The following is a 54,861-nucleotide window of genomic DNA, read 5'->3' as shown; positions in this document are numbered from 1 at the left end:
CTTCGCGTAGCGCTCGTGCGTGTCGCGGTCGGTGAGGTCGAGGCGCAGCGGCGTGACCGAGATGCGCCGGTTGCGCAGGGCTTCGAGGTCGGAGCCCTCGACCGGCGTGAACTTGCCGCGCGCGAAGCCGATCCAATAGTAGGGGTTGCCGCGGCCGTCCTCGCGCTCGTGCACCTGCATCAGCGCCGTGTCGCGCGCGCCCTGCCGCGTCACCTCGATGCCCGCCACCTCGCCGGGCGCGCAGTCCGGGAAGTTGACGTTGACCAGCGTGCCGCGCGGGATGCCGGCGTCGAGCACCTGCCGCACGACGTCGGCCGCGTGGTGCTCGCCGCAGTCCCAGTGCGGGTTCTGCCGGCCCGACACCGGCCCGTAGGCCTGGCTCAGCGCCAGGGACGCCACGCCGAGCAGCGTGCCCTCCATGGCGGCCGCGATCGTGCCCGAATAGGTCACATCCTCGGCGACGTTCTGGCCGCGGTTGATGCCGGACAGGATCAGGTCCGGCTTGCGGTCCTTCAGGATGGAGTTGACCGCCATGATCACGCAGTCGGTCGGCGTCCCCCGCACGGCGTAGCGGTCCTCCGACACCTCGCGCAGCCGCAGCGGGTCGTTCAGCGACAGGGAATGCGCGACGCCGGACTGGTCGGTCTCGGGCGCGACGACGACCACGTCGTCGCTGAGTCCGCGCGCCACGCGCTCCAGCACGGCGAGCCCCGGCGCGTGGATGCCGTCGTCGTTGGTGATGAGGATGCGCATCAAGTCCTGCCCTTCGCCGGCCCGATCCGGTCGAGGCCGCCCATGTAGGGTCGCAACACCTCCGGCACCGCTATGGTGCCGTCCGGGTCCTGATAGTTTTCCATGACGGCCACCAGCGCGCGGCCGACCGCGACGCCCGAGCCGTTGAGCGTGTGGACGAACCGCGTGTTCTTGGCGCCCGCGGGCCGGTAGCGCGCCTCCATGCGCCGCGCCTGGAAATCGCCGCAGGTCGAGCAGGACGAGATCTCGCGGAAGGCGCCCTGCCCCGGCAGCCAGACTTCGAGGTCGAAGGTCTTGCGCGACGCGAAGCCCATGTCGCCCGTGCAGAGCAGCATTCGGCGGTAGTGCAGGCCGAGCCCCTCCAGCACGTCCTCGGCCGCGCGCGTCATGCGCTCGTGCTCCTCGTCCGAGGCTTCGGGCGCCGTGACCGACACCATCTCGACCTTGGCGAACTGGTGCTGGCGGATCATGCCGCGCGTGTCGCGGCCGGCCGAGCCGGCTTCCGCGCGAAAGCAGTTGGTCAGCGCCGTGAAGCGCATCGGCAGTTCGCGCTCGTCGATGACGCGCTCGCGGGCGAGGTTGGTGAGCGGCACCTCGGCGGTGGGGATCAGCCAATGGTCGTCGCCGGCGCGGAACTGGTCGTCGCGGAACTTCGGCAGCTGCGCGGTGCCGTACATGGCGGCGTCGCGCACCAGCACGGGCGGGTCGACCTCCTCGTAGCCGTGCCGGTCGACGTGCATGTCGATCATGTACTGGCCGAGCGCGCGGTGGAGGCGGGCCAGCGTCCCCTTCAGCACCACGAACCGCGCGCCCGACATCCTGGCCGCGGCGTCGAAGTCCATGAGGCCGAGCGCCTCGCCGAGCGCGAAATGCTCGCGCGGCACGAAGCCGTCCGGGAAGCCGGGCTTCTGGCCGGCGCGGTGCTGCTCGACGTTGCCGTGCTCGTCGGCGCCGAGCGGCACGTCCTCGCGCGGTATGTTGGGAATCTCCATCAGGGCGTCCTCGAGCGCGCGGGCGCTGTCGCGCTCCTCGGCTTCGAGCGCCGGCGCCTCGGCCTTGAGGCCGGCCACCTCGGCCTTCAGGCGTTCGGCGGTGTCAAGGTCCTTGCGGCCCATCGCCTGGCCGATCTCCTTGGCGGCGGCGTTGCGGCGCTCCTGCACGGCCTGCGACCGCCCGATCGCTGAGCGCCGGCGGTCGTCGAGCGACAGCAGCGCGGCGCTCAGCGGCTCCAGCCCGCGCGCGCGGCGGCCCGCGTCGAAGGCCTCGGGGTTGTCGCGGATCCATTTGATGTCGAACATGGGGCGCCCGGTCGGGCGGGGCCGGAACCCCGCGTCATGCGTGTCCCGCCTCATAGGCGAGGACGGCCGGAGGCGAAAGCCGGCCCGCGCCGCCGCGCCGCTTTTCCGAACCAGGCCCGCAGGGCCTCGGCCGAGGACTCGCCGAGGGCCGCGGGCCTGTCGCAGCCGACCGGGATCAGACCACCGGGCCCGCCGCCGGCGGCACGCGGCGCTTCTCCATCGCCCGCACGGCCACGACGGCGCCCTCGTAGAGCAGCAGCATCGGCAGGGCGAGCGAGCACATGGAGATGACGTCCGGCGGCGTCAGGATCGCCGCCGCCACCACGACGACCACGATGGCGTAGCGCCGCTTCTCGCGCAGAAATGTCGAGTCGATGATGCCCACCTGCCCGAGCAGGGTCAGGATCACCGGCAATTGGAAGGCGATCCCGAAGGCGAAGATCAGCGTCGTGATGAGCGACAGGTACTCGCTGACCTTGGGCAGCAGCTCGATCGCGGCCTGCCCCGGCTCCGGCGCCTGGAGCTGGTGCACCGAGAACTGGATCAGCAGCGGCATCACCACGAAATAGACGAGCAGCCCGCCGAGCACGAAGAAGACCGGCGTCGCCACGAGGTAGGGCACGAAGGCCTTCTTCTCGGATTTGTAGAGGCCCGGCGCCACGAACATGTAGATCTGCGTGGCGATGACCGGGAAGGCCAGGAAGGCGGCCCCGAACATCGACAGCTTCAGGTTCGTGTAGAACTGCTCGAGAAAGTGCGTCGCGATCAGCGTCGCCTTCTCGTAGCCCACCACGCGCACGTAGGGCTCGACCAGGATGTTGTAGATGCCGCGCGCGAAGTAGAAGCAGATCAGGAAGGCGACCAGGAAGGCCGCCATGGCCTTGATGAGGCGCGAGCGCAGCTCGATCAGGTGCTCGATCAGCGGCGCCTTCGAGGCCTCGATGTCGTCCACGGGCTGGTTGACGTGCTGGTTCATGGACGGGGGTCGCGACGCGGGGGCAGGAACGGCCGGCCGCGGCCGGTGAAGGCGGGCTTGGCCGCGAGGCGGTCGCCCGGCGGCCGCCGCTTCGGCACCAGGATGCGCCGCCGCCCCGCGTCTGTCGACCCGGCGTCGACGCTGTGGACGGCGCCCGCCGATTCGGCGGGCGTGTGGTGCGCCGCTTCGGCGGGTTCGAGGAACACCGGGTCGGGGTCGAGCGCCGACACCGCACCCCTGATGGCGGGCGTCTCGGCCGCCGCGGGGAGCGCGGAGCCGATCGGGTCCTGGCCGAAGGGGTTGGCGGCCGTCCCGGCCGCGGGTGCCTGCGCCACGGAGGTCGATTCGACGGACTTGATGATCGACGTCTTGATGTCGTGGACGGGGTTGAAGTTCACGTCGAGCGAAGCCGTGTTCTTCAGCTTGCTGACCTCCTTCTGGAGGTCGGCGAGGTCAGCCTCCTTCATGGCGTCCATGAACTGGCCCTGGAACTCGGCGGCCATGCGGCGGAGCTTGCCCACCATCTGCCCCACCTGGCGCAGGACGCGCGGCAGGTCCTTCGGGCCGATCACGACCAGCGCCACCACGCCGATGATCAGCAGCTTGCTCGCGTCGAAGTCGAACATGGATCCGGAAAGCTGAAGGGACGGCCAACGCGGCACGGGCAGCCACCCGGGCCGTCGGCGGCCCGGGATGCGCGGAAAAGCTCGGGATGCGGCGGGGCGACGTCAGCCGACGCGGCGCGTGTCCGTCGTCGTGGTCTCGACCGTGGTGCCGTCAGGGCGGTGGTCGATGGTGCGGATAGGCTGCACGGTCTCGCCGAGCGGGCGCACGGGCTCGGCCACGGCGGTCGGCTTGGCCGGAACCTCGTCCTCGTCCGCCATGCCCTTCTTGAAGCTCTTGATGCCCTTGGCGAAGTCGCCCATCAGGTCGGACACCTTCCCCTTGCCACCGAACAGGAGCAGCAGCACGCCGCCCACGATGATCCAGTGCCAGATGCTCATTCCACCCATGACGATCTCCACGGTCTGGCGGCGCTCGATGCCACCCCCGGCGTCCGTTGGCTGGAACCTATGCGCCGGACCCTGCGAACACAAGTTGCGCGGATCCGACCGGGGTCCGGGCCTCGCGAGCAACTCGGCGCGATGCCGGACCGGGACCGGCCGAAACTCAGAGCCGGTACTTGATCTGGTCGGTCCAGAAGCGCTCCAGCCGGACCAGCGCCTGGTTGACGCGCTCGAACTCCGCCGAGGAGATGCCGCCGATCTGCTCCACCGTGAGGACGTGCTTCTCGTAGAGTGCCGCCACGATCACGTGGACCTCCTTGCCCTTCTCGGTCAGGCTGATGCGGACCGAGCGGCGGTCGATCCGCGAACGGGCGTGGTGCAGGTAACCCGTCTCGACGAGCTTCTTGACGTTGTAGGACACGTTGGAGCCGAGATAGTAGCCGCGCGTGCGCAGCTCGCCCGCCGTCAGCTCCTTGTCGCCGATGTTGTAGAGCAGCAGCGCCTGCACGGCGTTGACGTCGCCGCGGCCGCGGCGGTCGAACTCGTCCTTGATGACGTCGAGCAGGCGGCGATGGAGCCGCTCCACCAGCGTCAGGCTCTCCAGGTAGACGGGGCGGACCTCGTCCAGGCGCTCGTCCCGGCCCTGCGCGACTTCGATCTTCATGGCCTTGTTCATCGTCTCGCCCCGTCGGTTCGGTGCCATCAGGCCGGTGGTCCGGCCGCTTCCCTGTATGGCGAAGTTAGGACCGGCCCCATGAAGGCGAGTTTAAGCGACAGACTGAACGCGCGATTTACTTCGAATTCCGGCACCAATACCAAGGTTAGCGCGCGTTCACCCCGACAGCTCCGACTCGATTAAATTTGTATGATGGAGCATCGTCGGCACGAGGGGGCAAGCTCGACTGAGCGGCCCCGCTTTTAGACTTGGGAAAGCAGGAAAGGACCCGTTCACCCTTCTGCGTCGCCGGCCTGAGCGGCGAACCACACGAGGGCGAGGTAGGCCGCCATGAGGGCGACGTCGACGAGGCCGATCAGCAGCGGATGGTCGAAGAAGCCCGGCATCACGACGAGGACGAGGAGTTGGCCGCCGACGGCCACGAGCCAGATCACCCCGCCCCAGGGCGCCGCCAGCCACAGGCCGATGGCGGCCACGAAGTCGATCACGGCGAAGAACACGGCCGCCACCATGGCGGCGGGGGCCAGGGCCGAGAAGGGGCTGAGCCCGCCGGGGCCGGTCGCCAGCACCGCGGACCATTGCAACAGCCCCTGCAGGATCCAGACCGCGGCCGTGACCCGCATGAAGGCCACCAGCACCAAGCCCGACCGGCTGGACTCTTCCCCGGCCCGCGCGGTCTTGAGCACGATAGCGGCCTGCGGCGCGGCTGCGGCCACGCGGCGCTTGGCCGTCGATCTCTGCATGAGGGATCTCCGTTCGATGGCCGCGGCTTTCCCGCCGGTCCGGACGCGTGATAGCCTCCGCGGACCCACACAGGAACCGTCTTCCGCGCCATGTCCGAACGACCCACCGAGCACACGCCGGCCGGACCGGCGGGCGACCGTCCCCTCCCCGGCCTGGGCCTCGTCCACCGGCCCCGGCGCAACCGCAAGACCGATTGGGCGCGCCGGCTCGTGCGCGAAACCACGCTGACGGTGGACGACCTCATCTGGCCGGTCTTCGTGATCGACGGGGAGCGGCGGCGCGAGCCCGTCGCCTCCATGCCGGGCGTCGAGCGCATGTCGGTCGACGAGGTCGTGCGGGCGGCCGTGCGGGCCGCCTCGCTCGGCATCCCCGTGCTGTCGCTGTTCCCCTACACGGAGGCGAGCCTGCGCGACCCGCACGGCTCCGAGGCGCTGCGCGACACCAACCTGATCTGCCGCGCCTGCCGGGCCATCAAGGCCGAGGTGCCGGACCTAGGGCTGCTCACCGACGTGGCGCTCGACCCCTATACGAGCCACGGCCACGACGGGCTCATGGACGGCCACCGCATCGTCAACGACCCGTCCGTGCGCGTCCTCGTCGAGCAGGCGCTGGTGCAGGCGCGCGCCGGCGCCGACATCATCGCGCCCTCGGACATGATGGACGGGCGCGTCGGCGCGATCCGGGCCGGGCTCGACGCCGAGGGGTTCGAGGACGTGCAGATCATGAGCTACGCGGCGAAATACGCCTCGGCCTTCTACGGCCCGTTCCGCGACGCGATCGGCACGTCGGCGGCGCTGGTCGGCGACAAGAAGACCTACCAGATGGACCCCTGCAACGGCGCCGAAGCGCTGCGCGAGGTCGAGCTCGACATCCGCGAGGGCGCCGACATGGTGATGGTCAAGCCCGGGCTGCCGTATCTCGACGTCGTGCAGCGCGTGAAGGCGCATTTCGGCGTCCCGACCTTCGCCTATCAGGTGTCGGGCGAATACGCGATGATCCGCGCCGCCGCCGACAACGGCTGGCTCGACCGCGACCGCGCCATGGTGGAAAGCCTCGTGGCCTTCAAGCGCGCGGGCGCTGACGGGATCATGACCTATTTCGCCCCCGAGGTGGCCGAGATGCTGAACCGCAGGCGGTGAGCGGGCCGCCCTCCCCCGCGGCCGGGCCCGCGATGCTCACCCGCGGTCCCCCGGCCGGGCGCTGACGCCGCGGAATGCGCCCCGCCCTGCTCGCCCTCTGCCTCGTGCCGCTCCTCGCCGGCTGCGCCCGCACCGCGGACCGGGACGAGGCCGCGGCCTGCGCCAGCGCGGCGGCGGGCCTGGCGACGCCGGTCCGGGTGCGCGTCCTGGCCGTCTCTCCGCTCGGGCGGGACGCCGACGGGCGCTCCGGCGTTCGCCTGGCGCTGCGGCCCGAGGACCCCGACATCGCCCTGACGTCGCTGACCTGCCGCTTCGAGCCGAACGGCGGCCGCCCGGCCCTGGCGACGCTGGACACGCAGCGCGGGCCCGTCGACGACACCCACCTCATCCTGCTCCGGCGGTTCTGGCTCGGCTCGGAGGAGGCCGCGGAAGCCGAGCGCGACGCGGACGACGGCGAGGCGATCGACGCCGGCCTGCCCGCCCTCCCGATCCGCGTCGCCTATCTGTTCCAGCAGGCGCTGAACGCCCTGCCCGACGCCGCCGTCTACGGCCTGCTCGGCGCCGCCTATTCGCTGGTCTACGGCCTGTCCGGCCGCATCAACTTCGCCTTCGGCGAGATCGCGGCGGTGGGCGGGGTCGCGGCGGTCGTGGCGGGAACGCTGTCGCGCGACGCTCCGGCCGGTGTCGCGCTCGCGCTCGCCGGCGTGCTGGGCCTCTACGCCGCAGCCCTGTGCGGCGCCGCGGTGGAGCACGGCGTGCTGTGGCGGCTCCGGCGGGTCACCGGCCAGCAGGGGCTCGTGGCGACGCTCGGCGTCGCGCTGGCCCTGCGCGAGTACCTGCGCCTCGCCACCGGCTCGCAGCCGCTCTGGGTCGCGCCCCTGCTGGCCGAGCCCCTCCGCCTCGCCCACGCCGGCGGCTTCGTCGTCACGGTGACGCCCGTCGCCCTCGTGCTCGCCGGCACCGCGGCGGCGGCCTCGGCCGGGCTGCTCGCGGCGTTCCGCTACACGGGCTTCGGGCGCGACTGGCGCGCCTCGGCGGACGACCCGCTCGCGGCGGCGCTGGTGGGCGTCGACCCGCGGCGGCTATCCCTGCGGACGACCGCGCTGGCCTCCGCGCTGGTCGGGCTCGCCGGGGCCGGCGTGACGCTGAACTACGGCGGCGTCGGCTTCGACTACACGACGGGCCTCGGCCTCAGGGCGCTGATCGCCGCCATCCTGGGCGGCATCGGATCGGGGCCCGGCGCCTTCCTGGGCGGGATCGGCATCGCGCTCGTCGAGGCCGCCTGGTCGGCCTACTTCCCCGTCGGCGACCGCGACCTCGCCGTCGACGTCCTGCTCGTCCTCGCCCTCGTGGTGCGTCCCGGCGGGCTGCTCGGCTCGCGCGAGCCCGCGCCGCGCCGGGCGCTGTGAGGGACCTTGCGGGCCGGGGCCGGCGAGGCCAAATTCCGGTCATGGCGGGGAACCTCACCGAGATGGCCTATGTCACCACGCCCGCGGGTCGCGCGGGCCTGCCCATGGGGGCGCTCGACGGCGTCCGGCGGCGGCGCGTCGCGGCCGTGGCGCTCGACCTCGTGCTGGTGTCGATCCTGGCCTTCGGGCTCTGGATGGCGCTGCTGGTGCTCACCTTCGGCCTGTCGCTGGTGCTCCTGCCGCCGCTGTTCCCCTTCGTGGCCTTCTTCTACAACGGCCTGACCGTGTCGGGCCCCTCGATGGCGACGCCCGGCATGCGGCTCTGCGGGCTGGAGCTCAGGACGGACGCGACCGGCGCGCGCGTGCCCTTCCTGATGGCGGCGCTGCACGCCGTCCTGTTCTATTTCTCCTGGACGGTGCCGCCCATCCTGCTCGTGTCGCTGATCGCGGGGGACAAGCGCTGCCTCCATGATATGCTGTCCGGCGTCATCGTCGTGCGGCGCCTGTGACGAATCGACGGGAGGGGAGCGAGCTCCGGGCCATGATCCACCCCTGCGCTGCCCGGCCCGGTGCCGTCAGGCGCGTCGTGAGGGGAGCCGCGGCTTGACGCGGGAGCCCCGCGACGCGCCGCAGTTCTACCTGACGGCGCCCTCGCCCTGCCCCTACCTGCCGAACCGCCTGGAGCGGAAGGTGTTCACGCACCTGATCGGCCGGCGCGCCGGCGCCATCAACGATGCGCTCACGCAGTCGGGCTTCCGCCGCTCGCAGACGATCGCCTACCGGCCGGCCTGCGAGATGTGCCGGGCCTGCGTGTCGGTGCGGGTGCTGGTCGACGAGTTCGAGCCGTCCAAGGGATTCCGGCGCGTGTCGGCGCGCAACGACGACCTCGTGTCCTTCCCGGTCGAGCCGAAGCCGACCACCGAGCAATATTCGCTGTTCCGCTCCTACCTCGGCGCCCGGCACGGCGAAGGCGGCATGGCGGACATGAGCATCCTCGACTTCGCCATGATGGTCGAGGACAGCCACGTGCAGACCAGGCTCGTGGAATACCGCCGGCACGGCCCCGACACGGCCATCACCAAGCGCGGCCAGGGCCCGCTGATCGCCATGTGCCTGACCGACGTGCTCGCCGATGGGCTGTCGATGGTCTATTCCTTCTACGATCCCGAGCAGTCCGACCGGTCGCTCGGGACGCACATGATCCTCGACCACATCAGGCGCGCGAAGGCCATGGGCCTGCCGCACGTCTACCTCGGCTACTGGGTCGAGGGCTCCCGCAAGATGGCCTACAAGGCCCGGTTCGCCCCGCAGCAGCGGCTGGGCATGAACGGCTGGGAGCGGTTCGAGGGCTGAAGCCGCGGCGTCAGCCGCCGGTCCAGCGCTGGCACACCTTCGGCACGATCACCGTGGTCGAGCCCTGGGCGAGCTCGAGGATGCACTCGAACTGGTGCGTGGCGTCGCGGATCACCAGCGTGCCGGGGGCCTCGCCGAACAGCACCTCGTAGACGTCGCGGTTGTGCGTGCCCTCGCCGCAGGGGGCCTTGCGGCCGATCTCGCGGCCCTGCCGGTTGCGCAGAGGCTCACCGGCGTCGTTGGTCCAGATCGCGCAGCCCTTGAAGTCCGGCGATTCGGCGACCTTGAAGGCGGCCGCCGGCGTCGCCGCGACGAGGGAGCCGATGCCGAGGACGGCGGCGAGGGCCGCGCCGGAAGCGCGGCGGCGGAACGCGAACGACATGGAAAGCTCCGGGGCGGCGGGCGGGCGCCCGCCGCGGGCTGAACAGTTCCCGCGTTCCCTAGCACCGGCGGGCCGGCCCGCACCATGCCGCGGCGGACACAGTGCCGGCCGATCAGCTCCAGAGCCCGGCCACGCCGGCGTAGAGGCCGAGCGCGACCGTGATGGCCAGCACGACCGCCACCACGACGTGGTAGGTGCCCGCGAGCCGGAACGGCTCCGGCAGTCGCCGCGCGAGGAGGTACAGGAAGCCGATGACGATCGGCAGCAGCAGGGCGTTCAGCACCTGCACGCCGACGGCCAGCGAGACGACGTTGACGCCCGCGACGATGAAGGCCGCGCCGGCCACCAGCACGCCGAAGTAGGTGGCGTAGAACCAGGGGGCCCGGCTCACCGGCTCGTCGAGCGTGTGGCCCGAGCCGAGCAGCTCGCCGAGCTCCCGCGCCGCGGTCAGCGTCACGACGATGGCGGCCACGATGGCGGCGCCGGCGAAGCCGACGCCGAAGACGATGCGCCCGATCACCTGACCGAGCACGGGCGTCAGCGCGTCGGAGATCTGCTGCACCGTGTCGAGCTGGCCCGCCTTGCCGCCGTGCTGGAGCGCCGCCGCGCAGGCGATGACGACGGACGCCATCACGACCTGCGTCACCACGGCCCCGATGGCGGTGTCGACCCGCTCGGTCGCGATGTCGGTCGGCTTCATGCCCTTCTCGACCACCGACGACTGCTGGAAGAACACCATCCAGGGCATGATCACCGCGCCGATGTTGGCCGACACCAGCGTGAGATACTTGGTGTCCGTGGCCGGGATCGACACGAACTGTCGTGCGACCTCGCCGGCCTTGGGATGCGCCCAGACCGCCACGGCGACGAACACGACCTCGAAGGCGCCGGCGCCGAGCGCGATGCGCTCGACGGACTTGAACGAGCCCGTGACCGCCATCAGCGTCAGCGCCGCGACCACGAGGGCCATGGTGACCCAGCTCGGGATGTTCAGCATGGCGCCGATGCCGGCGAGGCCGCCCATCTCGGTCAGGAGCGCGCCCACGCAGGCGACCACCAGCGTGATCACCGCCACGAAGGCCCAGAACCGCCCGTAGGTTTCCCGGATCAGCGCGCCGTGGCTCTTGCCCGTCACCGCGCCGAGCCGGACCGTCAGCTCCTGCGCGATGAACAGGACGGGGATGAGGACGAGCTGCAGCCACAGCAGGCGGTAGCCCCACTGCGCGCCGCTCTGCGAGGCCGTGATGAGGCTGCCGGCGTCGGTGTCGGCCAGCATGGCGATGATGCCGGGCCCGAGCAGGGCGGCGAGGTGCCGCCAGGAGAAGGTGCCGACGCCCGTGTTCGGGTCGCGGCGGCGCATGTCGTCCATGGTGGGTCCGGTCGCGTCGCTCTGGAAAGCCGGGCGGCCCCCGCCGCCCGGTCAGCTCCTACGCGCCCGTCCGCACGCGGGTTGCGGCCGCCGGCCGCGACCCACCGCCCTACTGAAGTGGGGCGCCGTTGACCGTGATGGGCCCGTGGCCGAAGTCGATCACCCAGCCGAGGGTGCCGTCGGGGTTCGGTTTGGCGAGGTTCTTCGCCAGCACGAGCGGCCCCAGCGCCTGCCCGGCGCCGGGGTCCGTCGCCGCCTGGGCCTGCAGGGCCGCGATCTCGGCGTCGAGCCCCTTGGCGCTGAGCGTGACCCGGCCGCCGGGCTGCGGCCCGAGCGCCGCGCGGCCCTCCATCGTCAGGTCGAGCATCTTGGTCGTGATCCGGCTCGGCTGCAGCGTCAGCGTGCCGCCGTCGGGAAGGAACACGCGGCCCACCTGCTCCTTCTGCTCGGGCGTGATGATCACGTCGTGCCGGAGGTCGACCACGTCGACCGCCGCCTTGGCGGCCTCCGCGGCGTGGAAGCCGTCGATCCCGACGTGCAGGTCGAGCGCCGTCGGCACCAGGCCCGCGGACCACGGCGGGAGCTGGCCGGGCGGCGCGACGATGTCGGCCGCCGAGACCGAGAGGCCGGCCTTGCCGGTGCCACCGAGGCCCGACGCTTCGAGCGACAGGCCAGCCGTGCGGGCCGACACGATACCGACCGGGGTCGACAGCGACGGCGCGTCGAGCGCGCCGGTCTGCTTCAGGGCGCCGAGATAGGGCAGGCCGGCGCGGAGCAGCCCCTTGAGCTCGTCCTGCGCGGCCGTCACGCTGTCGCGGCTCGGATGGGCGGCCAGGAAGGCCCACAGGTCGAGCACGCGCGGCGCATCGAGCCGGTCGACGGCCGTGTCGGTCCGGGTTGTCGCGGAAGCGTAGCTCAGCGTGGTGCCCGCGCCGGACGGCGGCGGCACCGCCGGATTGCCGGGGGACGGGTCGGAGGGTTTCGGCTTGAACGTCACCTCGCCGCCCGCGCCCGTGCCGACGCTGTGGCTCGCGGTCGACACGGTCCCGTTCTCGGCCGGGACGCCGGTGCCGGACAGCGCCACCGCGCCGGTGTGGCGGCTCTGCACGAAGGTGGGCGTTCCGCGCTCGTCGCCCGCGCCGGTCTGGTCCTCGCGGAACGACGAGAAGCTGCCGAGCTTGGGGTCGAAGGTGCCGTCGAAGGCGCTGGTCCGGGCGGTCAGGCTGATCGTCTGGTCGCCGGCATGCATCACCAGCGGGGCGGTGTCGTCGCTCTGAACCCGCCACGTGCCGTCCGGCCGCGGCGTCAGCACCATGTTCACCGTGTAGGGCTCGATCGCGAAGCCGAAGGCGTCGAGCCCCGCGAGGCTGCGCTTGAGGTCCACCGTCACGGCATAGCCGTCGCCCTTCGGCGCCACGGTCTCGCGCGGCGCCTCGCCGGGCGCGGCGCGTCCGACGTAGCGCTCCAGCAGCGCCGACAGCCGCGCGGCTTCATCTGGCGTCGCGGGGGCGGCGGCCGCGGACAGGATCGGGAGCACGGCAGCGGCGAAACCCAACAGGAGCGATCTCGGCATCAGGACCTCGTCGACGGCGGCGTCGGGCGGGATCGCCCGGACGCCGCGGAGCACCGGGGTGCATCGCAGCGCACCATAATGCAGCGGCATCGGGGCCGGAAGGCGGTGGGATCGGGCAACCGATCGCGCGCGGCGACGTTGTGCCTGCGACGATCCGACGGCCACCGCGCGCATTTCGCGCCCCGCTCCTCCGAGGCTCATCCCATGACGACGGCTTCCTTCTCCCGCGCGGCGCTGCGTCGCTCGGCCCGCCTGGGCCTGGCTGGCGCAGCCCTGCTGGCCGCGGCCACGGGCGCCTCGGCCGAGGACGGGATCGGGGGTTTCCTGTCGTCGATCTTCGGCGGCTCCTCCCCGGCTCCCCAGGCGGCGCCGGCTCCGCAGCAGTACGCCCCGAGTTACGCTCCCCGCTACGAGCCGGCCTACCGCCGCGCGCGCCTCCGCCCGCTGGTCACCCGCCCGCTCGTCGTGCGCCTGCACCAGGCGAAGCCGAAGCTCGTCGTCGCGCAGGCGCCGACGAAGCCCGGAAAGGTGTCGATCTACGAGGACCGGACGCTGCGCCGCGGCGATGCCGTGATGACGGCCGACGGCGTCCGCATCTTCGCGGGGTCGAGCTCCTGGCCCTACGCGGCCAGCGACTTCGTCGCGCTGAACCAAGCGAAGAACGTCGACCGCGACACGTCGAAGGTCCTCGCGCAGCTCGACAAGCTGCCGCGCGGCTGACCCGCCGCCCGTCCTCGCCCGACCCTGGAACCCAGGGCGTTCTTCGGCATTGTCCGTGCGAACAAGGCGTGAACATCAGGAGCGGACCATGGCCGACGAGACCGAGCACAACCCGAAGCTCGACGAAAACCCCGGCTCCAACACGGTCAAGGACCCCGACGATTGGACCACGGGCGGCGAGCCCATGACGGGCGCCCAGGCGTCCTACCTCAAGACGCTCTCGGAAGAGGTCAAGGACGCGGAGGGCTACGAGGACGGCCTGACGAAGGCCGAGGCTTCGAAGCGCATCGACGCCCTGAAGAAGCAGGCCGGCCACTGACCTCGCCGGCCGCCCGAGCCGGCGGGCACGCCCGCCGGAGCGGCAAGCTCCGCCATGCCTGCGCCGCCGCCGCCCTCGTGGCGGCGGCGCTCGCCGTCCAGGACGGCATCGCGGCCTCGAACCTCCGCTGGTACGCGGGGCTGCTGAAGCCGACCTTCTCGCCCGCGCCGTGGCTCGCCGCGATCGGCTCCGTCGCCCTCGGCGCCGCGCTGGCCGGAGGCTTCTACAGGGTGCTCCGGCGGCCGGACTACCTGCCGGACCGTCCGGCGGCGATCCGCGTCTTCCTGATCGGCCTCGCGCTCGACGTGCTCTGGTCCTGGCTGTTCTTCGCCGGCCGCCACCCCACGGTGGCGTTGGCCGTCGCGGGGGCGCTGGCCGTCGTTGCCGCCTCGTCGGCCTGGCATTTCGCCATCGTCGACCGGCGCGCCGGGCTGCTGCTCGGCCCCTGGGTCCTCGCGGCGGCCTTCGCCTTCCTGCTCGACCTGTCGATCGCGCTCCGCAACGGCTGAAGCGGCGCGCCCAGCGCGGCCGATGTCAGCCTTCCACCACGCCGATGAAGGGGAGTTCGCGATAGCGGTGCGCGGCATCCATGCCGTAGCCCACCACGAACAGGTCCGGGCAGGTGAAGCCGACGAAGTCGGCGTCCATCGGCACGGCGCGCTTGCCGGGCTTCTCCAGCATCACGGCCACCAGCACGCGCCGCGCGCCGCGGCCGAGCAGGAGGTCGCGCGCGAAGGCCAGGGTGCGCCCGGACTCCAGGATGTCGTCGATCAGCAGCACGTCGCGCCCCGCGACCTCGGACTCGATGTCGCGCACGACCCGCACGGTGCCCGAGGACTCCGTGCCGGCGCCATAGCTCGACAGGTGCACGAACTCGACCTGCGGCGCCAGACCGGCGCCGTGCAGCGCGCGCAGCAGATCCGCGGCGAACATGAACGAGCCCTTCAGGACCGCGACGGCGAGCAGGTCGCGCGCGTCCGCGGCGGCGATCTCGGCCGCCATGGCGCGGTTGCGGGACGCGATGGCGCCCTCGTCGTAGAGGGTTCGAATGGCGGGCTCGGTCACGGGTCTCACCTGTCGGACGGCATCATCTCGGCCACGCGGCGTCGTTCCGTCCCGGGCCCCGCGAAGCTCACCGCGAGTTCCTGCCCGTCGCGCGGGGGCGCGGTCAACCGGCTGCGGAACGTGATCGTCTCTCCGACGGCGAGCTGGCCCTTCGGGGCCGGCGCGATCCAATGGTAGAGCTCGCGCCCATCCCTGTCGCGCACGGCGATGCGGAGCGCCGGGACCGGCGTCGCGTCCGGGCGCAGGTTGGTGATGCGGCCCTCGAGCGTCAGGGTCTGCGGGTTCTCGCCGCTCGCCACCACGGAGCGGACGTCGCCGAGCGCCAGCCCCGTCAGGTTCACCGGGAGCCCCATCGCGGCGAAGACCGCGGCACTCGGCGGGAAGCGCGCCACCACGCCCGCCTTTCCGGCGACCGTCGCGAGGCTGCCGAGCAGCAGCGCCGCCGCGACCGCCGCGGCCGCGGTGCCGTCCGGCGGGCGCCAGGAGATGAGGCGCGACGGGAGCGCGCGCGGCGGCCACGGCGCAAGCCGACGCCGCCCGGGCCGCGACGGCTCCTCGGCGGCGCAGCGTGCCGCGCTCGACTCGGCGACGATCTCGGGCCCGTCGTGGGCGTCCGGTCCGCTCCGGTGCACCCAGGCGTCACGGCAATGCGCGCAGCGCAGGATGCGGCCGTCGCCCAGCATGGCGGGGTCGAGCTGGTAGCCGCTCGCGCAGGTCGGGCACCGGATGAGCATGGGTCGCGCTGCGCCAGGGATGGACGGGGTTCGGAACGCGAGTTCCTGCGACCGATGAGACCGTCGACGTGGTTAAGGCGGGGTTACGCGCGCCGTGATAAGACGAGTCCAGGCTCGGCACGGGATCGGGGAAGGCGTTGGTCCGCTTCGAAAATGTCGGTCTGCGCTACGAGGCCGGGAGCGAGGTCCTGACCGACCTGTCCTTCGCCGTCGCCCCGCAGAGCTTCCAGTTCCTCACGGGCCCGTCCGGCGCCGGCAAGACCACGCTGCTGCGCCTCATGCTGCTGTCGCTGAAGCCGACGCGCGGCGTCATCACCCTGTTCGGGCAGGACGCGGCGACGCTCGACAAGGACGCCGTGACGGCCTTCCGCCGGCGCATCGGCGTGGTGTTCCAGGATTTCCGCCTGCTCGACCACCTCACCACCTACGAGAACGTGGCGCTGCCGCTGCGCGTGCAGGGCCGCGAGGAGGCGACCTACCGGGCGGAGGTGAGCGAGCTGCTCCGCTGGGTGGGCCTCGGCGGCCACATGCACGCGCGGCCGCAGGTCCTGTCGGGCGGCGAGAAGCAGCGCGCCGCCATCGCCCGCGCCCTCATCGTCCGGCCCGAGCTGCTGCTGGCCGACGAACCCACCGGCAACGTGGATCCGCCGCTGGCGCGCCGCCTGCTCCGGCTCTTCGTCGAGCTGCACCGCTCGGGGACGTCCGTCGTGATCGCCACGCACGACCTCGCCCTGATGGACCAGTTCACGCAGGCCCGACGCCTCGTGATCGGCGACCGGCGCCTCACCGTCCATGGGTGAGCCCGCGCCGGGGCGCCTCCGCCGCGAAGCGCCGCTCGTGCCGGCCGGCTCGGTCGCGGGCCGCGCGCTGGTCAGCGTCGTCGCCATCATGACGTTCCTCGCGTCCTTGGCGGCCGGCGCGGCCCTCCTGGTGGCCGGCGCGTCGCGGGACTGGCAGGCCTCCATCGCCCGCGAGGCGACCGTCCAGGTGCTGCCGGCGGCCGGCCGCGACATCGAGGCCGACGTGGGCCGCGCCGCGGCCTTGGCCGCGGCCGCGCCCGGGGTCGCCTCCGTCGAGCCCTACGGTGCCGAGCGCGCCGCGAAGCTCCTGGAACCCTGGCTCGGCTCTGGGCTCGACCTCGCCGACGTCCCTGTGCCGCGGCTCATCGCGGTCCAGCTCGGCTCCGGCGCGGGCTTCGACGCCGCCGCGCTGGCCGCGGCGCTCGCGGCCGCGGTGCCGGGCGCGACGCTCGACGACCACGGCGCCTGGCGGGCGCGGCTCGGCGCCGCGGCGGGCGCGCTAGAAGCCGTCGCGGTGGCGCTCTGCACCTTGGTTTTGGCGGCGCTGGCCCTCGCGGTGGGTTTCGCCACGCGGGGCGCCATGGCGGGCAATCGGGAGATCATCGGCGTGCTGCACTTCGTCGGCGCGGAGGACAGCTTCATCGCGCGGGAGTTCCAGCGCCGCTTCCTGCGCCTCGGGCTCCAGGGCGCGACGATCGGAAGCGGCCTCGCCGCCCTGTCGTTTCCGCTCGCCGGCCTCGCGGCCGACCGCCTGGCCGGGGCCGACGGGGTCGAGGCCCTGTTCGGCCGCTTCGCCCTCGGGCCGTGGGGCTACGGCGCGATCGCCCTCACGGCCGCCGTCACGGCGCTGCTGACGGGCTGGACGTCGCGCGCGATCGTGGTCCGCCACTTGCGTGACCTCGCGTGACGGAACCGGCCAGCGGTGGACGGATTCGACTCTCGTACATTAACGCTTCGCACACCATGGGGCGGCGAAGATCGGGCATGGTCAGCGGGACGGGACGGCTGGTGAGCAGGATCCTGACGGCGGCGACGCTGGGCTTCAGCTTCTGCGTGGTGAGCGGGATCGGCCTCGCCTGGAGCTTCAGCTCCTTTCTCGACCGGATCGCCCCGGTCGAGGTGCCGCTCGACGGCCACGCCGAGGGCGCCGTCGCCCTCACGGGCGGCGCGGATCGCATCGCCGACGCCGTCGCGCTGGTGGCGCAGGGCCACGCCGACCGCCTGCTCATCACCGGCGTCAACCCGACCACGACCCGCGGCGAGATCGTCAGGCAGACGCCCGCCGCGCGCAGCCTGATCGATTGCTGCATCGCGCTCGGCTACGAAGCCGCCAACACGGTCGGCAACGCGGTCGAGACGGAGCGGTGGGTGCGGGCCAACCACATCCGCTCGCTGATCGTGGTGACCTCGAACTACCACATGCCGCGCGCCCTGGCCGAGATGGGCTCGGCCCTGCCCGGCGTCGAATTGCTGGCCTACCCGGTCGTGTCCGAGCACGGGCGCACGCATCCGTGGTGGAGCGACAGCGCCAGCGCGCGGCTGATCCTGTGGGAATGGATCAAGTACAACGCCGCCACGCTGCGGATCGGCGCCTCGGCCCCGGCCAGCCCCGAGCCGGTCGCGGACGCGTCGACGGCGTCCACTCGGTCCTGACGGCGCCGGGTCGCTGCGCGCGCTCCGATGCGGGCCGAAGAGGCTCGCGCCGGCGACCGTCCCGAGACGTCCGTCGCGCATGTCACCGATCCGTCCGAAGCCCGATCGTCTAAGCGGCCGGCTCGCGCGACCGTCGGTCCGACGCCGTCCCGGTCCGCAGCCGATCCACAGGCGCGTGAACCGAAGATGAGGGGATGAGATTGCGCTCTTTCACCCCGAGGCGCTTATGCCCTCCCGGTCCCGCCGCGTTTCGCGGCGCTGGAACCGGAGACGACATCATGCGGAAGATCACGCTCACGGCCGGCGCGGCCCTCGGCCTCTTCACCCTGCCCCTGCTCGCCATGGCGCAGGACGCCCCCGCGGCCCCGGACGCCGGTGCAGCCCCGGCCGCGGCCGCCCCCGCGGGCGACGCCGGTGCGGCCAAGCCCGCCCCGAAGAAGGCCCATCACGCCGGCAAGAAGCACATGGCCAAGAAGCATCACGCGGCCAAGAAGCACAGCGCCAAGGCGAAGACCGACGCGGCCGCCCCGGCGGCCGGCGGCGACGCCGGCGCGGCCCCGGCAGAGGCGCCCCAGCAGTGAGGGGCTGCGGCGCCCGCGGGCGCGCCTGAACACGGCCAGGGACGGGCGCCTGCGGGCGCCCGTCTCGCGTGAGCGATTCCGTACTCGGCCGGTGCTCAGGCCGGCGCCTTCCAGGGGAAGGTCCAGGTCTCGGTCAGCGCCCGGTTGCCGGACTTGAGGAAGGCCCTGAGATCGGTGCTCTGGCCCGCCGGCAGCTCGACGTCGATGGCGGCGCGGAAGCCGTTGATGTGCGGGTTCGGCACGAGGAAGGAGCGGGTGATGCGGCCGTTGGTGGAGGTGGGCACCACCTGCACCAGCGACGGATCGGTCGCGAAATACGCGAGGTCGCCGCCCGTGAAGTCGATGATGAAGCGGCGCGAGCCGGGCGACGCCACCTCGTTCGAGCCCAGCGCGCGGGCCTGCGTCTGGTAGGTCTTGATGACCCGCCCGCCCGGCGACAGGCGGCCGAGGCTGAGGCTCGCGGTGATCGTGTAGGCGAGCGAGATCGGCTTGCCGACCTCGACCGCGGCGTCGGGCACCCAGGAGGCCACGATGTTGTCGTTGGTCTCGTCGCCGGTCGGCAGCTCGACGAGCTCGACGCGCCCCTCGCCCCAGTCGCCCTTGGACTCGATCCAGTAGGACGGCCGCAGCTCGTAGCCGAGGTCGAGGTCCTGGTAGTCCTCGAAGACGCGGTCGCGCTGCAGCAGGCCGAAGCCCTGCAGCTTCTTGTCGAGGAAGGCCGAAACCTCGGGCTCCATCGGGTTGCGCAGCGGGCGCCAGATCCACTCGCCCGTGCCGGAATGGAGGAGCAGCCCGTCCGAGTCGTGCAGCTCGGGGCGGAAGTCGTCGGAGAAGCGGCGGTCGTTCTGGCTGGTGAAGAACATGGAGGTCAGCGGCGCCAGGCCGAGCTTGAAGCCGGCCCGCCGCGGGAACAGCGTCGCCGACACCTCCATCACGGTCTCGAGGCCGGGGTAGAGGTCGAACCGGTAGGCGCCGGTGACGGAGGCGCCGTCGAGCAGCCCGTAGATGGTCACCCGCTCGGCGAGCGGCCCGGGCGTCTCGACCCAGAACTCGCGGAAGAACGGGAACTCCTCGCCGGGCGAGCCCGCCCCGACCGCGAGGCCGCGCGCCGACAGGCCGTAGCGCTGCTTGCGGCCGAGGAAGCGGAAGTAGGAGGCGCCGAGGAAGGCCGCGACCTCGTCCAGCACCTCGGGCCGGTTCAGGGGATAGAGCAGGCGGAAGCCCGCGAAGCCGAGGTTCAGCGGCAGCGGCTTCTCGATCTTGTTGCGCCCGTAGTCGAACAGCGTCGCCGCGTAGGGCACCGGCGTGGCGATGCCGTCGCGCACCACGTTGACCGTCACGGGCCGGGGATAGATGTGCCCGAGGTGGAACATCTCCATGCGGAACGGCCCGCCCTCGGTGCCGAGCAGGGCCTTGTCGCGGCGGAAGCGGATGTCGCGCCACGAATCGAAGTCGAGCTTGGCGAGCGCGTCGGGCAGGGGCGGCGGGTTGGCCTCGAAGGGCGCGGTGCCGATCTCGCGGGCGCGCTTCAGCACGTCCTCGAAGCCGAAATGCGCCTGGGGATCGCCGGGCACCTGGGTCGGGGTCTGCGCCATCAGCGGGCTCGCCGCGGCCTCGGCCAGTGCGGCCGCGAGGCCGGCCACGATCGCCCGACGGTCCAACGATACCATGCCCTGCTCCGGCTGCGGCGCGCCGGGGCGGCGCGCGGGTTCGGGGGCCCCGCGGGCGGGACCGGCCCTCCGGCCGCCGTCCTGCCGCGCAGCACCACCGTGGCCGAGGTAGCGTCAGCGCTGCCGTGGGGCAAGCGGCGCGCCGAGCCTTCCCGTCGCCGCCTTCCGGGCCTAGATCGGGGCTCATGAGCCCGAGCCGCCTCCGATCCCTCGACGCCCCCGTCGACGAGCCCTTCGACGACGAGGAGGACGCGGTCGGCGAGCGGGACTCCGGCATCGACCTCGGCCTCGCCGACGACGAGGCCGCACCCGCCTCCGTGAGGCAGGGGGCGGCCGTGATCCGCCACCATTGGGCGACGCTGCCGTTCGGCCCCGGCGTGTATCGCATGCTCGGCACCGACGGGGAGGTGCTCTACGTCGGCAAGGCGAAGAGCCTCAAGAAGCGCGTGGCCTCCTATACCCGCGCCTCGGGCCATTCGCGCCGCATCGCCCAGATGATCTCGCTGACGGCCTCCATGGTCTTCGTGTCGACCGCGACCGAGACCGAGGCGTTGCTGCTCGAAGCCAACTACATCAAGCAGATGAAGCCGCGCTTCAACGTGGTGATGCGGGACGACAAGTCGTTCCCCTACATCCTCGTCACGGCCGACGCCAAGGCGCCGCAGATCACCAAGCACCGCGGCGCCCGCAACCGCAAGGGCGACTATTTCGGGCCCTTCGCCAGCGTGTGGGCGGTGAACCGCACCCTCAACGCGCTGCAGCGGGCCTTCCTGCTGCGGTCCTGCTCGGACAGCTACTACGACAACCGCACCCGGCCCTGCCTGCTCTACCAGATCAAGCGCTGCTCGGGCCCCTGCACGGGCGAGGTCAGCGCCGAGGGCTACCGCGAGCTCGTCGCCGAGGCGCGCGACTTCCTCGCGGGCAAGAGCCGCGCCGTGAAGGACCGGCTCGCCGCCGAGATGATGGGCGCGGCCGAGACCATGGAGTTCGAGCGCGCGGCGCGGCTGCGCGACCGCATCGCCGCGCTCTCGGCCGTGCAGGGTCAGCAGGGCATCAACCCGCGGAGCGTCGAGGAGGCGGACGTCTTCGCGGTGGTGGACGAGGCCGGCCAGTTCGCCGTCGAGGTGTTCTTCTTCCGCACCTACCAGAACTGGGGCAACCGCACCTATTATCCCCGTGCCGACCGCACCCTCAGCTCCGGCGAGGTGCTCGACAGCTTCCTCGTCCAGTTCTACGCCGACAAGCCGCCGCCGCGACTCGTGCTGCTGAGCCACGAGGTCGAGAACCGGGCGCTGCTGGCGCAAGCCCTCAGTGAACGCGCTTCCTTCGCGGTCGAGGTCGCGGTGCCGCAGCGGGGCGAGAAGCGCGACCTCGTCGAGGGCGCGGCCGCCAACGGCAAGCAGGCCCTGGCCCGCAAGCTGGCCGAGACGGCCAGCCAGGAGAAGCTGCTCGCGGGCCTCGGCGTCGCCTTCGGCATGGACCGCACGCCGCGCCGCGTCGAGGTCTACGACAACTCGCACATCATGGGCACCAACGCGGTCGGCGCCATGATCGTCGCGGGCCCCTCGGGCTTCATGAAGAGCCAGTACCGCACCTTCAACATGAAGGACGTCACGCCCGGCGACGACTTCGGCATGATGCGCCAGATGCTGCGGCGACGGTTCGCGCGGCTGCTGCGCGAGTCGCGCGGCGCCTCGGCCGACGACGCCCTGATGGCGGCGGCGCTCGACGACGAGGCGCCCTCGCCCGAGGCGGTCGACGACGCCGTGGCGGAGGGCGCGGGCGAGGTGGGAGCCGCCGACGTGCCGGCCGAGGCGGAGGGCGTGCTGGCGGCATCGGACGCGGAGGACCCGTCGGTGCTGGTCGACGAGGCGCCATCGCTCGACTTCGACGACGGCTCGCCCTGGCCGGACCTGCTGCTGATCGACGGCGGCAAGGGCCAGCTCGCGGCGGTGCGCGAGATCATGGCGGAGCTCGGTGTGCCGGTGCTGTTCGGCCCCGGCGCGGTCCCGAACGGCCTCGCCGTGGTGGGCATCGCCAAGGGGCCCGACCGCGACGCGGGCCGCGAAACCTTCTTCGCGGCCGGGCGCGAGCCCTTCAAGCTGCACGAGCGGGACCCGGCGCTCTACTTCGTGCAGCGCCTGCGCGACGAGGCCCATCGCTTCGCGATCGGCACCCACCGCGCCAAGCGCAAGAAGGACATCACGCGCTCGCCGCTCGACGAGGTGGCGGGCATCGGCCCCGCCCGCAAGCGCGCCCTGCTCCACGCCTTCGGCACCGCGAAGGCGATCGCGCGGGCGAGCCTGTCGGACCTGGAGAAGGTGCCCGGCGTCAACGCCGCCACGGCCAAGCGCGTCTACGACTTCTTCAACGAGGGCGGCAAGTGAGACCGGATGTGACGTGAGTCAGTAGACCCTTCCGATCACCGGAGGCTCACAAGGACGTCGTTGCCACTTTCGATCGGCGACATGCTTCCGATATATGCAGACGAGGGTCGCAGCGGCCGTCCGCAAGCACTCCTCCTGAGTCTCGCTGATCTCGATAAGGCCCTTGTAGACCCTACGCATGGGTGTTCCGGCGCGGAAATGTCGCCATGGACGACGGTGAAGCCTCACGAGCAGAGTCGGATCGCTGGCCGAAGCCGTTCTTCGCCGAGCTGAACCACGCGGCGCGGCGAACCGTCGATGAGTTACAGTCCGGCACGAGGCTCGAGCGCGAGGGTCACCCTCCCAAAGGGCTAGACGCCGCCAGCCCGCCGTCCTGGTAGAGCAGGGGCGCCACCGCGTCCGACAGGTGGACCGACGTCACCTCGCCGATCAGGATCGAGTGGGAGCCATAGGTCACGGTCTGCCGCACCTCGCAGAACAGGCTCGCCTGGGCGTCGTCGAGGTAGGGCATGCCGCCGTCGCGGTCGCTCCAGGCGCCGTGGCCGAAGCGCGCCTCGCCCTCGCTGGCGCCGCCGAAGGGGCCGACCAGGGGCGCGTGGCTCGTGCCCAGCACGTTGATGCAGTAGCGGCCCGTCTCGACGATGATGTCGTGGATGCTCGCCGAGCGGTTGACGCAGATCAGCAGGGTCGGGGGCGCCGTCGTCACCGAGGTCACGGCGGTCGCGGCCATGCCGAAGCGCCGCCCCTCGCGCCCGGCCGTCACGATGGTCACCGTGGCGGCGAGGCGCCGCATCGCCAGCTTGAAGCCCGCGGTGAGGTCGGAATGCGAGACGGTTTCGGGCGACATGGCGGTTTCCGGCGCGGCGCCGGGGCGGTCCGGCGCGGGCGAGTCGATGCCGGGACGTCTAGCACAGAGCTGGATCGAGGGCGAAATGGCGGGCCGGCGGTTCAACCGCCGAACAGCTTGTCGAGCAGCCCGCGGTCCCGGCGCGACACGGCATCGCGGCGGGTGGGGGCCTCGTCCGGCACGGAGGCGGGCGGCACGGCGGAGGCCGGCATGGGCTCGTCGCTGTAGCGCGGGTCGTCCGCGCCGGCCGGGGCCGCCGCGGAAGCGATCGTGCCCGTCGTGTCCTGGCCGGGGCCGCCGCGCGGCGCGGGCGGAGGGTTGCCGCTCAACAGCGCCTTGGTGCGGTCGAGGAGCGAGGCCAGGGGCGAGCCGTCGTCGGCCGGCGCCGCGGGCGGGTGCCACGTGCCCGGCAGCGGCGCCGGCGCCTGGCCCTTCAGCGCCGCCTTCATGAAGCGGCTCCAGGCGTCGACCGGCAGGTTGCCGCCCGACGCCTTGCGGGTCGGCGTGCCGTCGTCGTTGCCGAACCACACGCCGGTGACGAGCTTGGCCGTGTAGCCGACGAACCACGCGTCGCGCCACTCCTGGCTCGTGCCGGTCTTGCCGGCCGCCTGCCAGCCCGGCAGCTCCGCCTTGCGGGCCGTGCCGGTCAGCAGCGTTTCCTGCATCATGGCGTTCATCATGCCGACGTAGACGGGGTCGACGGCGCGGCCGAGCGCCGTGTTGCGGCGCTGGTAGAGCACCTTGCCGGCCGCGGTCCGCACCCGGGTGATGATGTGGGGCTGCACCGCGATGCCGCCGTTCGCGAAGGGCGCGTAGGCGGCCGTCAGCTCCAGCGGCGACACCTCCGAGGTGCCGAGCGCGATGGAAGCGTTGGGCTGGAGCTCGGACGCGATGCCCATGCGGTGCGCCGTCGCGACCACGGTCTTGGGCCCGACCTCGACGCCGAGCCGCACCGCCACGGTGTTCAGCGACAGCGACAGCGCCTTGGTGAGCGTCACGGGCCCGAAATATTCGCGGGAATAGTTCTCCGGGTGCCAGCCCTTGATGGTGATCGGCCCGTCCTCGCGCACCGTGTCGGGCGTGAGGCCGGCCTCCAGCGCCGACAGGTAGACGAAGGGCTTGAACGACGAGCCCGGCTGCCGCTTCGCCGCCACGGCGCGGTCGAACTGGCTGTCCGCATAGTCGCGGCCGCCGATCAGCGCCTTGATGGCGCCGTCGGGAGCGACCGACACGAGCGCGCCCTGGCTGACGCCGTATTTCGCACCGCCCTTGTTCAGCGTGTCGACCAGCGCCCGCTCGCCGGCCGCCTCCATCGCGGGGCTGATCGTGGTGGTCACGACGATGTCCTCGTCGACGGCCCCCACCGTGTCGTCGAGCATCTCCATCACGTAGTCGGCCGCGTAGTTCACGTCGCCGTTGCCGCGCTCCTTCACGGCATGGGCCGGGTGGGCCAGCGCGTCGGCCGCGGCGGCGGGGGTGATGTAGCCCTCGTCGCGCATCGCCGCGACCACCTGGGCGGCGCGGTCCACGGCGCCTCCCGGGTTGCGGTTCGGCGCCAGCTTGGTCGGCGCCTTCATCAGGCCCGCCAGCATCGCCGCCTCCGCCACGGACACCTTGGCGGCGGGGTGGCCGAAGTAATGCAGCGCCGCCGCTTCCACCCCGTAGGAGCCGGAGCCGAAGTAGACGCGGTTGAGGTAAAGCTCGAGGATCTGGTCCTTGGTGTATTTGTGCTCAAGCCAGACCGCGAGGATGGCCTCCTGGATCTTGCGCGACAGCGTGCGCTCCTGGGTCAGGAACACGTTCTTGGCGAGCTGCTGCGTCAGCGTCGAGCCGCCCTGCACGCCGCCGCGGTGCAGCGCGTTGGCCAGAACCGCGCGGGCGATGCCGGCGGGGTCGACGCCCCAGTGCTTGTAGAAGCGCCGGTCCTCGATCGCCACGAAGGCGCGCGGCAGGTAGGGCGGCAGGTCGCCGAGGCGGATGGCGGCGCCGCCGGTGTCGCCGCGGTTGGCGAGCGGCGTGCCGTCGTCGCCCTGGATGGCGATGTTGGGCGGCCGCTTCGGCACGGCGATCTGGTCGATCGGCGGCAGGCGGCTCGCCTGATAGGCCACGACGCCGGCGGCGCCCACCGCGGCCCAGATGCCGAGCACGAAGCACCAGGACACGAGCCGGCCGAGGAGGCTCCGCCGCCGGCGGCCGCCGCGGAAGGACCCGCCCCCGCCCGACCCCCCGCCCCGGCCGCCGCGGCGCTCGTCGCCGATGTCGACCTCGCCGCGGCGCGGGCGGCGCTCCGCCTCGCGCGGGCCGAAGGATGGCTCACGGCGCTCGTCGCGCGCGGCGCGGGCCGGGCGGCGGCCGGGCCGGTCCTCCGGGTGGGCGCGGAGGTCGCCGTCGCGCCCGTCGTCGAGGCGGGGTTCGCGGCGCCGCACCTGTCCGCCGTCCCGACCCCTCGCCATCGTCCGCCTTCACACCCCTCGCGACCGCCGATCCTGTCGAGGCTAACGGCGGCGGATTAAGGGCCGGTGAAACCGGAAGCGGTGCACAACCTTCGGCGCGGGGCGACCCGCCGCGCCTCGCACGCCGCGGAAAAACGGCGGCCTTTTGAAATCGCCTCGGATCCGTGCCAAACGGGGCCGACCTCCAGCCCTGCCATCGAGATCCCATTGGCCGACACGATCGACGTCCTCATCCTCGGCGCGGGCGGCCGCGAACACGCGCTGGCCGCGGCCCTGGCGCCGAGTCCGCGCCTCGGCCGGCTGTTCGTCGCGCCCGGGAACCCCGGCACGGCCGCGCTCGGCACGGGCGTCGCGCTCGACCCCTGCGACCCCGCCGCCGTGACGGGCTTCGCCCGGCGCGAAGGGATCGACCTCGTCGTGGTGGGGCCCGAGGCGCCGCTCGTCGCCGGCGTGGCCGACGCGCTGGAGGCGGCCGGCGTGCCGGTCTTCGGCCCGTCGCGCGCCGCCGCGGCGCTCGAAGGCTCGAAGGGCTTCACCAAGGACCTCGCGCGCGACTTCGGCATCCCCACGGCGGGCTACGGGCGCTTCGATTCGGCCGAGGCCGCGAAGGCCCAACTCGCCGGCGTCCCCTACCCCACCGTCATCAAGGCGGACGGGCTCGCGGCCGGCAAGGGCGTGGTGATCGCGGCCGACCGGGGCGAGGCGGAGCGCACGGTGGACTTCATGTTCGGCGGCGGCTTCGGCGCCGCCGGCGCCTCCGTGGTGGTCGAGGACTTCATGGAAGGCGAGGAGCTGTCCTTCTTCGCCCTGTGCGACGGGGAGCGCGCCCTGCCGTTCTCGTCCGCGCAGGACCACAAGCGCGTCGGCGAGGGCGACACCGGCCCCAACACCGGCGGCATGGGGGCGATCTCGCCGGCGCCCGTGCTCGACGCGCCCCTCCAGGCCCGCATCATGGCCGAGATCGTCGAGCCGACGCTGCGCGGCATGCGCGAACGCGGCGCGCCTTTCCGCGGCGTGCTCTTCGCCGGGCTCATGCTGACCGCGGACGGGCCGAAACTGATCGAGTTCAACGTCCGCTTCGGCGACCCCGAGACGCAGGCCATGCTGGCCCGGCTCGACGAGGACCTGCTGCCGCTGCTGGAGGCCGTGGCCCGCGGCACCCTGCCCGAGCGCCCCGTCCGCCTCCGGCCGGAGGTGGCGGTCTCGGTCGTCATGGCGGCGCGCGGCTATCCCGACGCGCCCTTGAAGGGCACGGAGATTCGCGGCCTCGCCGCCGCCTCGGCCCTGCCCGGCGTGACCCTGCTGCACGCCGGCACCCGCGGCGAGGGCGGCCGCGTGCTCGCCGACGGCGGCCGGGTGCTGACGATCGTCGGCCGCGGCGCCGACGTCGCCGAGGCCCGCGCGCGCGCCTATGCGGGCGTCGAGGCGGTGGACTGGCCGGAAGGCTTCTGCCGCCGCGACATCGGCCTCCGCGCGCCGCGCTGAGCACCGGGGTCGCTCGGCGCCGTCATCCGACGGTCATGCGGGGCGGCTAGCCCCGGTCCGCCCCGACGGAGCGGAAGGACCTGATCCCCATGACGAAACTCGGCCGCAGAGCCGCGGGCGCCCTCGCGCTCGCCCTTCTCGGCGGCGCGGCCCTGCCCGCGGCGGCCGCGCCCTACGCCCACGTGCTGCTGATCTCGATCGACGGCCTGCACGCGCTGGACCTCGCCAACTACGCCGCCTCTCACCCGGAGGGCACCCTGGCGCGCCTCGCGAAGGGCGGCGCCGTCTACCGGCAGGCCATGGTGCCGCTGATCTCCGACTCGTTCCCGGGCTTCGCGGCCCAGGTGACGGGTGGCGGGCCGGCCACCACCGGCATCTACTACGACGACAGCTACGACCGCGCGCTGTTCCCGCCAAGCTCCGGCTGCAAGGGCGAGCCCGGCACCGAGGTGCCCTTCGCCTCCGAGATCGACGTCGACAGCAAGCGCGCCGACGCCGGCGGCGCGGTCGGGCGGCCGATGACGCAGATCGACGCCGCGAAGCTGCCGCTGCGGAAGAGCAGCGACGCCTGCACCCCCGTCTACCCGCACGACTACCTGCGCGTGAACACGGCCTTCGAGGTCGTGCACGGCCACGGCGGCCGCACCGCATGGTCCGACAAGCATCCCGCCTACGAATGGCTGGCCGGCCTCTCCGGCCGGGGGCTCGACGAGCTCTACGCCCTGGAGCAGGACGCGCTGATCCCCGGCACGAAGGTCAAGACCACGGGCTCCTTCGCGGCGGAGCGCGATTTCGACCGGCAGCGCGTGACCGCGCTCCTCAACATGATGCGCGGCCTCGACGGGACGGGGGCGGCCAAGGTCGGCGTCCCGGCCCTCTTCGGCATGAACTTCCAGGCCGTCAGCGTCGGCCAGAAGCTGCCCAAGGCCGGGCCGGGCGACCCGCCGGACGCCAGGGGCGGCTACTCCGACGCCGCGGGCCGGCCCAACGACGGCCTCGCGGCGCAGTTCGATTCCGTCGACGCCGCGCTCGGGGAACTCCTCGCCGGTCTCAAGGAGAACGGGCTCGACGGCTCCACGCTGGTGATCGTCTCGGCCAAGCACGGCCAGTCCCCGATCGACCCGGCCGCCTTCCGGCCGACCGAGGACAAGCCGCTCGACGCCGTGCCGGGCCACGCCTTCCACGACGCCGACGACGGCGCCCTGATCTGGCTCAAGCCCGCCGAGCGCGACGCGAAGCTGCCCGAGGCCGAGGCCTTCCTGGAGCAGCACCGCGCGGCGCTCGGGATCGGCGCGATCCTGCCGCCCGCCGCCGTGGCGTCGCTCTTCGCCGACCCGGCGACGGACAGCCGCGCCCCGGACTTCGTGCTCGCCACCGATCCCGGCGTGGTCTTCACCTCGGGCAAGAAGATCGCCGAGCACGGCGGCATGAGCCTCGACGACCGCAACGTCGCGCTCCTGGTGTACGGCCCGGGGATCAAGCCGGCCGTGGTCGACGCCGCGGTCGCGACCGCGCAGATCGCCCCGACGATCCTCAAGGCGCTCGGCTACGCGCCCGACGAGCTTCAGGCCGTGAAGGCCGAGGGCACGCAGCCCCTGCCCGGCCTGCCGTTCTGAGCGGCGGAGGGACCGGCGCTCAGCGCCCGTCCTGCAGCGCCTTCAGCACGCTGGCGCTGGCGCGTCCGTCCGGCTTCAGTCCGAGCGACTGCTGGTAGGACGCGATGGCGGCGCGGGTCTTGGTGCCCATGACGCCGTCGCGGTTGCCGACCTCGAAGCCCTTGCCGGCGAGGCGCTCCTGGAGCTCGCGACGGTCGACGCGGGCGAGGCCCGGATCGTCGGTCGGCCACGGCGTCGCGATCGGGCCGGCGCCGCGCAGCCGGTCGGACAGGTGGCCGATGGCCAGCGCGTAGACCTCCGCGGCGTTGTAGGCGAAGACGGCCTCGAAGTTGGTCGTCACCAGGAAGGCCGGGCCGTCGCGGCCGGCCGGCAGCAGCAGGCCGCCGGCGCCCGAGCCGAGCGGCGAGCCGTCGACCCGTCGCAGCCCCCGCGAGGTCCAATAGGCCATGGGGTGGCGGTTCTTGCGCCCGCTCGGGCCGCTGTAGCCTTGGGGCAGCTTCACCTCGAACCCCCAGGGCTGCCCCGCGGTCCAGCCCGACTTCTCGAGGTAGAAGGCGGTCGAGCCCAGCGCGTCCGGCACCGAGTCGACGATGTCAGGGTGGCCGTTCCCGTCGACGTCGACGGCGTTCTTGAGGAACGTCGACGGCATGAACTGCGTGTGGCCGAAGGCGCCCGCCCAGGAGCCGACGAAATGGTCCGGCTTGACGTCGCCGCGCTGCAGGATCGACAGGGCGGAGAACAGCTCGCCCTGGTAGTAGGCCGGCTTCCGGCCGTAGCAGCTCAGCGTGGCGAGGGACTGGACGACCGGCCGGTAGCCGAAGTTCTTGCCGTAGTCGGACTCGACGCCCCAGAGCGCGACGAGCACGTAGCGGCTGACGCCGAAGCGCGCCTCGATCCGCTTCAAGGCGTCGGCGTATCGTGCCAGCATGGCGCGGCCGTCGTCGACGCGCTCCTGGTCGACGAGGCCCGCCATGTAGTCCCACACCGGGGTGGTGAACTCGGGCTGCTCGTCCTGGAAGTGCAGGACGTCGTTGGGCTGGAGGTCGGCGGTCGCGGCGTCGAAGGTCGCGGGCGCCACCCCGCGGGCCAGCGCGCCGGCCCTGAGCCCGGCCAGGCAGGCCTGGAAGCCGGCCTGCTCGGCGGCGCCCGCGCACGGCCCGGCGGCCGCGAAGGCCGCGGCGGCGAGGGCCGCGGCGGCGAGGGCCGCGGGGAACGCGCGGGGGATGGCTCTCATGCGGACGCTCCGTCGCCCGCCCGCGGCGGGACGCGCGACGTTAACCTATGCCGTTCCCGCCGCAAGGTCCCAGACGACGGCGACCCGGTTCAGCGCTTCCCAGCGCCCGCCTCGTCCTTCACTTCGTCCTCGTCCTCCTCGTCTTCGCCGTCCTCGTCCTCGTCGTCCTCGATCTCGTCGGCCGAGTCGTCCTCGGACAGCAGTTCGTCGAGCGTGTCGGCGATGATGTCGACCTGGTCGCGGGTGGCGCTGAGCTCCAGCACATGGCCGGCCTCGTCCTCGATGTGGAGGTTGAAGTCCTCGCCCGCCTCGGTGACGGTGAACTTGGACAGCTTCTTGATCGCGGCCATGGAAGGGTGTTCCCGTGTGAAAATGCAGGGTCCAACGTCCCGGCGCCGCCGGGGTTCACCCGGCGGCGCGCAGGACGCTGGAAAAGCTCGGGTCGGGCGCGGCGGGCCGCTCAGGTCCAGGGGCGGGCGCCGGAGACGGCCGCCTCGTAGCGCTCGATCTCGGCGGTCTTGGCCATGGTGAGGCCGACGTCGTCGAGGCCCTCGAGCAGGCAGTGCTTGCGGAAGGCGTCGATCTCGAAGTGGATCGCGCCGCCGTCCGGCCCGCGGATCTCCTGCGCTACGAGGTCCACCGACACGCGGGCGTTGGCGCCGCGTTCGGCGTCGTCGAACAGCATCTCGAGCTGCTCGGGCGTGACCACGATCGGCAGGATGCCGTTCTTGAAGCAGTTGTTGTAGAAGATGTCGGCGAAGCTGGTCGAGATCACGCAGCGGATGCCGAAGTCGAGCAGGGCCCAGGGCGCGTGCTCGCGCGACGAGCCGCAGCCGAAATTGTCGCCCGCGACCAGGATGGTGGCGTCCCGGTAGGCCGGCTGGTTCAGCACGAAGGCGGGGTCGTCCGAGCCGTCGTCGTTGTAGCGCATCTCCGCGAACAGGCCGCGCCCGAGGCCCGTCCGCTTGATCGTCTTCAGATACTGGGACGGGATGATCTTGTCGGTGTCGACGTTGGCGATCCTGAGCGGGGCGGCGACGCCGCTCAGGTGATCGAACTTCTGCATGGGCGAGCGCTCCCTCGGCGTCGGGCGCCCTCGCCCGAGGCGAGCCGGCACCGGATCATGACAGGCGCCGGCCGGGTCGGGAGACGCGGCCGGCGGACGCCCGATCCAATGCGACGTCGGCCGGCGCGGGTCAATCGTCGGCGGCCGCGGCGGCGGGACGCTTGCGGGAGGCGGCGGTGCTGACGCGCTCCTGTGGCGAGGTCGCCGAGCCCGAGAAGCTGCCCGTCGACAGATCCGTCGCCCGCGCGCCGAAGCCGCGGCGGGGCGCGCCGCCGTCGCTCGCCAGCGAGGCCGCGGTGGCCTGGGCGGCGGGGCGGAGCGCCGCCACGGACGAACCGACGCCGGCGCGCGCCGGCAGGTGGTCCGCCGGCGTGGCGCCGGTCAGGCTGCGGAAGTTGGAGCGGTCCAGCCGGGCCGCGACGAGCGGGGGCCGCGCGACGGGCAGCGGGACGGCGGACGCGGGCGTCGCGAAGGCCAGGACGTGCGGCGCGGCGGCCGCCTGTCCGACGCCCTGCGTGATCGCGGCCGGCAGGCCGGTGCGGGCGGAGGGCGGCACGGCCGCGGCGACGGCCTGACGCGCGCCCGGCGTCGGGGCATGATCGCTGCGCGAAGCGGCCGCGTCGGCGGAGCGCGCGGGGAGCGCCGGAGCGGCGGCGGCGAGCTCCGTCGGGCGGCGCGGCGGCAGCGGCGCGGCCCGGTCGCCCGCCGCCTGCTGCACCGCAGGAGCCGTTCTGGCCGCGGGCGCGACGACGGCTGGCGCGACGGGGGCGAGCTGCGGAGCCGGTTGAGCCTGGGCGGCGGCCGCGGCGCGCTCTTCGGCGGCCCGACGCTGGGCCTCGACGGCCTGCTTCTGAGCCTCGGCGGCGGCCTGCTTTTGGGCCTCGGCGGCGGCCTGGGCCTGGCGCTGCATCTCGGCGGCGAGCTTGGCCTGCGCGTCGGCGTCGGCGGTCTGGGTCGGCGGCAGCGACGCCACCTGCGCGCGGCCCCGCGCCGTCCTGGCCTGCGTCGGTGCGGGCTCCGCCTGGGGGGCGGGCTCGGCCGGCTTCGAGCTGAACAGCGAGAAGATGGACCCGCCGCCGCCGCCGAGCTCCGGCCGGTCGCCGTTGTGGCGGTCGGCCGAAGAGTCGGCGACGCTGCCGACCGGCGCGTTGTCGGCCGAGGCGAGCCGCGTCCCGCCCCGGCGGGGGGCCGGCGCCGCGTCCCGCGGCACGCCGCCCTGGCGGTTGGCCTCGCCGTCGCCGTCGTCGTCCCCGCCGCCGAACAGCCAGGCGAAGAAGCCCTTCGACTTCACCTCGCCGGCGGTCGGGTAGTCGAAGCTGTCACCCCGCGCGGCGAGTTCGGCGCGGGCCATCTCGTAGCCCGGCAGGGGCTGGCCGTTCGACGGGATGTGCACGGTCTTCCCGTCCGGGAACAGGCGCGACAGCTGGTCGTAGCTCATGCGCGGCCAGTGGCGCACGCCGCCGACGTCCATGTGCACGAAGGGCGTGCCGGCCGTGGGATAGAAGCCGACGCCGCCGCGCTGCAGCCGCATGGCCAGCTCGCGGATCCTGGACATCGGCACGTCCATGTAGTGCTGGTCCATCGCCTTGCCGAGGATGTGCTGCGAGTGCTCGGCGACGCCGCGCGTGGCGTGGCGCAGCATGGAATTCGTTTCGGGCGAGCGGTAGGCCGACATCACCTCGATGGGCTGCTGGGAGCCCGACTCGCGGTACACCTCCCAGATCGTGTCGAAGAGCTTCGGGTCCATGTGGGTTGGCTCGTCCCGGCGCCAGTCGCGCAGGAACCAGTTCAGCTTCTCCAGCACCACGGGGTCGTAGCGCCCGTCCACCATGTAGGTGGCGTCGATCGATTCCTTGGTGTGGGCGTGGTGCAGGTGGATCGTGCGCGCTTCGCCGTTGGCGGCGGCGTTCTCGGTGGACACGGGGGCGAGCAGGATGACGGCGCCGGCAGCGGCGGCGAGGACGGTCGGCAGGAGCGTCGACGCCCTGGACCGGAAACTATCGCGCCATGCTGTCAATGCGGGACTCGCTTGTTCGGCAGCGCGCCACCGGGATGGCACACGCAAGGACCGGACCGATCTCTTCGTCGGACGACGTTAACACATCGTTAGACGCCGCCTTCCGTCCCGACAAGGGAGGGCCGGACACACCCGCCTGTCCCAGCGCGGCCACGGTCCAGCGAAAACGTGGGCGGAATGCGGCGGCCCGCGGATGTCCCTCGCCGCGAGGCGGGGAAGCGCGGCGGACCCCGTGCCGCGCGCGGGCCGTTGGGGGAGGCCGTGCTCGCCGGTCTGGCGATCGATCGCGAGACGACGTTCGGAGGTGCTGTGACGCTCGCCCTCATCTGTTCCGGCCAGGGGCCGCAGCACGCCGGCATGTTCGCCGTCACGGGCGAGGCCGCGGCGGCATCGTCCCTGTTCGACCGTGCGGGCGCCCTGCTCGGCGGACGCGACCCGCGCGCCCTGGTGCGCGGCGACGCACCCGACATCCACGCCAACCGCACCGGCCAGGTGCTCTGCACGTTGCAGGCCGTGGCGGCACTGGCGGCGCTGCCCGAACTCGCGCGCGGCCGCCGCATCGTCCTCGGCTACAGCGTCGGCGAAGTCGGCGCCTGGGCGGCGGCGGGCCTGATCGCGCCGGAGGCGGCGCTGGACCTCGCCGTCGAGCGGGCCCGCGCCATGGACGCCGCCAGCGATCCCGGCGACGGCCTGCTCTTCGTGCGCGGCCTGCCGCGCGCCGCCGTCGACGCGCTGTGCCGCGAGCACGGCGGCGCGGTCGCGATCGTCAACCCCGGCGACGCCGTCGTGCTCGGCGGCTCGGCCGCGGCGCTCGACGCGCTCGCGGCCGGGGCCGAGGCGGCCGGCGCGGGCCGCGTCCGGCGCGTCGGCGTCGCGGTGGCGTCGCACACGCCGAAGCTGGCGCCCGCCGCATCGGCCTTCCGCGCTGCGCTCGACGGCTTCGCGGCCGCCCCGCCGGTGCCGGCCGGGGTGCGGCTGCTCGCCGGGATCGACGCCGCGCCGGTGATCGACGTCGCCGACGGCCGCGACCGGCTGGCCCGGCAGATCTCGACCACGATCCGCTGGGCAGACTGCCTCGCGGCGGCCGTCGAGGCCGGGGCGACCGCCGTCCTGGAACTCGGGCCGGGCCGGGCCCTCGCCGAGATGGCGGGGAGCGCCCATTCCGAGGTCCCGGCCCGCAGCCTCGACGACTTCAGGTCGGTCTCGGGCGTGCGCGACTGGCTGTCGCGCGTCGGCGTTTGACATACGCGTTATACGCCCCTAACCGCCGTGCCGACGTTTCTCGCTCCAGGCTCGCCATGCCCCGGCCCCAGCTCTACCCGGTGAAGAAGGTCATCGGCTTCGACGAAGCGATGCTGAAGGCCGTCGACGAGTGGCGCCGGACCCGCACGCCGATCCCGACGGTGTCGGACGCGATCCGGCAGATCCTGGCCAAGCACCTGCGGCAGAAGGGTTATATGCCGAAGCGCGGCGCCGCCGCCGAATGAGGGCCGGCCGGGCCGGGGGCTCGGCCCGCGGCTTTCCACGCCCCTTCTTTTCACCTAAGAGTCGGACGGAACACCGGGCGGGCGGGACCAGACAGCAGCATGACCACAGCCAGCGACGTCGCGTCGGGCAAGACCCACACGGACGAGAACTTCCCCGTGGCGTCCCACCTCATCGCGGCGCGGCACCGGCCGGCCGTGATGGCCTTCTACAACTTCGTCCGCGCCGCCGATGACGTGGCCGACCACGCCACCCTCACGCAGGCCGAGAAGCTCGACCACCTCGACCGGCTGGAACAGTCGCTGCTCGGCCGCCGCGACGACGAGCCCGTGGCGCGCCCGCTGCGCGCCGTGCTGGCCGAGCGGCGGCTCACGCCGCGCCACGCGCAGGACCTCATCGCGGCCTTCCGGCTCGACGTCGCGAAGAACCGCACGGCCGACTGGGCCGACCTCATCCACTATTGCAGCCTGTCCGCCATGCCGGTGGGCCGCTACGTGCTCGACGTGCACGGCGAGAGCGACTCCACCTGGGCCGCGTCGGACGCCGTCTGCGCCGCCCTGCAGATCATCAACCACCTGCAGGACTGCGGGAAGGACTTCCGGGACCTCGACCGGGTCTACATCCCCGACGACGCGCTCGCGGCGGCCGGCCTCACGGTCGAGGCGCTGCGGGCCGACAAGGCCTCGCCGGCGCTCCGCGGGCTGATCCGCGACCTCGCCGTCCGCACCATGGGCCTGCTCGACGACGGCGGCGTCCTGCCCCGGCAGGTGGCGGACTTCCGCATGAGCCTGGAATGCGCCGTCATCATCGCGCTGGCGCGCCACCTCACCACCACGCTGATGAGCCACGATCCCCTGAGCGAGCGCGTGCACCACAACAAGTTCGAATATCTGCGCATCGGCGGCGCCGGCGCGGCCCGCACGGCGCTGGGCCGCCTGCTGCGCCGCCCCGCGGCGCCGGCCGCCGCACGGGTGGGCCGGGCGTGAGCGCGGCGTCCCAGGCCGGCGTCGGCGTGGCGCAGGCCGCGCAGGCGGCCGGCTCGTCCTTCTACGCCGGCATGCGCATCCTGCCCAAGCCGCAGCGCGAAGCCATGTACGCCGTCTACGCCTTCTGCCGGGCCGTCGACGACGTGGCCGACGAGGGCGGCACCCGCGAGGAACGCTCGGCCGGCCTGCAGCGCTGGCGCGACGGCATCGACGCCCTCTATGCCGGCCGCCCCACCCCCGACACCGCCCCCCTCGCCGAGGCGGTGCGCCGCTACGGCCTGCGCCGCGAGGACTTCGTGGCCGTGATCGACGGCATGGCGATGGACGCCGCGGAGGACATCCGCGCGCCGGACGAGGCCAAGCTCGATCTCTACTGCGACCGCGTCGCCTCCGCGGTCGGCCGCCTGTCGGTGATGATCTTCGGCGTGTCCGAGCGCAACGGCCCCGGCCTCGCGCACCACCTCGGGCGCGCCCTGCAGAAGACCAACATCCTGCGCGACATCGACGAGGACGCCGCCATGGGGCGCCTCTATCTGCCGCGCGAGAAGCTCGAAGCGGCCGGCATCCACTCGACCGACCCGACGGTCGTGGCGGCGGACCCCGCCCTGCCCCGCGTCTGCGCGCCCATCGTCCAGGAAGCGCGGCGCCACTTCGCCGAAGCGCAGGCCATCATGGCGCGCGAGCCCCGCCGCACCACGCGGGCGCCGCGGCTGATGGGCGCCGTCTACGGCGCGGTGCTCGAAGCGACGGCGAAGCGGGGCTTCTCGGCGCCCCGCCAACGCGTGAGGAAACCCAAGCTGAAGCTCCTCATCTCGTTCGTCCGGCACGGCCTGTTCTGATGGGCGGCACGATCCACGTCGTCGGCGCGGGCCTCGCGGGCCTCGCCGCCGCCCTGAAGCTCGACCCCGCGCGCCGCCGCATCGTGCTGCACGAGGCGTCGCGCCACGCCGGCGGGCGCTGCCGCTCCTACCACGATCCCGCGCTCGGCACGGTGATCGACAACGGCAACCACCTCGTGCTGTCGGGCAACACGGCGGTCGCCGACTATGTCGCGGCCGTGGGCGCCTCCGACAAGCTGAAGCCGACGCGCGACGCGGCCTTCGACTTCGCCGACCTCGCCACCGGCGCGCGCTGGCAGGTGATCCCCAACGCCGGCCGCCTGCCGTGGTGGATCTTCGTGGCGCGGCGCCGCGTGCCGGGCACGGGCTGGCGCGACTACCTCGGGCTCGGCAAGCTGCTGCGTGCCGGCCCGCGCGACCGGATCCAGGACGTGATGCGCTGCGAGGGCCCGCTGTGGGACCGGCTGTGGCACCCGCTGCTCGTGGCGGCGCTGAACACCGACCCGAAGACGTCCTCGGCGGCTCTGGCCGGCGCCGTGGTGCGCGAGTCGCTCGCCAAGGGCGGCGACGCCTGCCGGCCGCTGGTCGCGACCGAGGGCCTCGCCGAGGCTTTCGTCGACCCCGCGCTCGACACGCTGCGCCGGCGCGGCGTCGAGATCCGGTTCGACCACCGCCTGCGCGGCCTCACCACCGACGGGGGCCGCGTTTCATCGCTCGACTTCGCGGAGGACGACGGCCCGACCGCGCTCGCGCCGGGCGACGGCGTGATCCTGGCCGTGACGGCGCCCGTGGCCGCGACGCTGGTGCCCGGCCTGTCGGTGCCGACGGACTTCCGCTCCATCGTCAACGCGCACTTCCTCGCGGACCCGCCGCCCGGCCATCCGCTGATGATCGGGCTGGTCAACAGCGCGTCCGAGTGGGTGTTTTCCTTCGCGGGCCGCCTGTCGGTGACGATCTCGGACGCGGACCGCTACCTCGACACGCCCAAGGAGGAGCTGGCCGCCAAGCTGTGGCGCGAGGTGGCGGCCGTGACGGGCCACGACCCGGACGTGCTGCCGCGCCACCGCATCATCCGCGAGAAGCGCGCGACCTTCGCGGCCTCGCCCGAGCAGGACGCGCTGCGCCCCGGCCCCGAGACGGCCTGGCGCAACCTGCTGCTCGCCGGCGACTGGACGCAGACCGGCCTGCCTTCGACCATCGAGGGCGCGATCCGCTCGGGCAACCGGGCCGCGATGCTGGCGTCGCGATAGCGGGGTGTCAGGTCCCGGGCGCGGCGGGGTCTGCCAGCGACGTCCAGGGCTGGTAGTCCTCGCTGGACAATTCTTCGAGTGTAAAGGGCGCGCACTCCGGAAACGTCCTCATCAACAGCCCGGTCTCGGCCGAGGCCAGCCTTCGCGCTTGACTGTAGGCTTTCTCGAACAACGCGGCTCGCCGTGGCTTCAGGCTCGGACTGGCATCGAGCCAGCTTTGAGCATTGAGCCGCTCTCTGACGATCGTGACCTGCCAGCTTCGAGTCAACCGCTCGGGCTGAAAGAGGACCTTGAGGAGGTGTACGGCAATGAGGCGATAGCACGACTCCAGCGAAGCAACCTGAGACTTGCCCAAGCTGTCGATCTCCTCGGCCACATTCTCCATATCGACGTCGTCGTAGCGCCCTGCCCGCAGCAATTCGGCCTGCCGGACCGACCAACCGTAAACGTCGTCCTCGTAGGATGCCGTCGACACATCACGCTCCTGCATCGCCGGCTCCTCACACCCGTGCCATAAGGGCGCCTCCGCCGGGCCGAGGATGCTCTCATCCGTCCACGGCCACAATAGGACGTCTGCCGTGACCGCAACCGAGACCGCTCCCGACGACGTCCCCGCCTGCCTCGCCGCGGTGGCGGCCCGCGTGGCGCTCTCGGCCCGCGACGTCGGCCGCGACCCCGCCTCGGTGTCGCTCGTTGCGGTGTCGAAAACCCATGCCGCCGATGTCATCGCCCCGGCGCTCGACGCCGGGCACCGCGTGTTCGGCGAGAACCGCGTCCAGGAATCGAAGGGGAAGTGGCCGGAGCTGCGCGAGCGTTTCCCCGGCGTCGAGCTCCACCTCATCGGCCCGCTGCAGTCCAACAAGGCCCGCGAGGCGGTCGAGCTCTTCGACGTCATCGAGACCGTCGATCGGCCCAAGATCGCGGAGGCGCTGGCGGCCGAAATCGCCCGCGCCGGCCGCGCCGTGAAGCTCTTCGTCGAGGTCAACACCGGGGCCGAGCCGCAGAAGGCGGGCATCCTGCCCGGCGACGCCGACGCCTTTCTCAAGCATTGCCGCGGCGCTCTCGGCCTCGACGTGGCCGGCCTGATGTGCATCCCGCCCGCGGACGAGCAGGCCTCGCCGCATTTCGCGCTGCTCGCCAAGATCGCCGCCGCCAACGGCGTGCCCGCGCTGTCGATGGGCATGAGCTCGGACTTCGAGCTCGGCATCCAGCTCGGCGCCACCCACGTCCGCGTCGGCACGGCCATCTTCGGCGCCCGGCCCCCCCTGCGCTGACGGGGCGCCCAACCCCGGTTCAGGCCGAAGAGCATGGAACGCCCCCGCCGGTCGACGTGTTTCTCGTCGAAGGGAGGAACGCGATGGACAGCGCAGCAGCAACCGCGGGTGAGGCTTCGAGCCGCCAGACGGTGACGGCCTTCTTCGAGTCACAGGCCGAGGCCGACCACGCCAAGGCGGACCTCCTCGCCGCCGGCTTCGCCGAATCCGACATCCACGTCGTCGCCGGCGAGGCCGCCCAGGCGCGGGCCGAGCCGAAGCGCGACGTCGGCCTGTTTCGCGCGCTGCTCGACATCTTCGTCTTCATGCCGGAGGACGACAAGGCCACCTATCAGGAAGGCCTGTCCCGCGGCGGGATCGCGCTCGCGGTCCACACCGGCGAGGCCGGGTACGAGCGGGCCATCGACATTCTCGACCGCGACGGCGCCGTGAACCTCGACGAGCGTGAGACGGCGTGGAAGGCCGAGGGCTGGGCGCCCGAGCGGCCGCTGTCGGCCGGAGGCAACCGCGTGCCGCCCGGCGCCACCGGCTTCGAGGGCGAGCAGCGCCACGACCCCATGGTGGACGAGGGCGCGAATAAGGACGTCCGCGAGCGCATCGGCGTCGGCACGTCCGATCCCGGCGCGGGCATCGACCTCGCGCCCGAATCGGCCGTGTCGCCAGGACCCGAGCGCACGCCGATCCCCGGCGAGGAGGAGTCGTCGGTGACGTCCCGCCGCGACACCGACCACGGGCGGGTGCGGGTGCGGTCCTACATCGGCTCGGTCGGCGGCATGCCGACGGGCGTCGACCCGTCGATCTGAGGTCGAGCGCGGCCCGATCGCCTCAGGCCGCGTCCTCCCGCCGCGCGAGGTCGCGCCGGAGCGCGATGACGCGCTGCACGGCGGCGTCGCGGGCGAGTCGCACTGCGGCGAGGCCCTGCGCGTAACCCTCGCTGCCGGGCATCGCCGCTTCCAGCGCGCGGCAACGGGCCGCGAGTTCCGCGAGGCCGGCCATGCCGGCGACGGACAGCACGACATGCGCGTCCGCCTTCCAGCGCCGGACGTCCTCCGGCGCCGTGGCGGAGCTTCCGGAGAAGCGCTGGGGCAGCGAGGCCACGAGGCGGGCCAGCACGTCGTCGAGGCGGGCCGGGCCGAGATAGGTGCCGAGCTGGGCGTAGGCGGCCTCGTCGAAGGGCAGCTCCGCGCGGTCGTCCGGGGCCGGCTCGGCCGGCCGGGCGCCGCCAGCCGTCCAGCGCGCCACGGCCGCGTGGAGCTGCGCGCGGTTCAAGGGCTTGCCGAGGTGCCCGTCCATCCCGGCCTCGCGGAAGGCGCGCACCTGTTCTGGGAAAACGTTGGCCGTCATGGCGACGATCGGCACGGCGCGATGCGGCCCCTCCGAGCCGCGGATGAGGCGCGTCGCGGTGACGCCGTCCATGCCCGGCATCTGCACGTCCATCAGCACGAGGTCGTAGCTCTCGGCCGCGACGGCGGCGACCGCCTGCGCGCCGTCGCCGACCACGTCGACGGCGTGGCCGAGGGCTTCGAGCAGCGCCACGGCGAGGCGCTGGTTGATGTCGATGTCCTCGACCACCAGGATACGGGCCTTCCGCGGTGCGCCGACGCGGGGTGCTTGCGGAGGGGCCGCGACGTCCACGGCCGAGGGCGGCAGGGTCACGGTGAACCAGAAGGTCGAGCCCTCGCCCTCGCGGCTGGCGACGCCGATGGCGCCCCCCATCAGCTCGACCAGGCGCTTGCAGATGGCGAGGCCGAGGCCGGAGCCGCCGAAGCGCCGGGCGACCGAACTGTCGACCTGGGAGAAGCGCTCGAAGAGGCGGTGCTGCTTGTCCTCGGCGATGCCGATGCCGGTGTCGGCGACCTCGAAGCGGACCGTCTCGCCGCCCGCCTCGGACGCGCCGAGGCTCGACACCCGGAGGACGACGCGGCCGTGCGCCGTGAACTTCACGGCGTTGTTGAGGAGGTTCAGCAGCACCTGGCGCAATCGCCCCTCGTCGCCGACGAGGCTTCCCGGCAGGCGTTCGCCGATCTCGACCTCGATGTCGAGCGCCTTGGTGCCGGCGTAGCCGCGCAGGATGTCGGCGCAGCCCCGCGCCAGCGCCTCGGGCGCGAACGGGATCGCTTCCAGCTCGACCGCGCCGGCCTCGGCCTTCGAGAAGTCGAGGACGTCGTTGACGACGGTGAGCAGGGCCGCGCCCGCCGCGCGGATGAGCTCGGCGTGCCGGGCGGCGCCGGGGGGCAGCTCGCCGGAATCGAGCATCAGGTCGGTGAAGCCGATGATGCTGTTCAGCGGCGTGCGGATCTCGTGGCTCATGGCGGCGAGGAAGTCGCTCTTGGCCTCGCTGGCGTCCTCGGCGGCGCGCTGCGCCCGCTCGGCCATGTCCTTGGCGGCCGCGAGGTCCTCGGCCCGCTGCTGGCGTTCGGTGACGTCGCGCAGCGCCACCACCACGGTCGGCTCGCCCGCCCGCTCCGCCACCTGGAACGCGCCCTCGACCCAGATGAAGGCGCCGTCGGCCCGCCGCACGCGGTAGGTGTGGAGCCGGATGCCGTCCTCGGGGCCGAGCCGATCCAGCAGGGACCGCACCGCGGCGCGGTCGTCCGGATGGATCAGGGCCGACGAGCAGCCGTCCGCCGCCTCGTCCGGCGGACAGCCGAGCACGCGCGCGCAGGACGGCGAGACGTAGAGGGCGGCACCGTCGGGGCCCGGCTCGCGCAGCATCACGACGTCGGAGGAGTTCTCGGCGAGCAGGCGGTAACGGTCCCGCACCCGGCGCAGCGCGTCCTCCGCCGCGACGCCGGCCGACACGTCGCGCGACAGGACGAGCAGGCGCTCGGGGCGGCCGTCGGCGTCCCGGACGGGCGCGATCACCACGTCGAGCTTCAGCGGGTTGCCCTTGGCGGAGGCGCAGTCGGCCCTGAACCGGGACGTCGCCCCGGCCGCGGAGGCGGCGATCGCCGACCGCACGGCCGGGCGCGTCGCGGGCGGCCACAGCCCGGCGAAGTCGCGCCCGAGCGGCTCGTCGGGGCGGTCGAATTCCAGGAGGCAGAGCCCGTTGCGGCTCATGAACGACACCTGCCCGTCGAGGTCGAGGACCTTGATGCAGTCCGGGCTGGCGTCGATGACGCCGCGCAGGAAGGCCTCGCTGGATCGGGTCGCCGCCTCGGCGTCGTGCCGCTCCGTGATGTCGCGCAGGCTGCCCACGTAGCCGTCCGGCTCGCCCGTCACGGAGTGGCGCACGACCTGGATGTGGCTCTCGGTCCACACCGAGCGGCCGTCCTTGCGCCGGTAGCGCTGCGTGGTCACGACCCGGTCCTGCGTCCCGTCGAGCAGGCTCTCGATGCGGGCCCGGTAGGCCGGAACGTCCTCCGGATCGACGACGCCCATCACCGACGAGCCGACCAGCTCGTCCGGCCGGTAGCCGAGCACGGTCAGGCTCGCAGGCGACACGTAGCGGCGGACCATGTCGCGGTCCGATTCGACGATCATGTCGGCCGAGTGGTCGGCCAGGAGCTTGAACCGCCTGCGGCTGAGGCGGAGTTCGGCGAGCGTTTCGCGCTCGGTCGCGCGCCGCCGCCGCTTGCCGCGCATCTCCCGCACCAGCATCGCGACAAGGGCGACGAACACCAGGGTGGCACCGGCCGCCGCGGCGGAGATCGGCACGCCCACGAGGGGGGCTGTCCAGAAGGCGGCGACCAGGAGCGCGGAAGCGAGCAGGATGACCCGTTCGGATTCTCCCTCGGACGGCTGCAGATCGTCGTCCGTCGGGGCCGCTCCCGCACCGCGGGCCGCCGTCGGCTGCCGTCGAACCTCCTCGTCACGCCTCATCCGTGGCAAGCTCCCCTCGCGCGGCCGGCCGGGATGCGGCCACCGGCGCGATGAACCATCCGTGAACGCTCGGTGCCGCCGACGACCCGCGGGAAGACGGGCGGCCCGACGCCGGGGCCGGGGTTCGGCGGCGCGCCGCGACATCCTGGCCGCCGCGGTGCATAGAGAGGGTCCGCCGGGGCGCCTTCAGCGAGACCGAACCGATGTCCGATCCTCGAAAACCCGCCATCGTCATCACCTACTGCACGCAGTGCAACTGGCTGCTGCGCTCGGCCTGGATGGCGCAGGAGCTGCTGTCGACCTTCGGCACCGACCTCGGCGCGGTGACGCTGGTGCCGTCGACCGGCGGCGCCTTCGCGATCACGGTCGACGGCGAGGAGGTCTGGGAACGCAAGCGCGACGGCGGATTCCCGGACGTCAAGGCCCTGAAGACCCGCGTGCGCGACCGGCTCGACCCGGGCCGGGACCTCGGCCACATCGATCGACCGCGCCCGCCCGCGACCTGAGCTGCCGCGGCGGGCTCACGCCTTGGTGCGGTTGAGCCCGGTGAACATCAGCTTGGAGAAGGTCTGCTGCATCTGCTCGGGCGACTGCGAGAACATCGACAGCCAGCTCTTCAGCACTCCCTCGGGCGAGAAGCGCTCCATCTCGGCCAGCATCTTCTTCTCGACCTCCGCCATGATCGTCGCCTGGAGCGGCTGCACGTCGGGCAGGCCGAAGAACTGGCGCGCTTCCAGCGGGGTGCACTCGACCTCCAAAGTGCATTTCATCGTCGTCGTCCCATCCACCCCTGCCGCCGCATCGCTCGCCCCGGCGCTCGATCGGCCGTGACCGCCGCGCCGATGCTGGACCGCGCCGAGGGCCCGCGCAAGCCGCCTCAGCGCGTCTCGCTCTTCCAGGCGTCGACGAAGGCCCGCGCGGCGACCTCCGGGTCCTCGGCCGCCATGATGGCGCTGACCACGGCGACGCCGGTCGCGCCCTCCTCCACCAGCATCGGCACGTCCTCCGCCTTGACGCCGCCGATCGCCAGCACGGGCTTGCCCGTCATGCGGCGGAGCTTGGCGAAGCCGCCGAGCTCGAGCGGCGCCGACGCGTCGGGCTTGGTCTTCTGCGGGTGCAGCGGCCCGATGCCGAGGTAGTCGGCCGCGCCCGCGTCGGCGCGGGCGATCTGACCGGCGTCGGTGATGGACAGGCCGATCGCCACGTCCGGCCCGACGATGGCCCGCACGGCCTCGACCGGCATGTCGGTCTGGCCGACGTGGACGCCGTCGGCGCCGACCGCCAGCGCCACATCGGTGCGGTCGTTGACGATCAGCGGCACGCCGCGGCCGGCCAGCGCGGCCTTCAGCGCCCGCGCTTCCTCGAGGAAGGCGCGCGTGGTGGCGCTCTTCTCGCGCAGTTGTACCATGGTGACGCCGCCCGCGACGGCCTCCATGACGATCTCCACCAACGGCCGCCCGCGGCCGAGCGCGCGGTCGGTGACGAGGCAGAGGCGGTAGCGGGACGGGTCGATGGGCATGGCGGGCTCGCGAGGTCGGGGTCCGCCGAGCGAACGGCGCGGGCTTCGGCTTGGTTGCCGGTCGCGTCCCCGGCGGATCGGCCACACGCCGATGGTGGCTAGTCGGGTCCGAGCTTCGCGGACCGGTCGCGAAGCCGGTTGCGAAAGCTCGGGTTTCAGGCGCATCCTCTCGTCAAGAGGGTGGCCCGGAGCGAACCGGACGCCCCAAACGAAGCGAATCGGGCATGCCGGTCCGGCGTGCCCCCTCGGGGAGGCGCGGCGCGATGGTGGCGACCTGGTTGATCATCCTGTCCGGCGTCCTGGCGGTCGCCTACGGGGTCGTGACGGTGCGGGAGGTCATGGCGGCCGACCCCGGCAGCGCCCGGATGCAGGAGATCGCGGGCGCCATCGCTGAAGGCGCGCAGGCCTATCTCCGGCGGCAGTACATCACCATCGGCGCCGTCGGGGCCGTGATCTTCGTCGGGCTCGGGCTGCTGCTGTCCTGGGCGGTCGCGGTCGGCTTCCTGGTCGGCGCGGTGCTGTCGGGCGCGGCCGGCTTCATCGGCATGAACGTGTCGGTGCGGGCCAACGTCCGCACCGCCCAGGCCGCGACCCGCTCGCTGGCGGGCGGGCTCGACATCGCGTTCAAGGCCGGCGCCGTGACGGGCCTGCTGGTCGCGGGTCTCGCGCTGCTCGGCGTCGTGGTCACCTACGGCGTTCTCACCGGCCTGCTCGGCCACGGCACCGGACCCGACAACACGCTCGACCGCGAGGTCATCGACGCGCTCGTGGCGCTGGGCTTCGGCGCGTCGCTGATCTCGATCTTCGCGCGGCTCGGCGGCGGCATCTTCACCAAGGGCGCCGACGTCGGCGCGGACCTCGTCGGCAAGGTCGAGGCCGGCATCCCGGAGGACGACCCGCGCAACCCCGCCACCATCGCGGACAACGTCGGCGACAACGTCGGCGACTGCGCCGGCATGGCGGCCGACCTCTTCGAAACCTACGCCGTCACGGTCGTGGCCACGATGGTGCTGGCCTCGATCTTCTTCGCCGGCCTGCCGGTGCTGGGCTCGATGATGCTCTACCCGCTGGCCATCTGCGGCACCTGCATCGTCACCTCGATCGCCGGCACCTACTTCGTCCGGCTCGGCCCCGGCAACAACATCATGAACGCCCTCTACAAGGGGCTGATCGTCACCGGCGCGCTGTCGATCGTCGGCCTCGCGGTGGCCACGGCGGCCATCACGGGCTGGGGCGCGCTCGGCACCGTGGCGGGGCGCACCATCACCGGGCTGAACCTGTTCTGGTCCGGCATCGTCGGCCTGATCGTGACCGGCCTCATCGTGGTCATCACCGAATACTACACCGCCACCGGCAAGCGCCCAGTCGTGTCGATCGCCCAGGCCTCGGTCACAGGCCACGGCACCAACGTCATCCAGGGCCTCGCCGTGTCGCTGGAGGCGACCGCCCTGCCCGCGCTGGTGATCATCGCGGGCATCATCTCGACATACGAGCTCGCCGGCCTGTTCGGCACCGCCATCGCGGTCACGACCATGCTGGGCCTCGCCGGCATGATCGTGGCCCTCGACGCCTTCGGCCCCGTCACCGACAACGCCGGCGGCATCGCCGAGATGAGCGGGCTGCCGGCCGAGGTGCGCCATTCCACGGACGCGCTCGACGCGGTGGGCAACACCACCAAGGCGGTGACCAAGGGCTACGCCATCGGCTCGGCGGGCCTCGGCGCGCTGGTGCTCTTCGCGGCCTATTCCAACGACCTCACCTATTTCGCGGCGCACGGAGCCACGATCCCCTATTTCCGCGGCATCGGCACCGTGTCGTTCGACCTGTCGAACCCCTACGTGGTGGCGGGGCTGATCTTCGGCGGGATGATCCCGTACCTCTTCGGCGGCATCGCCATGACGGCGGTGGGCCGCGCGGCCGGCGCCGTCGTCGAGGAGGTGAGGCGGCAGTTCAAGACCAAGCCCGGCATCATGCAGGGCACCGAGCGGCCCGACTACGGCCGCGCGGTCGACATGCTGACGCGCGCCGCCATCCGCGAGATGATCCTGCCCTCGCTCCTGCCGGTGCTGGCGCCCTTCGTGGCCTATTACGGCGTGCTGTTCCTGTCTGGCTCGAAGGCGTCCGGCTTCGCGGCGCTCGGCGCCATGCTGCTCGGCGTGATCGTCAACGGGCTCTTCGTGGCCGTGTCGATGACATCGGGCGGCGGCGCCTGGGACAACGCCAAGAAGAGCTTCGAGGACGGCTTCGTCGACAAGCTCGGCGTGCGCCATCTCAAGGGCTCGGAAGCCCACAAGGCCTCGGTCACCGGCGACACGGTCGGCGACCCCTACAAGGACACGGCCGGCCCCGCCGTGAACCCCGCCATCAAGATCACCAACATCGTGGCGCTGCTGCTGCTGGCGATCCTGGCGCACTGACCCGCAGGACGGCGAGGCTCCCATGAAACTATGCTCGGGCCTGGGGCAAATCTTCGCTTCGTCCGGAGCACAAGACTACGGACGAAGAGTAGAGAGACGCGGATAGCGCTTGCGGGCGGCGGATTGCGGGACCACACTGCCCCGGTTGAGCGGGCCTGCCCGATCCGGGACACGGGTCACGCGATCGAGGGAGGCTGAGCATGACGACGCTGTCGCTGATCCTGTCCCACAAGGGCCGAGACGTGGTCACCACCGCGCCGCACCGCACGGTGCGCGAGGTGGCGCAGCTCCTCCACGAGAAGGCGATCGGCGCCGTCGTGGTCACGGGCGCGGACGGCATCGTGCTCGGCATCTTCTCGGAGCGCGACGTCGTCAAGGTTCTGGCGCGCGGGGACGCGGCCCTCGACGACTCGGTGTCCAAGCACATGACGTCGCGCGTCGTCACCGCGACGGAGGACACGGGCGTGCTCCAGCTCATGGAGCGCATGACGGAGGGGCGCTTCCGCCACATCCCCGTGGTGGACAGCGGCCGCCTGAAGGGCCTCGTGTCGATCGGCGACCTCGTGAAGTACCGCATCGCCGAGATCGAGACCGAGCGGCAGGCCATGCTGGACTACATCGGCACGGCCTGATCCTCGACGGAGCGCAGCGTCGCGCCGTCGGGCGCGACCGCGCGGTAGAAGCAGGAGCGGCGGCCCGTGTGGCAGGCGCCGCCGTCGCCGCCGACCTCGACGCGGGCCAGCAGCACGTCCTGGTCGCAGTCGACGCGCAGCTCGAGGAGCCGCTGTACCTGCCCCGACGTGTCGCCCTTGCGCCAGAGCTGCCCGCGCGAGCGCGACCAGTAGTGGACGATCCCGGTCTCGATCGTCAGGCGCAGCGCTTCCGCGTTCATGCCGGCCACCATCAGCACGGTGCCGTCGGCCGCCACCGTCACGCAGGTGATGAGGCCCGCCGCGTCGAAGCGCGGGCGGAACGCCGCCGTCTCCTCGATGCTGTCGCCGCCCGTCGCCGCCATCGCCCCCTCCCGCCTCGCGGTCGCCCGCCCGGCCGCCTATATAGCGATCACGCTTCCTCGTCTCGCGGTCCCGCCATGCTGAGCGACATCTACAACAGCCGCATCCTCCAGCTCGCCGGCAACCTGCCGCGCGTCGGGCGGCTCCCCGCGCCGGACGGATCGGCCACGGCTCATTCGAAGCTCTGCGGGTCGACCGTCGTCGTCGACGTCGCGCTCGACCCGGAGGGGCGGGTAGCCGACTTCGCCCACGACGTGAAGGCCTGCGCGCTCGGCCAAGCCTCCTCGGCCATCATGGCGCAGGGGGTGATCGGCGCCGACGCCACGGAGCTGCGGGCGCTGCGCGACGGCATGCGCGCCATGCTGAAGGCCGGGGCGCCGCCGCCGTCGGGCAGCCGCTGGGCCGACTGCGCCGTGCTGGAGCCGGTGCGCGACTACAAGGCCCGGCACGCCTCGACGCTGCTCACCTTCGACGCCACGCTCGATGCGGTCGAGGCCGCGATGCGGGCCCGCGGTCCCGCCGCGGCCGAGCCCGCCGCGGCGGGGTGAGCCGGTGGGCGCCGGGCAGCGGGTCGCGCTCGCGCTGATCCGCGCCTACCAGCTCACCTTCTCGGCGCTCCTCGGGCGGCAGTGCCGCTACCTGCCGACCTGCTCGGAATATGCCGCGGAGGCGGTGCGGCGCCACGGCGCCTGGCCCGGCACCTGGATGGCGGCGGCGCGGCTGTGCCGCTGCCGCCCGGGCGGCGACTGGGGCTACGACCCCGTCCCGCTCCGCTGCGATCCTGTCCCGGCCGGCCGTCCGTGGCGATACGGCCTGTGGCGCATGCCCGTCGTCACCCCGCTCCCCACCGAGGATCAGGACCGCGCGAGCAACTGAGCCGCGAGGCCGTAGATGCGCCCGCGCGCGTCGGCCGGCAGGCCGTGCAGCACGTCGAAGTAGGTGCGGCCGATCTCGCAGACGCGCCGGTCGGGCAGCGGCGGGTCGGGCGTCGCCCCGTCGATGAGGAGGCCGATCTCGGCCGGCGCGAGGCCGAAGGCGGCGAGGCTCGCCGACAGGGCGTCGAGGTCGGCCTCGGTCGGGGCGGACCGCTCCACCGGATGGTCGCGCCCGTCCGCGATGGCGTCGAGCGTGCGGTCGGCGAGGGTCGCGACGAGGGCGCGATGGGCCGCGGTGAAGTCGGCGAGACCCGCGTCCGCCACCCCGTAGAGGAAGTCGACGCAGCGGCGCGCGTCGAGCGGCGCGAGGCCGGCCAGCACGGCCGAGCGGGCGTCGAAGAACCGGTCGAGCGTTTCGGCGCCGGCCGCGGCGGCGAGGACGCCCTTCGACTGTTCGAGGTCGCGCAGGGCGTCCCACACGGCGGCGTCGGGCGGCGTCGCCTTCTCCCTGTCGCGCAGGGCGGAATAGTCGTGCGGGAAGTCGCCCCTGAGGCGGCCGTAGAAGCCCAGGAACTCGGGGACCTCGTCGCCGGCGCTGGCGGCGGGCGGGAGGACCGGAGCCGGCGCGGACAGGGAGGCCAGCACGGGGGCGGGCGGCATCCGCATGGCCCTTTCGAGCGGCGCCAGGCGCGAGGGCGCGGCGCGGATCGGCCCGGCCCGCCACCCCAGGAGACCGAGGATCCCGATCGCGAGGACCAGGAAGACGATGCGCAGCGCTGCCATGGCGATCGGTGCTTCTTCGACGGGACAGCCTAGTCCAGGCCCAGGGGGCGTGCCAAGCGAGGCGACGAGGCGCGCCACCACTGCCGCGTCCGGAGGCACCGCGATGCGCTGCGCGGCACGGGGGAGGCGTCCAGCGATGAATCTAGGCAGTTTCGCCGAACTCGTGCTACGATCGCGGGCATAGGGATGGAGATGCCCGACCGAGTGAAGCGCAGAAGCGCCGGCGGTCGTTCGAGGGATGCACCATGCTGGGATTCGCCGGAACCTCCTGGGCGCTGTTCGCCGCGGTCTGGGCCGCCATGTGCCTGCTGTCGGCCGCCCTCGTCACCGACGCCATGCTGCGCGGCACGCCTCCCATCGCCGAGCCGGCCGCGGAGGCTGCCCCCGCCGAGGCCTGACCGCCCGAGCGGATTGCCCGCGCCCGCCCTTTGCTGTAGCGCCTGCCTTCCCGCACCGTGGCCGCACCCGGCCCCGCGGGCGACCCGCTCACGCCGGCCCGTTTCGGCGACTGAGCCCGGAGGAGCACGGCCATGATCGAACTGACCTTCCCGGACGGCGCCAAGCGTCCCTACCCCGCCGGCACGACCGGCCTCGACGTCGCGAAGTCCATCTCTCCCTCGCTGGCCAAGCGCACCGTCGCGCTCGCCCGCGACGGCGTGGTGGTCGACCTCGCCGACCCGATCGAGGCCGACTGCGCGATCGAGTTGATCGGCCGCGACGACCCGCGCGCGCTCACCCTCATCCGCCACGACGCCGCGCACGTGCTGGCCGAGGCCGTGCAGGGCCTGTTCCCCGGCACGCAGGTGACCATCGGTCCGGTGATCGAGGACGGCTTCTACTACGACTTCTTCCGCGAGACGCCCTTCACGCCGGACGATTTCGCGGCGATCGAGAAGCGCATGCGCGAGATCATCGCCAAGGATCGCCCCTTCACCAAGGAGGAGTGGAGCCGCGACGACGCGAAGGCCTACTTCGCCGAGCGCGGCGAGGGCTTCAAGGTCGAGCTCGTCGACGCGATCCCGGCGGACCAGACCCTGAAGATGTACCGCCAGGGTGAGTGGATGGACCTGTGCCGCGGGCCGCACATGACGTCCACCGGCAAGGTCGGCACGGCCTTCAAGCTGATGAAGGTCGCGGGCGCCTATTGGCGCGGCGACTCGAACAACCAGATGCTGTCGCGCATCTACGGCACGGCCTTCGCCAAGCAGGAGGACCTCGACGCGCACCTCAAGCGCCTCGAGGAGGCGGCGAAGCGCGACCACCGGCGCCTGGGCCGCGAGATGGACCTGTTCCACTTCCAGGAGGAGGGGCCGGGCACGATCTTCTGGCACCCGAAGGGCTGGAACCTGTTCCAGACGCTGATCGGCTACATGCGCCGGCGGCAGGAGGCGGCGGGCTACATCGAGGTCAACACCCCGATGATCCTCGACCGCGCGCTGTGGGAGACGTCGGGCCACTGGCAGAGCTACCGCGAGAACATGTTCGTCACCACGACGGAGGACGAGCGGGTCTTCGCGCTGAAGCCGATGAACTGCCCCGGCCACGTGCAGATCTTCAAGAACGGGCTGAAGAGCTACCGCGACCTGCCGCTGAAGGTCGGCGAGTTCGGCACCGTGCACCGCTACGAGCCGTCCGGCGCGCTGCACGGCGTGATGCGCGTGCGCGCCTTCACGCAGGACGACGCCCACATCTTTTGCACCGACGACCAGATCATGGCCGAGTGCCTCAAGGTCAACGACCTGATCCTGTCGATTTACGAGGACTTCGGCTTCTCCGACGTGTCGATCAAGCTGTCGACGCGGCCCGAGAAGCGCGTCGGCTCGGACGAGGTGTGGGACAAGGCCGAGGAGGCGCTGCAGCGCGTCATCGAGAACGTCGCGGCACGCGGCGTGCCGACCTCGATCAACCCCGGCGAGGGCGCCTTCTACGGGCCGAAGCTCGAATATGTGCTGCGCGACGCCATCGGCCGCGACTGGCAGTGCGGCACCCTGCAGGTGGACTTCAACCTGCCGGGCCGCTTCGGCGCCTTCTACATCGGCCCGCACAGCGACAAGATCACGCCCGTGATGCTGCACCGGGCCGTGTTCGGCTCGCTGGAGCGCTTCACCGGCATCCTGATCGAGCATTTCGCCGGCCACATGCCGCTGTGGCTGTCGCCCGTGCAGGCCGTGATCACCACGATCACGGAGGAGGCGGACGACTACGCGCTTCAGCTCGCCGCCGAAGCCCGGCGGATGGGGCTGCGCGTCGAGGTCGACCTGCGCAACGAGAAGATCAACTACAAGGTCCGCGAGCACTCGCTGGCCAAGATCCCGGTGCTGCTCGTCGTCGGCCGCAAGGAGGCGGCGGAGCGCACCGTGTCGGTGCGGCGCCTCGGCTCGCCAAACCAGACGGGCGGCACCGCCGACGCCGTGCTGGCGGCGCTGGTCGACGAGGCGGTGGCGCCGGACCTGCGACGGACCATCGAGGCCGCGGAGGTGGCCGAAGCGGCGGAGTGAACGATCCGGAGGATGTCAACCCGGTGAAATCACCGGGTTGCACCCCTGAATTGAACGAACGATGATCCCTTGAGGCGCCCTGCGGAGGGGAGCCTCGAGGGGGATGCTTGTGACGCCGCGCGAGAAGCACATCGCCAAGATCGCCAATGAACGCGTCAAACTGATCGCTGCCCTGCTGAACAGTTTGGCCGCATCGGCTCTGATCGGATCTCTCGTCGCCCCGTTCATCGCCGGATCCGTCGTGGATCCATTCTGGAGCGCGCTGGTTGCAGGCTCCGGAGCTTTGCTCCACCTTCTCGGTCACGTGGTCCTCGATTTTTCCAAGCCGGAGCAATGAGCGATGGCGACGATCTGGCTCGTACCTCTCGCCCTTGCGGGGTTCGGCTCGGCGCTTTTCTGCGCCGCCTGGCTCGTGAGTCGCCGTTTCGATCGGAAGTATCCCCATCTGTCCCGAGAGGGCATGCGCGAGGCTGAACAGCGAGATGAGGTCGAGCGCAGGGCGGGGCTACGCACTCAGATCCCCGTCCCCCCGTTCCGCCCGGAGGAATGGTCCATGCGGCCGACCCGTGACGAATTCGATAGCGAGCGTCTCGACCGCTCCCTGAGCCGTTGGGGGGAGCAGGTCGCTCGCCATCCGAATCAGGCCAGCGAGGATCGGACGATGGCGCCTCGTTGAACGAGGTCGCGCTGCGATCGGGATGGAGACGTCCCGCGTGGAGATCGGGATGGACCGCATCGAACCCGAGGCCTGGACCGATGACGACCGCGCGCTCTGGACGCGCATCGCCGCCCACGACTTCGAGCCAGCGGGCGCGGCCCTGACCTTCGCCGGTCGCCTAGCCCGCGACCACGGCTGGAGCCTCGCCGCGGCCCGCGCCGCGATCGATGAATACCGCCGCTTCTGCTTCCTCGCCCTGCGGGCCGGCACAGAGGTGACGCCGAGCGAAGAGGTGGACGAGGTTTGGCATCTCCACCTCACTTACTCGCGCGACTACTGGCTCGTCTGGTGCCGCGATGTTTTGCGGCGGGACCTCCACCACCGGCCCACCCTCGGCGGGTCCGCCGAGGGGCGGCGCTTCGCCGAGCAGTATGCCGGTACGCTGGCCGGCTACGAGGCCTGGTTCGGGCCGCCGCCGGCCGACCTCTGGCCCGGCTCGGCGGAGCGATTCGGCCGGCCGCGCTTCCGGATCGTGGACCGGGCGACGCACGTCGCCGCGCCGCGCCCTCGAACGGTGCTGGCCCGGTTGCAGCGCCTCGCGCGCTCCGTCGTCCCCGGCGTCCTCCTCGCGCTCGTGTCGGTCCGGTCCGCCTCGGCCGCCTCGCTGGGCGTGCTCGACCTGACGGCCGGCCCTTTCCTGGGCCTCTACGTCGTCCTGGCTTGCACGTCCCTCGCCGCCGCCTTCGCAGTGTCATCGCGGCTCCAGACAGGCGATGAGCGGCCGAGCGGTCGATCTCGCGTCACACCTGCGGAGTTGGGCCTGCTCGCGGGTGGGGCGCAGCGGGCGGCCGACGTCCTCGTCCTGGAGGATATCGCCGCGGGTCGCGTCGCAGCGACGAGCAGGGCGACGCGGTTCGGGCCCTTTTCGACGCGATCGGACGTTCTCACGATCGGCGACCAGGACGTGAAGAGGGCTTGGCTCCTGGCCGGGAAGTCCGAAGAGGTCGCCGGCCTCCGGCACGCGCTCGCCGAGGACGGTCTCATCCTGCCGCAGGCGTGCCGGCGGTCGATCCGCCTCGCGACGGCGGCCATGGTGAGCCCCGTCATCCTGCTCGGGCTCGCCAGGCTGGTGGTCGGCGTCGAGCGCGGGAAGCCCGTGGGGATCCTCTTCTTCCTCGTCCTGGCCACCGTCCTCGCGGCCGCCGCCCTCTCGAAAGCGCGATCGCACGTGTCCCGCGCGGGGCGTGCCCTGGTGGACGGCTATCAGACTGAGCACGCCCGCGCCCTCCGCGCACCGCGGCCGCAGGAGGTGATCGCCGCCTTCGCCGTGGCGGGCCCATCAGCCCTCGCTGGCACGGCCTTCGAAGCCTATGCGGGCCTGATGAAGGCCGAGGACGGCGGGGGCTGTGGCGGCGGGAGCGGGTGCGGCGGCGGGGGATGCGGCGGGTGCGGCGGGGGATGATCCCTGCGGCTGGGCTGTCCCCGCTACTTCGCTGCGGGCACCTCGGCGCTCGTCGCCGCCAGCGCCTCGGCCTGCGGCCCCTTCGGATCGCCCAGCATGACGGGCGGCCGGCCATCCTCGACCAGCGCACCCCAGACCCGTCCGCCCCGCGGCGCCCACAGCACGTCGAGCCGGTCGGTCGCGCAGGCCGCACCGACCTTGCACACGCGGTCGAGCCGGTAGGCCGCGCCCGCGACCGCGACGGTCTTCGCCGGCCCGGCCGCGCCCGCGCCCTGCGTCGCGATGGCGTGCACCCATCCGGGCAGGCTCGGCGCCTTCACGAGGCGCGCGAAATTGCCCTTGTAGGGCTGCAGCGGCAGGACGTCGAAGATGTAGGGATCGGGCTCCGCCGCCGGGGCGGGCTGCGGCGACGGGGGCGCCGCGACGGGGACGGCGGACGCCGTCGCCGCGGTCGGCGCAGCGGGTGCGGGCCGGGCGGCGGGCGGCAGCGCGCCGGACGCCGCTTCGGCCAACGCCCTGGCCTGGGGGTCCTTCGGATGGCCGAGCATCACGACCGGCTTGCCGCCCTCGACCAGCGCGGCCCATACCCTGGCGCCGCGCGGCGCCCACAGCACGTCGAGCGTGTTGCCCGCGCAGGCGTCGACCCTGCACACG

The 54,861-nt window shown here is 72.7% G+C and carries 57 protein-coding genes (2 of these 57 only partly in view); 31 read left to right on the top strand and 26 right to left on the bottom strand.

The features are described from left to right. From surE to L7N97_RS24720, 7 genes are all read right to left on the bottom strand, one after another. Positions 1-753, bottom strand: the 5' portion of a protein-coding gene (surE, locus tag L7N97_RS24750) for a 5'/3'-nucleotidase SurE (RefSeq protein ID WP_237480943.1). The gene continues 12 nt to the left of window position 1, outside the view; the window shows 753 of its 765 coding nt (coding positions 1-753); its start codon is at positions 751-753; the stop codon falls past the left edge of the window. Then, positions 753-2,051 (bottom strand): serine--tRNA ligase, encoded by a 1,299-nt coding sequence (gene serS / locus L7N97_RS24745; protein ID WP_237480941.1) that lies wholly within the window; start codon positions 2,049-2,051, stop codon positions 753-755. Before serS ends, surE begins: the two co-directional genes overlap by 1 nt. 175 nt (positions 2,052-2,226) lie before the next feature. Beyond that, a complete protein-coding gene (gene tatC, locus L7N97_RS24740) occupies positions 2,227-3,027 on the bottom strand; it encodes a twin-arginine translocase subunit TatC (RefSeq protein ID WP_237480937.1) in 801 nt (266 codons plus the stop codon). Further along, entirely contained in the window at positions 3,024-3,653 is a 630-nt protein-coding gene (tatB, locus tag L7N97_RS24735; protein ID WP_237480936.1) for a Sec-independent protein translocase protein TatB, read from the bottom strand. Before tatB ends, tatC begins: the two co-directional genes overlap by 4 nt. A 102-nt stretch (positions 3,654-3,755) precedes the next feature. After that, complete coding sequence (locus L7N97_RS24730) at positions 3,756-4,040, bottom strand: twin-arginine translocase TatA/TatE family subunit (protein WP_237480934.1); 285 nt, start codon at positions 4,038-4,040, stop codon at positions 3,756-3,758. Positions 4,041-4,197: 157 nt separating this feature from the next. After that, entirely contained in the window at positions 4,198-4,710 is a 513-nt protein-coding gene (ldtR, locus tag L7N97_RS24725) for a transcriptional regulator LdtR (protein WP_428981066.1), read from the bottom strand. A 272-nt stretch (positions 4,711-4,982) separates the two neighbouring features. Continuing rightward, positions 4,983-5,453, bottom strand: coding sequence for a DUF6163 family protein (locus tag L7N97_RS24720; RefSeq protein ID WP_237480932.1), 471 nt, complete (start codon positions 5,451-5,453; stop codon positions 4,983-4,985). Positions 5,454-5,543: 90 nt separating this feature from the next. Between L7N97_RS24720 and hemB the strand changes: the two genes are divergently transcribed. From hemB to L7N97_RS24700, 4 genes are all read left to right on the top strand, one after another. After that, positions 5,544-6,593 (top strand): porphobilinogen synthase, encoded by a 1,050-nt coding sequence (gene hemB, locus L7N97_RS24715; protein WP_237480931.1) that lies wholly within the window; start codon positions 5,544-5,546, stop codon positions 6,591-6,593. Positions 6,594-6,667: 74 nt separating this feature from the next. Beyond that, complete coding sequence (locus L7N97_RS24710; RefSeq protein WP_237480929.1) at positions 6,668-8,002, top strand: branched-chain amino acid ABC transporter permease; 1,335 nt, start codon at positions 6,668-6,670, stop codon at positions 8,000-8,002. Positions 8,003-8,043: 41 nt separating this feature from the next. Next, the gene (locus L7N97_RS24705) at positions 8,044-8,511 is read left to right on the top strand and encodes an RDD family protein (RefSeq protein ID WP_237480927.1); all 468 of its coding nucleotides are present in this window, start codon (positions 8,044-8,046) and stop codon (positions 8,509-8,511) included. A gap of 94 nt (positions 8,512-8,605) precedes the next feature. Then, the gene (locus L7N97_RS24700; protein WP_237480925.1) at positions 8,606-9,355 is read left to right on the top strand and encodes an arginyltransferase; all 750 of its coding nucleotides are present in this window, start codon (positions 8,606-8,608) and stop codon (positions 9,353-9,355) included. Positions 9,356-9,365: 10 nt separating this feature from the next. On the opposite strand, the gene L7N97_RS24695 is transcribed toward L7N97_RS24700, so the two are convergent. From L7N97_RS24695 to L7N97_RS24685, 3 genes are all read right to left on the bottom strand, one after another. Further along, entirely contained in the window at positions 9,366-9,737 is a 372-nt protein-coding gene (locus tag L7N97_RS24695) for a hypothetical protein (protein ID WP_237480923.1), read from the bottom strand. Between the two features lie 112 nt (positions 9,738-9,849). Continuing rightward, the gene (locus L7N97_RS24690) at positions 9,850-11,106 is read right to left on the bottom strand and encodes an Nramp family divalent metal transporter (RefSeq protein WP_237480922.1); all 1,257 of its coding nucleotides are present in this window, start codon (positions 11,104-11,106) and stop codon (positions 9,850-9,852) included. Positions 11,107-11,215: 109 nt separating this feature from the next. After that, positions 11,216-12,679 carry a hypothetical protein gene (locus L7N97_RS24685; protein ID WP_237480920.1) on the bottom strand — a complete coding sequence of 488 codons (1,464 nt, stop codon included), beginning with the start codon at positions 12,677-12,679 and terminating at the stop codon, positions 11,216-11,218. 204 nt (positions 12,680-12,883) lie between these two features. On the opposite strand from L7N97_RS24685, the gene L7N97_RS24680 reads away from it, so the two are divergent. From L7N97_RS24680 to L7N97_RS24670, 3 genes are all read left to right on the top strand, one after another. Further along, complete coding sequence (locus L7N97_RS24680) at positions 12,884-13,399, top strand: hypothetical protein (protein WP_237480918.1); 516 nt, start codon at positions 12,884-12,886, stop codon at positions 13,397-13,399. A gap of 88 nt (positions 13,400-13,487) precedes the next feature. Continuing rightward, a complete protein-coding gene (locus L7N97_RS24675; protein ID WP_237480916.1) occupies positions 13,488-13,718 on the top strand; it encodes a DUF3072 domain-containing protein in 231 nt (76 codons plus the stop codon). A gap of 77 nt (positions 13,719-13,795) precedes the next feature. After that, complete coding sequence (locus L7N97_RS24670) at positions 13,796-14,227, top strand: tryptophan-rich sensory protein (protein ID WP_237480914.1); 432 nt, start codon at positions 13,796-13,798, stop codon at positions 14,225-14,227. A gap of 25 nt (positions 14,228-14,252) precedes the next feature. Here L7N97_RS24670 and hpt read toward each other — a convergent pair whose 3' ends face one another. Together hpt and L7N97_RS24660 are read right to left on the bottom strand one after the other, a co-directional pair. Next, positions 14,253-14,783: a hypoxanthine phosphoribosyltransferase gene (gene hpt / locus L7N97_RS24665; protein WP_309242845.1), complete on the bottom strand. Its 531-nt coding sequence runs from the start codon at positions 14,781-14,783 to the stop codon at positions 14,253-14,255. A 5-nt stretch (positions 14,784-14,788) separates the two neighbouring features. Continuing rightward, positions 14,789-15,517 (bottom strand): zinc-ribbon domain-containing protein, encoded by a 729-nt coding sequence (locus L7N97_RS24660; protein ID WP_237480911.1) that lies wholly within the window; start codon positions 15,515-15,517, stop codon positions 14,789-14,791. 137 nt (positions 15,518-15,654) lie between these two features. On the opposite strand from L7N97_RS24660, the gene ftsE reads away from it, so the two are divergent. From ftsE to L7N97_RS24640, 4 genes are all read left to right on the top strand, one after another. After that, positions 15,655-16,317 (top strand): cell division ATP-binding protein FtsE, encoded by a 663-nt coding sequence (ftsE, locus tag L7N97_RS24655; RefSeq protein WP_237480909.1) that lies wholly within the window; start codon positions 15,655-15,657, stop codon positions 16,315-16,317. Then, entirely contained in the window at positions 16,310-17,224 is a 915-nt protein-coding gene (locus L7N97_RS24650; protein ID WP_237480908.1) for a cell division protein FtsX, read from the top strand. The genes ftsE and L7N97_RS24650 overlap by 8 nt, the downstream gene beginning before the upstream one ends. A 101-nt stretch (positions 17,225-17,325) precedes the next feature. After that, the gene (locus L7N97_RS24645) at positions 17,326-17,970 is read left to right on the top strand and encodes a YdcF family protein (RefSeq protein ID WP_237480905.1); all 645 of its coding nucleotides are present in this window, start codon (positions 17,326-17,328) and stop codon (positions 17,968-17,970) included. Positions 17,971-18,248: 278 nt separating this feature from the next. Further along, on the top strand, positions 18,249-18,551 hold the full coding sequence (locus L7N97_RS24640) for a hypothetical protein (RefSeq protein ID WP_237480903.1): 303 nt from the start codon (positions 18,249-18,251) through the stop codon (positions 18,549-18,551). Between the two features lie 95 nt (positions 18,552-18,646). Here L7N97_RS24640 and L7N97_RS24635 read toward each other — a convergent pair whose 3' ends face one another. Further along, the gene (locus L7N97_RS24635) at positions 18,647-20,221 is read right to left on the bottom strand and encodes an OpgD/OpgG family glucan biosynthesis protein (RefSeq protein ID WP_237480902.1); all 1,575 of its coding nucleotides are present in this window, start codon (positions 20,219-20,221) and stop codon (positions 18,647-18,649) included. A 185-nt stretch (positions 20,222-20,406) separates the two neighbouring features. Between L7N97_RS24635 and uvrC the strand changes: the two genes are divergently transcribed. Further along, positions 20,407-22,608, top strand: a complete 2,202-nt coding sequence (uvrC, locus tag L7N97_RS24630) for an excinuclease ABC subunit UvrC (RefSeq protein WP_237480899.1) — start codon at positions 20,407-20,409, stop codon at positions 22,606-22,608. Positions 22,609-22,942: 334 nt separating this feature from the next. Here the strand turns inward: uvrC and L7N97_RS24625 are convergent, their stop codons facing one another. Further along, positions 22,943-23,455, bottom strand: coding sequence for a flavin reductase family protein (locus L7N97_RS24625; RefSeq protein ID WP_237480898.1), 513 nt, complete (start codon positions 23,453-23,455; stop codon positions 22,943-22,945). A gap of 101 nt (positions 23,456-23,556) precedes the next feature. Next, positions 23,557-25,908 carry a transglycosylase domain-containing protein gene (locus L7N97_RS24620; RefSeq protein WP_237480897.1) on the bottom strand — a complete coding sequence of 784 codons (2,352 nt, stop codon included), beginning with the start codon at positions 25,906-25,908 and terminating at the stop codon, positions 23,557-23,559. A 219-nt stretch (positions 25,909-26,127) separates the two neighbouring features. Here L7N97_RS24620 and purD point away from each other — a divergent pair, with 219 nt between their 5' ends. Together purD and L7N97_RS24610 are read left to right on the top strand one after the other, a co-directional pair. After that, the gene (purD, locus tag L7N97_RS24615) at positions 26,128-27,393 is read left to right on the top strand and encodes a phosphoribosylamine--glycine ligase (RefSeq protein ID WP_237482383.1); all 1,266 of its coding nucleotides are present in this window, start codon (positions 26,128-26,130) and stop codon (positions 27,391-27,393) included. A gap of 89 nt (positions 27,394-27,482) precedes the next feature. Beyond that, positions 27,483-29,009: an alkaline phosphatase family protein gene (locus L7N97_RS24610; protein ID WP_237480895.1), complete on the top strand. Its 1,527-nt coding sequence runs from the start codon at positions 27,483-27,485 to the stop codon at positions 29,007-29,009. Between the two features lie 19 nt (positions 29,010-29,028). On the opposite strand, the gene L7N97_RS24605 is transcribed toward L7N97_RS24610, so the two are convergent. The 4 genes from L7N97_RS24605 to L7N97_RS24590 form a co-directional block, all read right to left on the bottom strand. Beyond that, complete coding sequence (locus L7N97_RS24605; RefSeq protein ID WP_237480893.1) at positions 29,029-30,243, bottom strand: lytic murein transglycosylase; 1,215 nt, start codon at positions 30,241-30,243, stop codon at positions 29,029-29,031. Between the two features lie 89 nt (positions 30,244-30,332). Continuing rightward, the gene (locus L7N97_RS24600) at positions 30,333-30,593 is read right to left on the bottom strand and encodes a hypothetical protein (RefSeq protein WP_237480892.1); all 261 of its coding nucleotides are present in this window, start codon (positions 30,591-30,593) and stop codon (positions 30,333-30,335) included. A gap of 110 nt (positions 30,594-30,703) precedes the next feature. Beyond that, positions 30,704-31,309, bottom strand: coding sequence for a 3-isopropylmalate dehydratase small subunit (leuD, locus tag L7N97_RS24595; protein WP_237480890.1), 606 nt, complete (start codon positions 31,307-31,309; stop codon positions 30,704-30,706). Between the two features lie 130 nt (positions 31,310-31,439). Further along, positions 31,440-33,326: a peptidoglycan L,D-endopeptidase MepK gene (locus tag L7N97_RS24590; protein ID WP_237480888.1), complete on the bottom strand. Its 1,887-nt coding sequence runs from the start codon at positions 33,324-33,326 to the stop codon at positions 31,440-31,442. A gap of 309 nt (positions 33,327-33,635) precedes the next feature. Between L7N97_RS24590 and L7N97_RS24585 the strand changes: the two genes are divergently transcribed. The 5 genes from L7N97_RS24585 to hpnE all read left to right on the top strand — a co-directional run bounded on the left by L7N97_RS24585 (position 33,636) and on the right by hpnE (position 37,886). Then, positions 33,636-34,568, top strand: coding sequence for an acyltransferase domain-containing protein (locus L7N97_RS24585; RefSeq protein WP_237480886.1), 933 nt, complete (start codon positions 33,636-33,638; stop codon positions 34,566-34,568). 56 nt (positions 34,569-34,624) lie between these two features. Continuing rightward, a complete protein-coding gene (locus tag L7N97_RS24580) occupies positions 34,625-34,813 on the top strand; it encodes a hypothetical protein (protein ID WP_237480884.1) in 189 nt (62 codons plus the stop codon). Between the two features lie 99 nt (positions 34,814-34,912). Then, complete coding sequence (gene hpnC / locus L7N97_RS24575) at positions 34,913-35,797, top strand: squalene synthase HpnC (RefSeq protein ID WP_237480882.1); 885 nt, start codon at positions 34,913-34,915, stop codon at positions 35,795-35,797. Further along, positions 35,794-36,636 carry a presqualene diphosphate synthase HpnD gene (hpnD, locus tag L7N97_RS24570; RefSeq protein WP_309242844.1) on the top strand — a complete coding sequence of 281 codons (843 nt, stop codon included), beginning with the start codon at positions 35,794-35,796 and terminating at the stop codon, positions 36,634-36,636. Before hpnC ends, hpnD begins: the two co-directional genes overlap by 4 nt. Continuing rightward, complete coding sequence (gene hpnE / locus L7N97_RS24565; RefSeq protein ID WP_237480881.1) at positions 36,636-37,886, top strand: hydroxysqualene dehydroxylase HpnE; 1,251 nt, start codon at positions 36,636-36,638, stop codon at positions 37,884-37,886. Before hpnD ends, hpnE begins: the two co-directional genes overlap by 1 nt. A 7-nt stretch (positions 37,887-37,893) precedes the next feature. Here the strand turns inward: hpnE and L7N97_RS24560 are convergent, their stop codons facing one another. Beyond that, positions 37,894-38,376: a DUF29 domain-containing protein gene (locus L7N97_RS24560; protein ID WP_237480879.1), complete on the bottom strand. Its 483-nt coding sequence runs from the start codon at positions 38,374-38,376 to the stop codon at positions 37,894-37,896. A gap of 88 nt (positions 38,377-38,464) precedes the next feature. Here L7N97_RS24560 and L7N97_RS24555 point away from each other — a divergent pair, with 88 nt between their 5' ends. After that, the gene (locus tag L7N97_RS24555; RefSeq protein WP_237480877.1) at positions 38,465-39,160 is read left to right on the top strand and encodes a YggS family pyridoxal phosphate-dependent enzyme; all 696 of its coding nucleotides are present in this window, start codon (positions 38,465-38,467) and stop codon (positions 39,158-39,160) included. 83 nt (positions 39,161-39,243) lie between these two features. Continuing rightward, on the top strand, positions 39,244-39,963 hold the full coding sequence (locus L7N97_RS24550) for a general stress protein (protein WP_237480875.1): 720 nt from the start codon (positions 39,244-39,246) through the stop codon (positions 39,961-39,963). Positions 39,964-39,985: 22 nt separating this feature from the next. Here the strand turns inward: L7N97_RS24550 and L7N97_RS24545 are convergent, their stop codons facing one another. After that, on the bottom strand, positions 39,986-42,982 hold the full coding sequence (locus L7N97_RS24545; RefSeq protein WP_237480873.1) for a PAS domain-containing hybrid sensor histidine kinase/response regulator: 2,997 nt from the start codon (positions 42,980-42,982) through the stop codon (positions 39,986-39,988). Between the two features lie 203 nt (positions 42,983-43,185). Here L7N97_RS24545 and L7N97_RS24540 point away from each other — a divergent pair, with 203 nt between their 5' ends. Next, on the top strand, positions 43,186-43,488 hold the full coding sequence (locus tag L7N97_RS24540) for an Rdx family protein (protein ID WP_237480871.1): 303 nt from the start codon (positions 43,186-43,188) through the stop codon (positions 43,486-43,488). A gap of 15 nt (positions 43,489-43,503) precedes the next feature. Here L7N97_RS24540 and L7N97_RS24535 read toward each other — a convergent pair whose 3' ends face one another. Both L7N97_RS24535 and thiE read right to left on the bottom strand, forming a co-directional pair. Further along, positions 43,504-43,752, bottom strand: a complete 249-nt coding sequence (locus L7N97_RS24535; RefSeq protein ID WP_237480869.1) for a DUF6489 family protein — start codon at positions 43,750-43,752, stop codon at positions 43,504-43,506. A gap of 107 nt (positions 43,753-43,859) precedes the next feature. Next, a complete protein-coding gene (gene thiE, locus L7N97_RS24530; protein WP_237480867.1) occupies positions 43,860-44,501 on the bottom strand; it encodes a thiamine phosphate synthase in 642 nt (213 codons plus the stop codon). A gap of 263 nt (positions 44,502-44,764) precedes the next feature. On the opposite strand from thiE, the gene L7N97_RS24525 reads away from it, so the two are divergent. Together L7N97_RS24525 and L7N97_RS24520 are read left to right on the top strand one after the other, a co-directional pair. After that, entirely contained in the window at positions 44,765-46,918 is a 2,154-nt protein-coding gene (locus L7N97_RS24525; protein ID WP_237480865.1) for a sodium-translocating pyrophosphatase, read from the top strand. A gap of 200 nt (positions 46,919-47,118) precedes the next feature. After that, entirely contained in the window at positions 47,119-47,550 is a 432-nt protein-coding gene (locus L7N97_RS24520; RefSeq protein ID WP_237480863.1) for a CBS domain-containing protein, read from the top strand. On the opposite strand, the gene hisI is transcribed toward L7N97_RS24520, so the two are convergent. Continuing rightward, on the bottom strand, positions 47,532-47,933 hold the full coding sequence (gene hisI / locus L7N97_RS24515) for a phosphoribosyl-AMP cyclohydrolase (protein ID WP_237480862.1): 402 nt from the start codon (positions 47,931-47,933) through the stop codon (positions 47,532-47,534). The two genes, L7N97_RS24520 and hisI, sit on opposite strands and share 19 nt — an antisense overlap. Positions 47,934-48,008: 75 nt before the next feature. Here hisI and L7N97_RS24510 point away from each other — a divergent pair, with 75 nt between their 5' ends. After that, the gene (locus L7N97_RS24510; protein ID WP_237480861.1) at positions 48,009-48,479 is read left to right on the top strand and encodes an iron-sulfur cluster assembly scaffold protein; all 471 of its coding nucleotides are present in this window, start codon (positions 48,009-48,011) and stop codon (positions 48,477-48,479) included. A 4-nt stretch (positions 48,480-48,483) separates the two neighbouring features. After that, positions 48,484-48,807 (top strand): membrane protein insertion efficiency factor YidD, encoded by a 324-nt coding sequence (yidD, locus tag L7N97_RS24505; protein ID WP_237480859.1) that lies wholly within the window; start codon positions 48,484-48,486, stop codon positions 48,805-48,807. Here yidD and L7N97_RS24500 read toward each other — a convergent pair. Then, positions 48,786-49,589: a hypothetical protein gene (locus tag L7N97_RS24500; RefSeq protein ID WP_237480857.1), complete on the bottom strand. Its 804-nt coding sequence runs from the start codon at positions 49,587-49,589 to the stop codon at positions 48,786-48,788. The two genes, yidD and L7N97_RS24500, sit on opposite strands and share 22 nt — an antisense overlap. A gap of 245 nt (positions 49,590-49,834) precedes the next feature. Here L7N97_RS24500 and L7N97_RS24495 point away from each other — a divergent pair, with 245 nt between their 5' ends. The 5 genes from L7N97_RS24495 to L7N97_RS24475 all read left to right on the top strand — a co-directional run bounded on the left by L7N97_RS24495 (position 49,835) and on the right by L7N97_RS24475 (position 54,207). Continuing rightward, the gene (locus L7N97_RS24495) at positions 49,835-49,987 is read left to right on the top strand and encodes a hypothetical protein (protein WP_237480855.1); all 153 of its coding nucleotides are present in this window, start codon (positions 49,835-49,837) and stop codon (positions 49,985-49,987) included. A 132-nt stretch (positions 49,988-50,119) separates the two neighbouring features. Next, a complete protein-coding gene (gene thrS, locus L7N97_RS24490; protein WP_237480853.1) occupies positions 50,120-52,087 on the top strand; it encodes a threonine--tRNA ligase in 1,968 nt (655 codons plus the stop codon). Positions 52,088-52,190: 103 nt separating this feature from the next. Next, positions 52,191-52,424, top strand: a complete 234-nt coding sequence (locus L7N97_RS24485; RefSeq protein ID WP_237480851.1) for a hypothetical protein — start codon at positions 52,191-52,193, stop codon at positions 52,422-52,424. A gap of 3 nt (positions 52,425-52,427) precedes the next feature. Beyond that, positions 52,428-52,763, top strand: a complete 336-nt coding sequence (locus L7N97_RS24480; protein WP_237480849.1) for a hypothetical protein — start codon at positions 52,428-52,430, stop codon at positions 52,761-52,763. A gap of 49 nt (positions 52,764-52,812) precedes the next feature. Continuing rightward, positions 52,813-54,207: a TIGR04222 domain-containing membrane protein gene (locus L7N97_RS24475; protein ID WP_237480847.1), complete on the top strand. Its 1,395-nt coding sequence runs from the start codon at positions 52,813-52,815 to the stop codon at positions 54,205-54,207. Between the two features lie 23 nt (positions 54,208-54,230). Here the strand turns inward: L7N97_RS24475 and L7N97_RS24470 are convergent, their stop codons facing one another. Beyond that, on the bottom strand, positions 54,231-54,861 hold the 3' portion of the coding sequence (locus L7N97_RS24470) for an Ivy family c-type lysozyme inhibitor (protein WP_237480843.1). It continues 251 nt past the right edge of the window; the window shows 631 of its 882 coding nt (coding positions 252-882); its start codon lies off the right edge, out of view; it ends in the stop codon at positions 54,231-54,233.

The organism is Lichenibacterium dinghuense (genome assembly GCF_021730615.1).
GTDB classification, from domain to species: Bacteria; Pseudomonadota; Alphaproteobacteria; order Rhizobiales; family Beijerinckiaceae; genus Lichenihabitans; species Lichenihabitans dinghuensis.
Note: the sequence above shows the minus strand (reverse complement) of the source record. Positions and strands in the feature narration are given on the sequence as shown.

Coding starts and splice junctions, on each gene's coding strand:
- serS (WP_237480941.1), bottom strand. CDS start 2,051: ATGTTCGACATCAAATGGATCCGCGACAACCCCGAGGCCTTCGACGCG.
- tatC (WP_237480937.1), bottom strand. CDS start 3,027: ATGAACCAGCACGTCAACCAGCCCGTGGACGACATCGAGGCCTCGAAG.
- tatB (WP_237480936.1), bottom strand. CDS start 3,653: ATGTTCGACTTCGACGCGAGCAAGCTGCTGATCATCGGCGTGGTGGCG.
- L7N97_RS24730 (WP_237480934.1), bottom strand. CDS start 4,040: ATGGGTGGAATGAGCATCTGGCACTGGATCATCGTGGGCGGCGTGCTG.
- ldtR (WP_428981066.1), bottom strand. CDS start 4,710: ATGAACAAGGCCATGAAGATCGAAGTCGCGCAGGGCCGGGACGAGCGC.
- L7N97_RS24720 (WP_237480932.1), bottom strand. CDS start 5,453: ATGCAGAGATCGACGGCCAAGCGCCGCGTGGCCGCAGCCGCGCCGCAG.
- hemB (WP_237480931.1), top strand. CDS start 5,544: ATGTCCGAACGACCCACCGAGCACACGCCGGCCGGACCGGCGGGCGAC.
- L7N97_RS24710 (WP_237480929.1), top strand. CDS start 6,668: ATGCGCCCCGCCCTGCTCGCCCTCTGCCTCGTGCCGCTCCTCGCCGGC.
- L7N97_RS24705 (WP_237480927.1), top strand. CDS start 8,044: ATGGCGGGGAACCTCACCGAGATGGCCTATGTCACCACGCCCGCGGGT.
- L7N97_RS24695 (WP_237480923.1), bottom strand. CDS start 9,737: ATGTCGTTCGCGTTCCGCCGCCGCGCTTCCGGCGCGGCCCTCGCCGCC.
- L7N97_RS24690 (WP_237480922.1), bottom strand. CDS start 11,106: ATGGACGACATGCGCCGCCGCGACCCGAACACGGGCGTCGGCACCTTC.
- L7N97_RS24685 (WP_237480920.1), bottom strand. CDS start 12,679: ATGCCGAGATCGCTCCTGTTGGGTTTCGCCGCTGCCGTGCTCCCGATC.
- L7N97_RS24680 (WP_237480918.1), top strand. CDS start 12,884: ATGACGACGGCTTCCTTCTCCCGCGCGGCGCTGCGTCGCTCGGCCCGC.
- L7N97_RS24675 (WP_237480916.1), top strand. CDS start 13,488: ATGGCCGACGAGACCGAGCACAACCCGAAGCTCGACGAAAACCCCGGC.
- L7N97_RS24660 (WP_237480911.1), bottom strand. CDS start 15,517: ATGCTCATCCGGTGCCCGACCTGCGCGAGCGGCTACCAGCTCGACCCC.
- L7N97_RS24650 (WP_237480908.1), top strand. CDS start 16,310: ATGGGTGAGCCCGCGCCGGGGCGCCTCCGCCGCGAAGCGCCGCTCGTG.
- L7N97_RS24640 (WP_237480903.1), top strand. CDS start 18,249: ATGCGGAAGATCACGCTCACGGCCGGCGCGGCCCTCGGCCTCTTCACC.
- L7N97_RS24635 (WP_237480902.1), bottom strand. CDS start 20,221: ATGGTATCGTTGGACCGTCGGGCGATCGTGGCCGGCCTCGCGGCCGCA.
- uvrC (WP_237480899.1), top strand. CDS start 20,407: ATGAGCCCGAGCCGCCTCCGATCCCTCGACGCCCCCGTCGACGAGCCC.
- L7N97_RS24625 (WP_237480898.1), bottom strand. CDS start 23,455: ATGTCGCCCGAAACCGTCTCGCATTCCGACCTCACCGCGGGCTTCAAG.
- L7N97_RS24620 (WP_237480897.1), bottom strand. CDS start 25,908: ATGGCGAGGGGTCGGGACGGCGGACAGGTGCGGCGCCGCGAACCCCGC.
- L7N97_RS24610 (WP_237480895.1), top strand. CDS start 27,483: ATGACGAAACTCGGCCGCAGAGCCGCGGGCGCCCTCGCGCTCGCCCTT.
- L7N97_RS24605 (WP_237480893.1), bottom strand. CDS start 30,243: ATGAGAGCCATCCCCCGCGCGTTCCCCGCGGCCCTCGCCGCCGCGGCC.
- L7N97_RS24600 (WP_237480892.1), bottom strand. CDS start 30,593: ATGGCCGCGATCAAGAAGCTGTCCAAGTTCACCGTCACCGAGGCGGGC.
- leuD (WP_237480890.1), bottom strand. CDS start 31,309: ATGCAGAAGTTCGATCACCTGAGCGGCGTCGCCGCCCCGCTCAGGATC.
- L7N97_RS24580 (WP_237480884.1), top strand. CDS start 34,625: ATGCCCCGGCCCCAGCTCTACCCGGTGAAGAAGGTCATCGGCTTCGAC.
- hpnC (WP_237480882.1), top strand. CDS start 34,913: ATGACCACAGCCAGCGACGTCGCGTCGGGCAAGACCCACACGGACGAG.
- hpnE (WP_237480881.1), top strand. CDS start 36,636: ATGGGCGGCACGATCCACGTCGTCGGCGCGGGCCTCGCGGGCCTCGCC.
- L7N97_RS24560 (WP_237480879.1), bottom strand. CDS start 38,376: ATGCAGGAGCGTGATGTGTCGACGGCATCCTACGAGGACGACGTTTAC.
- L7N97_RS24550 (WP_237480875.1), top strand. CDS start 39,244: ATGGACAGCGCAGCAGCAACCGCGGGTGAGGCTTCGAGCCGCCAGACG.
- L7N97_RS24545 (WP_237480873.1), bottom strand. CDS start 42,982: ATGAGGCGTGACGAGGAGGTTCGACGGCAGCCGACGGCGGCCCGCGGT.
- L7N97_RS24540 (WP_237480871.1), top strand. CDS start 43,186: ATGTCCGATCCTCGAAAACCCGCCATCGTCATCACCTACTGCACGCAG.
- L7N97_RS24535 (WP_237480869.1), bottom strand. CDS start 43,752: ATGAAATGCACTTTGGAGGTCGAGTGCACCCCGCTGGAAGCGCGCCAG.
- thiE (WP_237480867.1), bottom strand. CDS start 44,501: ATGCCCATCGACCCGTCCCGCTACCGCCTCTGCCTCGTCACCGACCGC.
- L7N97_RS24525 (WP_237480865.1), top strand. CDS start 44,765: ATGGTGGCGACCTGGTTGATCATCCTGTCCGGCGTCCTGGCGGTCGCC.
- L7N97_RS24520 (WP_237480863.1), top strand. CDS start 47,119: ATGACGACGCTGTCGCTGATCCTGTCCCACAAGGGCCGAGACGTGGTC.
- hisI (WP_237480862.1), bottom strand. CDS start 47,933: ATGGCGGCGACGGGCGGCGACAGCATCGAGGAGACGGCGGCGTTCCGC.
- L7N97_RS24510 (WP_237480861.1), top strand. CDS start 48,009: ATGCTGAGCGACATCTACAACAGCCGCATCCTCCAGCTCGCCGGCAAC.
- L7N97_RS24500 (WP_237480857.1), bottom strand. CDS start 49,589: ATGGCAGCGCTGCGCATCGTCTTCCTGGTCCTCGCGATCGGGATCCTC.
- L7N97_RS24495 (WP_237480855.1), top strand. CDS start 49,835: ATGCTGGGATTCGCCGGAACCTCCTGGGCGCTGTTCGCCGCGGTCTGG.
- thrS (WP_237480853.1), top strand. CDS start 50,120: ATGATCGAACTGACCTTCCCGGACGGCGCCAAGCGTCCCTACCCCGCC.
- L7N97_RS24485 (WP_237480851.1), top strand. CDS start 52,191: ATGCTTGTGACGCCGCGCGAGAAGCACATCGCCAAGATCGCCAATGAA.
- L7N97_RS24480 (WP_237480849.1), top strand. CDS start 52,428: ATGGCGACGATCTGGCTCGTACCTCTCGCCCTTGCGGGGTTCGGCTCG.
- L7N97_RS24475 (WP_237480847.1), top strand. CDS start 52,813: ATGGACCGCATCGAACCCGAGGCCTGGACCGATGACGACCGCGCGCTC.